Below are 56,955 nucleotides of genomic sequence, written 5' to 3' on the forward strand. Positions count from 1 at the left end.
CTGGATTCGGCCTCATCAATTCAACGATGGGTTGGCACCAGCGCAGGCCGAGGAAAAACTTAACGTCGTGTCCGGGATTAGTTGACCACTACAGTGTTTTCTATCCTAGTGAGAAGATGAGCCTGCTGGAGAGCGGTAGGGGCCACCTTCTTTTTTGTATCGATTGTTCTCTGCCCTTATTCTCTCTTGAACACGCTCACCATTGCGTTGTGCTTCTCTTTCTGCCTTTGCTGCCTCTTTATTCCGTTTATCAAGCAATGCTTTGGCATCGTTTGCTGCTTTTTGAGCAGCGTCGTTCGCCTCCTTCGCCCGCTTGGCATCTTCTTTAGCCTGGGCTGCTTTTTTTTCTGACTCGACAGCGTTTGCAATCGCTAACTCTCGATCAGCTGCTAGCTGCTTTGCTTGCTGTGCGCCCATCAAACGTTGGGCAAGGTTTGTGTTCTGTGAGGCGACAGTGAACGTGGGGCCTACGTTTAGTCCAGGTTCAAGGTCTGGCGAGTTGGTTTTCTCACGGACAGCGTAAAAATCATTTCCTTTCGTGACTATCTCCAAATTCCTTGTTTCGCCCTCAGGTATTTTTCTAATGGCTTCTTTAAGGGCTGTCGTGAGACGTTCATTTTGTTCGAATACATGTGCGGCAGTACCTGTGAATTGTAGCTGAGTCACGACATCTTCAACTGCCCCCAGCCCCCTCGTAGTAAACCCATCGTCACCCTGTGCGTTGCTGAAAATGCAGACGAGCAATGTGAATACCACTGCATATTGCGAAATCCCATTCATCCTTTTCCCCTGAGTGTTTGCTAGTTTTGCCACGAGGTTGTTGGCACACGATTATGTTTCGTCGATCAACTCTTAGAGGTTAGCGCTCAGGCTTTAGCGGTCAAACGTATCAAACGCCTTCCATGCACAACTTGGCAGAATCTTGCGACGAATCCCCAAAGCAATGCGGCAAAATCCAGCTTTTCACTGGAATTGGTCTAAAGCGCTAACTCAAAAGCCCGTCTTATGACGGCTTGGTCAACGCTCAAGTACGGCTTGCTGTGGTCAAGGCACGCATGCCCAAGGATCATTTGCACCGTTTCAACATCGCCGGTCGCGGCTAGCACTTTGGCCGCCAACGAGCGCCGTCCGCTGTGCGATGAACCCTGCTTTCCTGCCTGCCGGTAGAGTCTGCTGATGGCCTGTTGCAGCGAATCACACGCCCTATAGACCTCCGGCCCCGCGTCCAACATCCGGTGCTTGAACGCCAGTTCAAAGGCCTCACCCTTGTGGGTCATAACCAGCTTTGAACTTGGGCGCATGCCTCGGTACTCATTTGCGCCGGTATAGCCCCAACGGCGACGTAGACGCACCTCAAGCCAGCATTCTAGGGCCTCAAGACATTTCGGATGCGTGAGATAAACGTTCCGGGCACGGCAGCCCTTCGTGATGGACGATGACAGATACACCTCCGGGCGAACAGCGCCGCTCGGATACAGCACATCGGCAATTTCAACCCGAGCAAGCTCGGTTACACGAATCCCAGTGGTGTGGGTGATCCATAATAGGAGAACGTCACGCTCAGGCATGCGGCCAGTGACAGATGCAACGCGAATCAAGTGTTTGATTTGACCAGGGCGAAGGGATGTAGCGCGACGAATGACAGTCAAGCGGGCTCTCTGTCAGGATTAGACGGGAATCGGGATCGATCCTGAGAGAGTCGGTGATAGGCCTCCTGCGAAGCCTAACCCCAATGTTTTCGGCGTGTTCTAGGAAAATGGGGGGGGGGTGACGATATCGTCATCAACGAAGCTCATCGAGAGTGGAATTTCCCTAGAGCCTCAACCACTCTCTCCACCCAAGATCGAAGGACCACATTAGCTGTAACGTAAACATCCCCAGTCCTTTCCCAGAAAAAGCGATTCATTAGACCTCAGGTTTCTTACGGAATAATTCGACCTTTGACTTGATTCTGCTCCCAGCTCCATATGGGACAGCATCATGCCGACTACCGTCTTTCGCTGCTTACTACTCTCGCTGGCTATCGTTCACGGCAGCAGCTATGCCGCCTCGGCTCATGAGCAGGATCAACTCAGCCTTATCCAGCGGCAACTCGACACCATCGAACGCCTTGCGACACGAGCTGAGGCAGCCAGCACTGCTGAACCAGTCGAGCGCTATCGCTTCGACTATCTCCGTCTGTCTAAGGACATCCAACGTATTCGCCAGGGGGTGCAGGGCTATATGTCCCCCTCTCGAGCTCAACCCCGCGATGCTACTGAATTGGTCGGCGATTACCGTCTGGACGCACTGCCCGCGGAGCCGTCGCCATGAGCATGACTGACGCTCAGAGCTCCGCTTTTCAAAACGCCTCCGGCTTTTCGGCGCAAAGCAGTTCGACACTGTGGCTGTCCCTGGTTCTCGTCCTGGCTTTGCTTTGGTGTGCCTGGGTGATGTGGACGGCTTACCGGGGATGGGCGACAGGCAGTGTGCGCTTCGGCGCCTTCGGTGGCAGCACTGCACGCGTGTTGCTCGCGTTGTTGGTTCTGATGTTCTTCACCCTTTCCTAAACCAGGAGATCGCCGTCATGCTCAAGTGCCTTGTCCCCCTGAAAAACAACCTGCGTGATCGTGCGACCCAGCGCTTGATCGGTCTGCTGCTGGTACTCGGTCCAAGCCTGGCTTTTGCCGAACTACCGACTATGGAAGCTCCTTCACGCGGTGAAGGCTCCGGGTTGATCGAGACGATCAAAAACTACGCCTACGACGGCGGCATTCTGCTTGGTCTGCTGATCGCCCTGCTCGCTTTTCTCGGTGTGGCCTGGCACTCACTGACTGTCTATGCCGACGTGCAGAACCAACGCAAGACCTGGAAAGACTTAGGTGCGGTGGTCGGTATCGGTGCTCTGTTGGTGGTGATCATCATCTGGTTCCTGACCAAGGCTGCCGCGATTCTGTGAGGTCGGCATGAACGACACAATCGAACATCTTGCAGACGGCACCTTGGTCTTTCTGCCGGAGCGGCTCAATCGCGATCCTGCCGTATTACGCGGTTTGACCAATGATGAGATGTGGGTAGCGCTTGGCACCGGCGCAATCATTGGCCTGCTCCTGGGCGCTCCTCTGGCGATCGCCACCGCCTCCATTGCCGTAGCGCCGACCAGCATGGTCGCAAGCATGGCGCTGGTGTTATTTGCCGGTGGCACACTACTGCGTCGGGCCAAACGGGCTCGTCCCGAGACCTGGTTGTACCGCAAGCTCGAATGGATACTCGCCAGCCGCTGGCGCCTGGGTCGCGGCAGTCTGATTCTCCACTCCGGCGCCTGGACGGTTCGCCGTTCGCGTCGACTGCGCCCTGCCCTGTCTCGGTGGCAGTCATGAGCCGATTTCGAAACAAGGTCGATGCCCAACAGGCCCACATCTTCAGCCTGCGCCTGGCGGTAATGATCCTTGCCCTGGTCTGTGCCGGGCTCTGGTACGGCTGGCGTTCGGCACCGACTGATCTGACCGTGCATGTACCCCCAGATCTGCGCTCGGGCAGCACGCGCAAGTGGTGGGATATCCCCTCAGAGAATGTCTATGCCTTTGCCCTGTACATCTTTGGCCAGCTCAACCGCTGGCCCTCGGATGGCGAGCAGGATTATCGTCGCGCCATCTATGGCTTGCAGTCCTACCTGACACCCGCCTGCAAGGCCTTCCTCGACGGTGATTATGAGTACCGCAAGGCCGCCGGCGAACTGCGCCAGCGGGTGCGTGGCGTCTACGAAATCCTGGGGCGAGGTTACAGCGAGGATCCGGAACTCAGGGTCAAGCAACTCGACCGCGACAGCTGGTTGGTCAAACTCGACCTCAATGCCGATGAATATTACGCCGCCGAACCGGTGAAACGGGTGGTGGTGCGTTATCCATTACGCGTAGTGCGTTTCGACCAGGATCCCGAGCGCAATAAGTGGGGGCTGGCACTGGATTGTTATCAGGGCACGCCGCAAAAAATCTCCCTGCCTGGAGGTGAGCCATGAAGCGAATTTCTACCCTGGGACTCACCGTCGCACTGATGCTATGGGGAGCTGCAGCGCAGGCCGTCGAGCTGATGCACTGGGAACGCCTACCCCTCGCGGTCCCGCTGGTGATCAATCAGGAACGGGTGGTCTTTGTCGATGAGGCTGTTCGCGTCGGCGTGCCCTCAACTCTGACGGGCAAACTGCGCGTGCAATCAACCGGCGGCACGCTGTACCTGCGCGCATCGGAAGCCATTGCCCCGACCCGACTGCAACTGCAATCGGTCACGACGGGCGAGATTATCCTCCTGGATATCGCGGCCACTCCCGGCGATCAACCGCTGGAGCCCGTACGTATTCTCAAGAATGCTCAGGGGCAAGCTACCGAGGCTGAATCTAGCGCCGTCCCTGTTCCAGAACGCACGCCGATCCCGGTCGCTCTAACGCGCTATGCCGCACAAAGCCTGTACGCACCGCTACGCACCGTAGAGACGCTGCCCGGTGTACGCCGCGTCCCGCTCAAGCTGCGCACCGAACTGCCGACCCTGCTGCCGACCGAAAACGTGTCCAGCACACCCATCGCCGCCTGGCGACTCGGTGATTACTGGGTGACGGCGGTGAAATTGCGCAATCGTGGTTCAGCGACGGTGCAACTCGATCCGCGCCGACTGCAGGCCAAGCTGTTCGCCGCGGCCTTCCAGCATGCGTTCCTAGGGCCTGTCGGCAGTGCTGAAGACACCACGATCGCCTACCTCGTCACTCGCGGTGCCGGCCTCGAACAAGCCGTGCGGCTCCCGCCCGTTACGCGAGGTGCTGACGATGAAAGCTAACGCCTTGCTCAAATGGCTGGTACCGGCTGCGCTACTGGCCGTGGTGTGGATCATCCTGAAAACCTGGGTCACGGGTGGCAGCACGCCCTCTCCAGAGAACCCAGTTGATCAGGGCAACCTTCAGTTATCCGCCGAGCAAGCCAAGTCGCTCGGCATTGCGGGCGACACTCCACGCGACACGGTCGCCACCCTGATCGGCCAGGTGAAGGCCATGCGCAGCGACATGCTCGGTTTGAAGAAACACAACGATTCGCTGCAGACAGAGAACAACCGTCTGCGCGAGCGGGAAAACAGTGTCGACTCACGTATCCAAACCGCCCTTGGTAGCGTGACCCAGCAGGTCGACGAAGGTCACCGACAAGCCAACGAGGCCCGGCTCAAAGCAGAACAAGACAGTCGCCAGGCCCGCGGTCTGCTGACGCAATTGCAGGAACAGCTGTCGGGGCTGACTGGCAAAGGTAAGGACATGCCAATTGGATTGGGGCTTGAGCCGGGCGATGGGGCTCAGTTCGACGGGCAGCATTCTGCCAATGATGCGCTGCAGTGGATTGAACCCTCGGATGCTCTGTCCACCGACGCCCGAGGCAAAACCAAGACCTCCTCCGCACTGAGTTTGCCTACCGCCTTCAACTCACTGGATGGTTTGAAAGATAACGCGATTGATCGCAGCCAGAAACAGCTACGTGCAGTCACCAAGGGTGAGCGGGAGCTGACGCGATCCGTTGATCGTACCGAAGGCGCGAAGCCGGTCTACACCATTCCCGAAAACGCCACGCTGATGGGCTCGGTCGCCATGACCGCGCTGATCGGCCGAGTCCCAGTGGACGGCACAGTGAATGATCCCTACCCCTTCAAAGTGCTGGTCGGACCCGAGAATCTGACGGCCAACGGCATCGACCTGCCGGACGTCGCGGGTGCTGTGATGAGCGGCACGGCGTCCGGTGACTGGACCCTGTCTTGCGTCCGCGGGCAGGTCGAGTCAATCACCTTTGTGTTTACCGATGGCACCATCCGCACGGTGCCGCAACCGAAAGCGGTAGCCAGCCGCACTGCCTCCACTACCCAGAGCTCGAACACTGACAAGATCCGTGGCGGCCTCGGTTACCTGTCCGATCCGTATGGCATTCCGTGCATCGCTGGCGAGCGCCGCTCGAACGCCCAGCAGTACCTCGGCAGCCAGAGCCTGATCACTGCGGCTGGTGCGGGTGTCGCCGCCTTACTCGGGGATGAGCAGAACAACAGCAGTGTGATCAGTTCGGGCGGCAGTACCCTCGGTGTCACCAGCAGCAGTGGCAATAGCGCACTGAATTCAATTCTCAGTAGTGGGGTCAGCGACATCCGCGAGTGGGTCAACAAACTGTATGGCGAAGCCTTTGCTGCCGTGTACGTGCCACCGGCAGCACAAGTCGCCCTGCACCTCGACCATGAGATCACTATCGACTACGAGCCCAAGGGCCGGAGCGTTCGCCATGAAAAAGACCATGCCTCTCTGCCTGACCTGGATTAGCGTGTTCTGCTGGGGCCTGGCGGGGTGTTCCACCGACAAGGAGACGCTTCTGCCCCATGGCGAGCAAACCATGCTGGACATCTGGAACGGCGCCGGTTCGCAAGGCACTCAGCAGCAACTGCTGGATGCTCGGCAGCAGTTACGCCGTCCGCTGGCCCAGCCAGATTTCTCCGTTGCTCTCCAGGAACCGTACACGCGCACAGCGGTGAACGAGATCCACAACTTGTTCCCTCGCCTACCCAATCCCGATCTGGTGCTGTACGTGTATCCGCATTTGAGTGGTACCGAGCAGGCACCGGTCCCGGGCTACTCGACCGTCTTTCCGTTCTACCAACGTGTGCAGTACGCATTACCTGGTGAACGTCAGGAAGACCTGTAGTGCGTACTGGCGATTCGGGCAATCGTACTCCCGCGTGGAAAGCCTGGCGCAACCCATTGCGCCCTCGCGCCACCTTGGCCGATGACGCCGCACTCTATGCGCACAACCCTAGCTTCACCGATCACCTGCCTTGGGTCGAATACCTCGACACCGAGCAGTGTTTTCTGCTGGATGACAATCGCTCGATGGGTGCGGTGTTCGAGTTGCTGCCCATCGGCACCGAAGGGCGCGAACCTGATTGGCTGATGGCAGCTCGTGATGCCCTCGAAGATGCCCTGCAGGACAGTTTCGATGAGCTGGATCAAGCGCCTTGGGTGGCGCAGTTTTTCTGCCAGGACGACAACGACTTCACCCCCTACCTGACTCGGCTCACCGATTATATTCAGGACATCGCGCGAGGCACGGTCTTCACCGAAGCGTACCTGGAACTGACTCGCCGACATCTAAAGGCCATCGCCAAGCCCGGCGGTCTGTTTGAGGATAAGGTGGTGACGCGCCTGCCCTGGCGTGGCAATAACCGACGGGTGCGCCTGGTGATCTATCGCTGGCTTGAGTCTGGCGCTGAGGAGACAGGACTCACCCCGGTGCAATCCCTGCAACAGACTTGCGAACGTATCGCGGCTTCGTTGCAGGCGTGCGGGGTGCAATCGACGCGAGTCGATGGCCGCGGTTTGTATGCCTGGTTGTTGCCCTGGTTCAATCCAGCGCCGAAGCTCACCGATGAAGCGCCCGAGGATTTCTACCGCCGCGTGGCCTATCCGGAGTTGGGCGACGGTGAGTCGCTGGAAATGCCCTTCGATCATGACTTCGCCGAGCGGCTGTTCTTCAATGAGCCGCGTTCGGATGTCCAACGCGGACTCTGGTACTTCGACGGCCAACCCCATCAGGTCATGGTGGTGGACAAGCTGCGCCGGGCACCGTCGATTGGTCAACTCACCGGAGAAACCCGTAAGGGCGATGCAGTCAATGCCCTGTTCGACCAGTTACCTGAAGGCACGGTGATGAGTCTGACCCTGGTGATCAAGCCGCAGGATGTGCTAGAGGATCAGTTGAACCGCCTGGCCCGCAAAGCCATCGGTGAAAACCTGGCCTCGACCCAGACTCGTCAGGATGTCGAAGAGGCTCGCGCGATCATCGGCCGCCAGCACAAGCTGTACCGAGGAACCCTGGCGTTCTACGTACGCGGTCACGATGAACAGCAATTGCACCAGCGCTCGGTCAGCCTGGCCAACGCGCTGTTGGGCGCGGGGCTGCAACCGGTACGTGAAGGCGATGAGGTCGCCGCCTGCAGCAGCTACCTGCGTTGGTTGCCGATGGCTTACAACCCGGCCCGCGACACGCGTAAATGGTACACCCGCCTGATGTTCGCCCAGCACCTGGCGAACCTGGTTCCAGTCTGGGGCCGCAGCACCGGCACCGGCCACCCGGGCATCACCCTGTTCAACCGCGGCGGCTCGCCATTGAGCTTCGACCCATTGTCACGCCTGGATCGGGCCATGAACGGTCATCTGCTGTTGTTCGGCCCCACCGGTGCCGGCAAATCGGCGACCCTGGTCACCCTATTGATGCAGGTCATGGCCGTGTACCGCCCTCGCCTGTTTATCGTCGAGGCCGGAAACTCATTCGGCTTGCAGGGAGACTACTTCGCGACACAGGGCCTGTCGGTCAACAAGGTCCAATTGAAACCTGGCGCCTCGGTCAGTCTCGCCCCGTTCGCCGATGCTTGGCGCCTGGTCGAACAGCCGGATCAGGTGGCGAGTCTGTCGATCGATGAGCTGGACGATGAGGTGGTAACCAGTCGCGAAGACCAGCGCGATGTTCTCGGCGAACTGGAAATCACCGCCCGGCTGATGATCACTGGCGGCGAGGCCAAGGAAGAAGTCCGCCTGAGCCGAGCCGATCGCAGCCTGATCCGCGAGTGCATTCTGGATGCGGCGCAGACGTGTGTCGCGGCTGGCCGCCAGGTACTCACCCGCGACGTGCGCGACGCTTTACTGCACGTCGCCGCCGACATGCACTTACCGGAGAAACGTCGCGAGCGTGCCCAGGAAATGGGCGAGTCCATCGACCTGTTTTGCCAGGGTTTCGAGGGTGAACTGTTCGATCGCGAGGGCACGCCTTGGCCCGAGAGCGATGTGACCATTGTCGATCTGGCCACTTACGCTCGCGAAGGCTACGAGGCACAGATGTCCATCAGCTACATCAGCCTAATGAACACCGTGAATAACCTTGCCGAACGCGACCAGTACCTGGGGAGGCCGATCATCATGGTCACCGACGAGGGCCATATCATCACCAAAAACCCGCTGCTGGCGCCATTCGTGGTCAAGGGGACGAAGATGTGGCGCAAGCTCGGCGCTTGGTTCTGGCTGGCGACGCAAAACCTTGCCGACTTTCCCACGGCTGCGCAGACCATGCTCAACATGATCGAATGGTGGATTTGTTTGAACATGCCGCCCGCGGAGATTGAGGAAATCGCGCGCTTCAAGAAGCTCACACCGGCGCAAAAAGCCCTGTTGCTGTCCGCCAGCAAAGAACCCGGTAAATACACCGAAGGGGTGGTGCTGTCGAAGAAGCTCGAGACGCTGTTTCGAGCCGTGCCACCCAGTCTTTATCTCGCCTTAGCCATGACGGAGCACGAGGAAAAAGCCGAGCGCTGGACACTGATGCAGGAGCACGGCTGCTCGGAGTTGGAAGCGACTTACCGGGTAGCTGAGCGGATCGATAGAGCGCGAGGAATAGAACCAACATAAAAATAGCTATTCAGGTATCGCGCGCCCAGAGAGTGAGCTGCGAAATTGCATCGCCCGCGCGGAGCTACTTTAAATCAAGTTTATTTCTGTCAGTTTCAACACCACTTTCTATTGTTAATGATGCGACCCTGGCTGCGACCTTGCTTTAGCAGCCTTTTTCACTTCCGACTCCAAACTGTTTATCAGATAACTCAAATCATGCTTCGATATACGTTTCGGTCTGACCATACGCTCTGGATCATTAATGCGTGCTTTTGTTTTATCCGAAAGCGCACTATCTAGACAATTGGCAAAGTCCATTTCATCGTCGAATATAGCTTCTACTTTTCGAGCCTCATCATGAATCACAAGTGCCCTCAGAGGACAGCTCTTAATGGCTTTTAACAATCCATCATCAAGCGTAGTTACAACAGGAATCATGAACTGATTGCCCTTTTTTTCTGTCATAAGCGTTTCGCAATGTCGAAACATATAGAGGTCCCACGCAAGCGCGGAAATCCTGTCATTCGAATCTCCGTTTGGGTTCCGCAACGCGGGCTCGTCAAAGATGGGCATTCTACTTTGCTTATCAGCGAATCCGCTCAGAGCCTTCCATCCAAAATAAAGCTCTTTTAGGGGCATGAGGTCAAAATTATCAAGACAGAAATCCACCAAGCAGCGAATACCGTCATCCACGCCTTGGCCATTCCAGCACTCCAGCATCGCGCGTAACATTATTGACTGCATCATGTCTCGCCGCTGGATACAGGCCCATGCCTCCCCATTGGTCAAGAATGCATCCCACATTTCCTCGGCTGCTGGTATGTAGTCCTTAATCTGTTCGGCATGCCCTTTCAGCGCCCTATCCCTAACCTCGGGGAGGTGCATCATGGCATCAAACATCTTTGCTGCTGCAACCTTCTGGTACGGCCATGGATTATTAGGCTTTACAACTTCACGTAGGTTTTCCAGTGTCGCAAACGTCCAATCAAAACCACGTCCGCTTTGATCTTCAATGAACTGCAAGGTCGCCCTCACCTTTTCGCGGTGTTTCGACTTTTCATGACGAAAAAAACCAGGTAACTCAGTAAGAAAATTTGTATCGAGTAGTGAGAAAAATGGAAACTCCAAGGGGGCACTACCGTTCCTCATCTGCCTCTCGATAGCATCGGAAAATGCAAAAATGCCCTTTCCCGCAAACAGAGGAGCCACAGGCACATTTGGATTATCTGACCTGCCCAGAGCCTGCAATGGAACCCCTCCCTCATCGCTCGCGAACAACACACGAATGCCCGAGAACGCTTCACGATCAGAAGCGACGATGTCTGCGAGAGAATCACCTGGTGAGCGAAGTAGAATGGCAGTCTTCACACGTAGCATCTTTTTCATTTCTTGACGCAGATCGAGTTTGTTCACCATCGTGATGTGCCCTCTTAAAGATATGCTGATGCGGTTGCCGACGCAGAAAATGAGAGCGATCGGTGGGTTGCTGCCACATATCTGGGTTCCGTTGCGCAACCTGATGCCCGCTCGCTTTCGTCGAGAGCCGCGCGAGTTGCAGAGCAAACATCGGGAAAAGCGCTGCACCTAAAAACCACAAGTGACTCAGGACTGTAACCTGCTGGTCTGTGCCAATGCGATAGGCCAGGCTAAATGCAAACGTGTGATCAAGTTGATACAGGTATCCGTGTGTCGCGCTGAAGACGCTGCTGAATCCTCAACAGGAATCCGGCTTCAAAAGCATCTTGGCAGTCACCGGCAGGAAGGGTCTTGCGTATTTGCGCCAGCTCCCACCACAGTGGTATCTCGCCGCGCGTATCGAGCCAAGCCTGAGCGCATTGCACGCCACGTTCGATCATTGGGGCAAATTCGCTGCCCCAAGGTGTCAGAAGACTTGGGCAACCATCCGCCGCAGGAATTGAGATGTAGTTTTCGTCCATACACACCCTAGATTTCTGATTTATTGTTAAACGCAGAGTCCAGCCTCGAAAATCTTAACGACACCAAATGAACGCTCGATAACAGGCATGAGCATCAAATGGCCTAAATCAATGCCAATGTAGACTATATCCCGTGGATTGAGAGTCCCTCAAGGCGCAATTTGCGCGCATGACTCAAGACTACGAACAGCTTCGTCTGCAACTGGCGGAAAACATCCGCCTGATGCGACGCGTGAAAAACCTTACCCAAGAGCAATTGGCGCTCATGGCCGAGGTGGATCGCACGTACGTCAGTCAAATCGAACGATGCACGGGCAATCCGTCGCTGTTGGTCCTGTGCAAGCTTGCCAATATTTTCGAAATCACCGCAGATCAGCTACTTGTAGAGCCCGATATCCTGCGCAGCGCCCTTCACGTCAAATAATAGTCTCACGTCCCGCAAATCCGATAGACCCGCCTTCATAATTTCCACTGACAGTCTTCAGTCCCTCGCCGAAGCTGCCCAGGCCATCCACCAAGAGCCTGGATCATGCCTGTTGCCTGCTCGTCAATCCCGCCCACAAAGCTACGGCCCTTGGCGCTAAGCGTCCTGCTGGCGTGCGGCCCAAGCGTGGCGCTGGACACCGGCAGCATCACGTCCTCCGTGCTTTCGCCAAACTGTCTCGAATACAGGGTCGTCGGCATTTGTTTCTGGCTCCTCTGCACGCCCTTCGGCTGCACAGTCAAAACCTCGACCAAGGTTCGTCATTTCATTCCTGAGCTGGTGGTCTCGAGCTACGCCACCACCGGCAATAACCCCTGGACCGAGATGGCCACACTCTCCGCTCCCATCAGCGGTGCGGAAGGTGGCGGCAACCTGATCACGCCGAACACCCTCCGTGACAACCTGACGCGCGTCAAAAACGTTGATGGTCTCGGTCACCCCGGTGGCTGGGCCGCAACACAACTGGCCTCTCAATCCGGTTACGCCTGCGCCAGCGACGCGACTGCGTTCATGCCCTACTTCCTGAGCACCCTGGACTCGCTGGCTTGGCGCCATGGCATACCGGAAAGTTTTTACCCTGAGTCGCTCATGCCGGGGATCCGTGAAGTCGGTCGTCAGGCCTCGGGAAACATGTGGGGCAACGTCTATCCCCGTCAGGGTTTTCTGGTACAGCCTGACGACTTCAAGGCCGCCGCAGTCATGGCGCAACGGGCCGGCGATGTCATCACACGTAACGGGCAACCGCATGTGTATGTACCGCTCACGCCGGCCAAACGCGACGGTTACTGGCCGCCGGGCCCAATCATTGAAAACGACGCCTCGACCCACAAATGGCAATTGCTCTACCCTCAGGTTCAACCCACGTGCGCCATCTTCCCCAGCGATCCCGTACAGAGCGCGGATAGCGGCTACGCCTGGTCGCTATGGCGTCCCTATAGCTGCTGCAAACGTGAGGGGCAGAGCTTTCTGTTCAGCATCGACTTTGAAGGAGGTGCTTCATGAATCGGCTTCGCGCGCGATCATGGTTGGGCGTGGTGAGTCTGTTGCTCTGCGGACTGCTCGCCATGGCCACGCATGCCCGCGCCGCCGAGGGCGACTACCGCCTGGGCACTCAAGGCGAAGTGCTCGATGACCGAGTGATGTACACCATCGGTGGCGGCTCTGCAGTGGGCTCACCGAGCTCGCTCTACCGACCCAGCGGTCTCGGCGTCGGCGGGTCCTGGCGAGCAAACATGATGTGCGGAAACATGAGCCTCACCAATACCCTTCAAAACCAGCTGAATGGTGCCACCGAAGGTTTCCAGCAGATCATGGGCAGCGTCGTGCAGAACGCGACCCAGGCGGTGATGTCGCTGCCAGCATTGATCATCCAACGCGCCAACCCCGGCCTCTACGAGTTACTCAGTAACGGGGTGATGCAGGGCCGGATCGACTTCGATCGTTCCAAGCTGACCTGCCAGGCCATGGCTGAGAAGATGGCGGACAAGGTCGGTCAAGCCGGCTGGGGCGCGTTGGCCAAGAACCAGGAGATGCAAGGCAATCTGGAGCAAACCGGCGGTGATGCGGTGGCCGTGGTAAAAAATACCGAGACCCATAACGGTAACAATGGGGTGTCCTGGGTCGGCGGTTCGAAGGCTGGAGGTAGCGGGCAGACACCCATCCGGGTGACCTCCGACGTAGTGCGCGCAGGCTACAACCTGCTGCATAACCGCTCGGTGGATGACAGTGCCTCGATCAGTAGCAGTGATTGCCTGGGTGGGACTATTTGCCAGGCCTGGGCTTCGCCCCAGGAAGAATCCGAATGGGCCGTTCGCGTGTTGGGCGAGAGCGAAGTCGCGACCTGCGACAGCTGCGAAACCTTGCGTGCGACCGCCGGCAGCGGGCTGACGCCGCTGATCCAGGAGGCCTACAGCGAACGCCTCAAGGCCTTGCAAGGGTTGCTGTCCGGCTCTCTGCCGCTTACTTCTGACAACCTGGCTAAAGCCTCCAGTTCAATGCTGCCGGTGACCCGTGGCGTGATCGAAGCCCTGCGCGACGATCCTGATCAGGAACTCCTGGCGCGGCGCCTGGCCAGTGAGACGGCCCTGTCCAGCGTGCTCGACAAGGCCCTCCTGCTACTGCGCACGCTGCTGGCGGGCAGTCATGAACCGAACATCGCTTCCGCCGAGCCGGCACAGATCGCCTTGACGAAAAACATCGATGCTCTCGAACGCGAAATACGCCTGCTACAAACCGAGCTGCAGGTCCGGCAGATGCTGGCCACCAATACCGCCAGTCTGGTGCTCGATCGGCATGCCGGTGGTGCCGATGCTTCGCGTACCGTCGAGCAAGGCGACCCCGAGCCCAGTCGACTCAATGATGCTGACGCCAGGCGCAAGTGAGCCATGAAACGCTCACTGCTACTCACTTTGCTTTCGAGTCTGGGAATTGCCGCGGTGATGGTCCTGACCGCCGCACTGGTCGCTTGGATCGGCCGCACTGCGCTGGGCAGCTTCGAGGCCTGGCAGCAGGCATTCGAATCCGTACGGCCCTATCTGCGGTGGTGGCGTGCCCTGCTCTACGGCGCCCTCTTTACGCTCTGGTGGGATCTGTTTCGGCGCTACCGACATCTACCACAGGATCGACTGCGCGTGAAGCGCATCGGGACATTAGGGCTCGTGCTATTGACCGTCGTCGAGGTCACCCGACTGTGAGGCCACTACCATGCTCATGAGTACCAACAGCTACCTGGAGTTTTACCTCTCCCTGCTGGCCTGGATCATCAATAACGGTCTCTGGAGTGTATTGTCCGATACTGGGCTGTTCGCCGCGCCCTTCGGCGCGATCATCCTCCAAGAATGGCTGTCGGCCCGTCAGCAAGGCGCGGATGAAGGTAACAAGGGACTGCTCTCGGTGCCGCGGATCGAAAACCGGCTGTGGCTGGCCTACATCGTCGTGTTGTTTGGCTGCGCGCCGGTCTTTCCGCTGAGCCTCGCCTCAATGGCGTTCGATGATGCGGCGAGCCAGCGCTGCGGTGTCAGTGTGGCCAAGCCAGCGGAAACGGCTTGGGGTGCCACCTTCAATACCATCGGCGAACGCTCCGCCACCGTGCCGATCTGGTGGTTTCTTGTGCATGCCTTGAGCAAAGGCGTGACCTCCGCGGCCACAGCGTCCATCCCCTGCGCACCGGATATCCGGCAGATGCGCATGGAGATCGACAGTTCGCGCATCGACAGTCAGGTCCTGCTGCAGGAAGTCGCCGACTTCACCCGCGACTGCTATGGCTATTCCCGTTCTCGGTTGTTCACCAACCGTCCGCAGCTGGACAAGGCACAAAGTCACGACACGTCCTGGATCGGCTCAAGCTATTTGCTCGACACACCTGGCTACTACGACACGGATCGTTCACGCACACCGCGAGTCAGCTGGCCGTATGACGAAAGCCGCGATGTGTCCTTACCTAGGCTGGAGAATGGCGCGGGCTACCCCACCTGCAAGCAGTGGTGGAGTGATAGCGGTGTTGGGTTGCGCGAGCGCTTGATCCAGCAGGTCGATCCTTCGCTGCTGACTCAGCTGAAAGGTTGGTTGACTGGTCGTTCGAGCAACGAGATCGAGGATGCCACCCTGCGTGAGCTGGTCAGCCCGCGCCAGCAATCGATGTCCATGTCGCCCGGACAGGTGTACCAGGACTATGGCTCCAGCGCCCGCGGCGGCTCGATCAATCAGGGGCTCAATAACCTGGCTACCAACACCGGGCTGGTCCTCGGCTCCTTCAGCAACTTCCCGGCAATGAATGCACTACGCGCCGCCCTGCCGATGGTGCAGGCTTTCCTGATCATGGGCGTCATCATCAGCTTGCCACTGATTCTGCTGGTCAGTACCTACCAGTTGAAGACCGTCATGACGGTGACGTTCGCGCTGTTCACGCTGCACATGCTGAGTTTCTGGTGGGAGCTGGCCCGCTGGGTCGACTCCAGCATGCTCGACACCTTGTACAACCAAGTTTCGGCTTCCAATCAGGTGCTGTTGTCGCTGCCCACATCCGGGTTTATGGATGGGACTGTCACCGCGCAGGTGATCGAGTACGTGATGGGGGCGATGTTCATCGTGCTGCCGATGGTTTTTCTAGCCACCATGAGTTGGGCCGGATATAGCGTAGGTTCAGGCGTAGAAGGAATGCTCAGCAGGGGAACCCACGCAGCACAGACAGCGAGCTCTAACGGAACCTCTCAGTTGATGAGCGGTGCAAGAATTGTTTCGGGTAAATCGAGCTCAAAATAACCAAGAGGCTACTTCAGAGAACCCCATTTATCGTACCGCTCAGGCCAAGATGTTCTATGCATTGGATCATCGAGATCGTCAATACCTGGAGTGTCTGAATCTTGAATTGGGATAGCTGCTAATACGACGATTGTGCACATCAGCACAAACAACCAGAAGCTAACAAAAAGAAATGCTCCGAGCAGAGCCAACTTGGCAGTCAGAAAACTCCCGCGAACAAGTAATTTACCTACGGGCATACCTGCCGTCACCGCACGCTCAGCCACGTGGGACTCAAACGCTTTCAACCTACGGTAACCGCGCTTTACCGACATGCCACAGGTGTACGCCCAGCGGTGGGCACGTGAATTCCGAACAGGTTGCTGAGTCGGCATGGTCTCGCCCTCTTCTGAGCGTTTTCATGATTGAAACAGGAGTAACAGCCTACTACTGAAAACCATCCGTGCCTGACCGTTTATCAGTTTGCCCAGCCTAAAAATCTTCACTGGAAGACAGAAGACAACCCTCTTGAAACAGCTTCTCTACAGTGATTGACCCACAAAAATCGGTCGGCTAGATACAAGGTACGGATCGCTGTTATCGACAGCACCCTGCCCAGGTAGCCAGAGCCTTCAAGGCTACGTCACTTCGGTGATGGTTCTCCCCAAGTGCGATTAGCGTTCGGTAGCTCGCACGGTGACCGTTTCTACGGTGATGAACGCCTATTGCCCTCCTGAGTGCCTTTCGAGCTCTGCTCGTGAGGTAAGCCCTCTTGATTTTCTTCAACCCACTGCGGGGAAATCCCTCCCCGCACGGGACAGGTTTCTTCGCGTTTTCAACGGAGACATACCATGCCCGACTCACTGACACCGGAAACACTGAACACCCTCCGGTGGCCCATTGTGTTCACCCCTGGCGCGTGGCAACGCGCAGTCCTGCTCGAGCGTTCCGATCACGCTGAGAAGCTGCAGGTCGATCGGCTGAGCCAGGTATTGCGCGCAGCCTTCGAGGCTCATCGGGCCTCTCCACACGAGCCCTATGTGCTGTTCGAGGTAGTCCACATTCAACCAACCGATCACTTAGACCACGACCCGTTGCTGCAACTGAGCCTCAGCCTGCTCCAAGAACCGGGGCAGCCTGGCGCCTTGCTGATAGCGCTTGCAGAAGAGGCCAACGCTAAACGCACATAACCGTACTCGGCGCTCAAATCCACATTCGGCCAGCATGCAAGCCCTGCATCAATCCAACCCATCACCCAAACGGGGAACCCTCCCCCGACGGGCAAGGCGTTCCTCCGTTTTTCTCTCGAGGAAATTGCCATGCGCGATATCTACCAAGACGTAACTGACAAAATCGTTGCCGCTTTGGCCCAGGGCGCGGCTCCCTGGATCAAACCCTGGTCCTCAAGCGGCTCCGCATGCATCGGTCATCACCCCTACCCCATCAACGCCATCACGCGACGTCCGTATTCGGGTATCAATTTACCGCTGCTCTGGGCCGAGGCCAGGTTGCAGGGGTTCACTCAAGATCGTTGGCTGACCTTCAATCAAGCCAGAAAGGCGGGTGGGCACATCCGTAAGGGGGAGCACAGCACTTTGGCTGTGCTCTACAAGCCGATGGAGCGCGAGGAACAGACCGAATCAGGCCAACCCGTACTCGATGAAAACGGTCAGCCCAAGGTCGCTCACTTCGGCATTCTCAGGACGCATTTTCTGTTCAACATCGAGCAAACGGAGGGGCTCGAGATGTTCAATCAAACCCTGCTCGAAACGGAACCGACCGATCCCTTCCAGGCCAATAGCGTTGCGGAAAATCTGCTGTTAAGTTCAGGTGCACACATCGTTCATCGGCCTGCCGACGAAGCCTTTTACCACCCGATCAGGGATCTCATCCAACTGCCGACAAAAGCACAATTTCACGATGAAGGCGGGTACTACGCCACCGCACTGCACGAGCTGACGCACTGGACCGGGCATCACGCTCGGTTGCAGCGTGACGGGGTCGCGTCAGCCTATCCGTACGGCTCGCCAGGCTATGCCTTTGAGGAGTTGATCGCCGAGATGGGTGCTGCGTTTTTATGTGCTTACGCCGGCATTCAGGGAGAGCTGAGGCACGAGGGCTATATCGATTCCTGGCTCGGCCTGCTCAAGGCTGACAAACGCGCGATTTTTCGCGCCAGTGGTCACGCCCGAAGCGCCTCGGAGTATGTACTCAACCTGGAGCAGTAACTGAAGCAGATGGTAATGAATGACTCACGATGCATGAACGATGGAGTTTGATCGTTACCTCACCGCTGCAATCGCATCACAGGGCCCAACGCGAGCTGGGCCCTTTTTTCTGCGCCCAGAAAAATCCCCATGCCGCGGGGCTCTGATGCAAAGAATCAGAGATGGGCACACACCCGCAGACTGTCATTCCGCATCCAGGTTCTGCGCCAGAAAATCCACCAGTTCAAGCGGACTCCGGCTGTCGATCACCTTGTAGATCAGATCGCGTTTACTGCGCGGCAACTTCTTGACCACGCTCTTCGCCGAGGCCCTGATGGCTTCGTCGGTCCCATGGATACGTGCCGCGAGCAGTAGCACGAGCGTGGCGTCAGTGAGGTTCATGGCAAGACCCAAAAAATATGCACCGCAGTGTACCGACTCTTGTCTTTTCCGTACTACCCCTCAACAAAACGATGCCTAGCAGTATCCATATTCCGATTGCCGCACAAAGGGACACGAGCCAAAAGGACGGGTAAGGGTTGGAAGGGAATGGGGACTCAAGGGTAAGAGCCCTATCCGAAAAGGCTAAAAGGCCACTGACCCAGCCACTTCCCGGAGGTCACGATGCTCAGCCTGTTTCGCCGCAAAAGGCACAAGCCCCCTCCACCACCGACCGTGAGCGTCGCCGAAGGTTACCTGCCCATCGAGTCGGCCCACAGCTTGTTAGCCGCGGAGCATCGCCGCCAGCTGCTCGATCGCATCTGGCAGTACACCGCCCTCTCCCACGCGCAGTTCATCCAACTCTATTTAAATCCGATCCATCGCTACGCCGAACAGGTCCAGCAACTCCCGGCCAGCGAGACGCACCACCATGCTTATCTCGGCGGCATGCTCGACCATGGACTGGAACTGGTCGCCTGCAGTTTGAAACTGCGTCAGTCGTATCTGCTTCCCACCGGCGCTGCGCCCGAAGACCAGGCCGCCCAGACTGACGCCTGGTCCGCTGGCATCGCTTATGGTGCCCTGCTGCATGACATCGGCAAAATCGCCGTGGACCTGCTGGTCGAACGCCAGGATGGCCGTCTTTGGCATCCTTGGCACGGTCCCCTGGATCAGCCCTACCGTTTTCGCTATGTCAAAGGTCGCGACTATCACCTGCACGGCGCCGCCGCAGGTTTGCTCTACACCCAGATTCTCGATCGCCCAATCCTCGATTGGCTCAGTGGATTTCCGTCGCTGTGGGCCAGTCTGCTGTATGTCCTGGCCGGTCAGTACGAACGTGCCGGCGTGCTGGGCGAATTGGTTATTCAGGCCGACCGCGTCTCCACCGCGCAGAACATCGGCGGCAATCCGAGCAAGGCGCTGCAAGCGCCGATTCATTCGCTGCAACATCACTTGATCGGCGGACTGCGGCATTTAGTTCAACACGAGCTGAAACTCAACCAGCCAGGTGCCGCGGGATGGCTGACCCAGGACGCCCTGTGGCTGGTCAGCAAGACGGTCACGGACAAGCTGCGAGCCTTTCTGCTGTCGCAATCGATTGAGGGCATTCCCTCCTCCAACATCGCCGTGTTCGACGAACTGCAATCGCATGGGTTAGTCGAGTCTACCCCGGAAGGTAAAGCCATCTGGACCGCCCTCGTGACACAGGGAAATTGGGAGCAGAGCTTTACTTTTCTGCGCCTTCAGCCGGCGTTGATCTGGGGGAACGAAGACCGCCCCGAGGCTTTCAGCGGAACGTTGAGCGTGACAACCGATGGCCACTCGACTGACGCTCCGGCATCACCGCCAGTGCTTAAGACTGTTAGTACAGGATCGCGTCAAAGCTCCTTGTTGCCAGATCCCATAGCGATGGAAGATGCCGACTATCTCGGAACGCTACTGGATATGTTCGACTCGGCAGAACCTGAGGTTCGTGAAGAACCGTCAAAAAGCGCTCTCGGAATTTCAAATCCCACTTCGGACAACCCTGGCCAGGCATTCCTGAATTGGGTCAAGGAAGGCCTCCTAAGCCACAAGCTGATCATCAACGACAGCAAGGCCAAGGTGCACACCGTGAGCGGTTTGGTGTTTCTGGTAACACCTGGCCTCTTCCAACGCTACGCCCAGGAGTTTCCTGGTCTCTCTCAGGGGACCGATCAAGAAGTTGAAGAATGGCGTTGGGTGCAGAAGCAATTTGAAAAACTGAAGGTCCACAGGAAGCGAGACAACGGCCTAAATATCTGGGCTTGCCATGTACAGGGCCCTAGGAAGAAAACCATCCTCAAGGGGTATCTCATTGAAGAGCCGAAGCTTTTTTTTGAATTGACACCACCCGATAATCCTTTTCTCACAATCGAAAAAGATTGAAACTCGTCGCATTGCTGGAGACGCGGAAGGGTGAAGTACGAGTGACAAAGCCGCCGTTGCGCGAAGAACTCACACCTAGATCGCAAGGAGTGCAATCACAAAGGCTTGACGTTACTGTACGAACAGAATTACACCGCCATGTTAGGGAGTGTCCTCTAGGCAGCTAGGGTCAATGAAAACGAGGAGTTAGCACCCAAGCCAACACGGCTTTTCGCGTAAAAACCTATCTATTGGTACAGGTTTTTACATCGCCTAGTCGGAAGGCTGGCAGTTCGAACCGGCCCAAAGAAAGCCCTTATAGACAACACCCTTCTGAGAAATGGTATGAATGCAGAGTTGATGGAAGATGAGATGCGCCGGGCGCTATTCGGTGATTCTGAGCCCTCTGCGCCGGCAATTCACTCAGACGTGCAGGACACAGTCCCGGATGTTGTGATCGTGCAACCGGTGAAGGCAGCGAAGAAAAAGACAGTCTCAAAAGGCTTCACACCTAGGTTGAGAGTCACGCTCCGTGTGGGAAATGAATTTGAAGGCGAGATGCACGAGATGGTACATGAGGTCGATACGCTGAGCTCCCTAGTTGCAGAACAAGAAGCTACTAAGACGGCCAGAAAAAAATTCAGGTTTGTGGAAGTGGTATCGGTCAAGTCGATGTAAGTGGGTACTCTCACTTGGCTCCCCCGCCTGGCATTAAACCGCATTCGGTTACCGCGGGTCACCCAACAGGTTCGTGTCGATTGAAGCCTCAAACATTAGGGGGCGGTAGCCGTATCCCGGACTGGATTTAACACCATCACTCCATCCAACTCTCAATGTTTAACTGGTCGCTAGCCCAAGCCACATCTGAGGGTGACGACAGGCAGAAATCGGCCAGAAGCTGACGCTCACTCCATATCGGGACAAGGCCCGCGCCACCGGGCGCCCAACCTCGCCGCCTCCTTCAATATTGGCCTGTTCAATCTGGGCAACGCCATCGGTGCGTGGCTGGACGGTTGGGTGATCGCCCAAGGCTTTGGCTACGCCTCGCCCAACTGGGCCGGCGGCCTGCTTTCCACGGCAGCGTTGGTACTGGCCCTGGCATCTGGCTGGCTCACGGTTTCTCGCGTAGCCAACCGCTAGGCCGCCATGGAACGTTCTGCAAGTTGAGCTCGATCAATCCGAGCGTTCCCGACGCTGGTACTCCCGTGGGCGCGGGCCGAAACGGGAGCGAAGTTCGCGGGAGAAATGCGCGCCGTCGGAGAGGCCGCAGTCCTTCCCCAGCGGAGGTTTGTGCAGGGACATACGACATGCATGCAACTTTACATGCGGAGCGTATGCCAAATAACATAAACACATACGACGCGTATGAACTTCCTGCCGCACGGACAGACATCGTCAACCGAAGACAACCCCACCCAACGCGTAAGCAATCAGGAGTATTTATGATCGACAGCCTCGCTGAATACCAGTCGCCGTCCATGATTACCGACACGGCAACCCGGGAATCTCTCAATGCGTTTATCACGAAGGTTCTGCAGGGGTTTTCCATCCCTGGCTCGGACGTCGCCAAGTACTTCGCCGATCCGGACGTCGCGATCGCCGGCTCCGGCCTGGACGAGTACTTCATGGGGGCCGAGGCAGTGCAGTATGGAGTGACCTGGGTGACCACCTTAAACATCCGCTGGGAACCACGGCTCGTGGTGTCCTGGATGCGCGGAGACATTGCTTGGGCACAGATCCGCGTCGACGGACACACGATTGAAAACGAAGAGCCAACGATCGTCCAATATGTTGCGACCGGGGTCTTTCAGCGCAATCGCAATGTTGACGGCTGGACTTGGCTGTATTGGGGCGGTGGCGAACCGCAGAAAGTAGCCCGGCTGTAGTCAGCCAGATCTCCCGGTCCAAAAGGTCCCCAAGCCCTTTGATGCTGCCAGTCCATTGTTGATCGCTGTCTTCAGTCGTCAATCAATCGAATGGATTGCAGCCAACGGGTCAAACAATTACCGATCTTGATTTCCCGCCCCTGTTTATCAACCCGCCATCGGAATTGCACCGGAGGCCACAGATGCCTTTTTTCAGAACATATGCCTTTCATCTCGACAATGCTTCTCTCGAGAAGCATTGTCGACCCGCCGATTTTTTTGCCTGCGATACCTTGATGCAAGTGGATGCCGGCGCGCCTGACGCTACGGAGTCCAATGAACTCCGCGAATTACCGACATCACCTGCTCGACCACAACAAGGTCTGCCAGTGGCGTCACCTGATTGCTAGTGAACGATAGCGGGATGTTCCGGACACTCGGTGGAACCCTGTGGACCGAGCCGGCATGTCGCCGGCCCTCCTCCGTTGCCATACCGGGGTGGGCTGACCCTGCCTATGTGCAACATACGATCCACGCAGGTGTTTCCAAGGGGCGCTCTTGTCAGAGTGCCTTGGCCGAGTCGCGCAGCAAATACTTCTGAATCTTGCCCGTCGAGGTTTTCGGTAACTCGCCGAACACCACGGTTTTGGGTAGCTTGAAACCCGCCAGATGCTCACGGCAGAACTGAATGACGTCGGCCTCTCGCGTGTCCTCATGCCCGACTTTAAGCGTGATAAACGCGCAGGGTGTTTCGCCCCATTTGTCATCCGGGCGCGCAACCACTGCCGCTTCCAGTACCGCCGGGTGGCGATAGAGGACGTCTTCGACTTCGATGGTGGAAATGTTCTCGCCGCCCGAGATGATGATGTCCTTGAGGCGATCCTTGATTTCGACATAGCCGTCGGGGTGCCGAACCGCCAAGTCGCCGGTATGGAACCAGCCGCCCTTGAAGGCTTCGGCTGTAGCTTCGGCGTTTTTCAGATAGCCCTTCATTACCGTATTACCGCGCATGAAAATCTCACCCATGCTGGTGCCGTCGCAAGGCACGGGTTCCAGGGTTTGCGGGTCGGCGACCATCAGCCCTTCGAGGGTCGGGTAGCGTACGCCCTGGCGTGACTTGATCTTCGCGCGCTCGTTCAGCGGCTGTTCATCCCAGTGCGCACGCCAGGCGCAAACCGTCACCGGGCCGTAAACCTCGGTCAGGCCATAGACGTGTGTGATCTTGATGCCCATTTGCTCGACCGCACCAATGACCTTGGCTGGTGGCGCCGCGCCCGCCACCATGGCATTGACCGGATGGTCGATGGCGGTCTTGGCCGAGTCCGGCAGGTTGACCAGCGCATTGAGGACAATCGGCGCACCACACAAATGGCTGACCTGGTGTTCGTGAATCAGTGTGAGAATTTTTTGCGGGTCGACCCGACGCAGGAACACATGAGTCCCGGCCAACGCGGTGACGGTCCACGGATAGCACCAACCATTGCAATGGAACATCGGCAACGTCCAGAGGTACACCGGGTGGTTGCCCATGGCCCAGGTCATCTGATTGCCCAGAGAATTGAGGTAGGCGCCACGGTGGTGATAAATCACGCCCTTGGGGTTACCGGTGGTGCCGGAGGTGTAGTTGAGGGAAATAGCTTGCCACTCGTCCTCGGGCCATTGCCAGGCGAACTGCGGGTCGCCCTCAGCGAGGAACGCTTCGTAGTCCAGCGCGCTGACGGCACTGCCTTCGCCGTACTCCGGATCGTTCACATCCACCACCAGCGGCGGATTGGAAAGTCCACTCAAGGCCTCACGGATCACCGCGTGGAACTCACGGTCCGTGATCAACACCTTGGCCTCGCCGTGCTCCAGCATGAAGGCAATGACCTGCGCATCCAGGCGTATATTCAGAGTATTGAGAACCGCGCCGATCATCGGCACACCGAAGTGCGCTTCGAGCATCGCCGGGATGTTGGGCAGCATGACCGCCACCGTATCGCCCTTGCCGATGCCTCGCCCACTGAGCGCGCTGGCCAGGCGTCGGCAGCGTTCATAGGTTTGTTGCCAGTTGCGCCGTACAGCGCCGTGGATCACCGCCGGATACTGACCGTAGACAGAGGCCGTACGCTCGATGAAGCTCAGAGGCGAGAGGGCAATATGGTTGACTGCCGAGGGCGCCAGGCCCGTTTCGAAAATCGACATGACGTTTTCCTGTGGGGAAGTCGCCAGCCGTGCAGCGATGCTGGCAACTTCCGATGGCTGATTGTTAGCTCTGATTAGGTTTCGATAACGTCCCCGCCTCATCGACGGGGACGCTGCAACGGCTCAGGCAGTCTTCTTGCTGTTTTTGCGCAGGTACGAGCGCCAGGTCATCGCCCAGCGTAGCGGGTCTTCCAGCGGTGCGGCCTTCAACCGGTGGATCGCCTGGTTATGCGGCGACGTCTTGACGATCTCCGGGTTCGAGTAGGCCTCGTCGGAAATGTGCGCAAGCACGGCAATCCAGGTATCCAGCGCCTCCTTGCCATACATCTCGCCCGCCTCGGGCGTGAAAGGCTCCGGCACCAACCACGGGTGATGGCTGCTCCACATCGGATCAATGCCGAAATCGCTCATGCGATTCTGCACGTCGTGGACGTCGACCCCGGTGTCTTCCTTGAGTTGCTCAAGGCTGTAGCGCGTCATCTCCATCCGCGGACTTGTGGCCTCGGGGTGTGAACGGGTTACGCCGCGTATCGCCAGCAAACCTTTTTCCATGTAGTTGTTGGCCAGAACCGAGATATCGGACGCTTCGGCCATGCCTTCCGCGCCCATGGCGCGCGACCAAGCGTAGGCTTTAAGGATGACGGGAACGTTGCCCCAAAATTCACGTATTTTGCCGGCGCTCTGCGGCCGATCGTAATCAAGGCTGTAGCGCTCACCGTCGAACGCCACCACCGGTGCCGGCAGGAACGGCGCGAGTTCCGCCGAACAACCGTAGGCACCCACGGCCGGGCCGCCTACTCCACTTTTCGGTGCGCCGAATGTTTTGTGCAGCATGAACATGCACGCATCGAAACCGAGTTCGCGGGCACGGATCTTGGTCATCGCGCCATTGAAGTTGGCGTGATCGTAGAAGCACAGGCCGCCCGCCTCGTGCACCACCCGCACCCACTCGCGAATTTCCGGGTTGTAGACGCCCATGTCATCGGGATTGTTCACCATCAGCGCTGCGGTGCGATTAGACACGGCGGCTTTGAGGGATTCGAGCGAGGGGTAACCATTCTCCTCGATCATCAACGTGATCACCTTGAACCCGGCCGCAGCGGCGGTCGCCGCACTGCTCGGGTGCGTCTGGATCGTGGTGATGATCTCGTCACGCTGCGCTAGTTCGTCGCGGGACGCGTGGTAGGCACGGGTCACGGCGCAGTTGGTGTAAGCCGCGTCGGCACCGCCACCCGCCTGGAAGATGAACTGATCCATCCCGGACAATTCACGCAGGATCGTGTCCATGCCATGCACCACTTCCAGCGCACCTTGCAGGGTGTCTTCGTCCTGATAAGGATGTACGTGAGTGATTTCCGGGCGCCAGGCCATCGCCTCGTTGATCTGCGCGTTGTACTTCATGGTGCAGGTTCCGAACAGACTGATGTTCATCATGCCCAGAGTCTGTTGCGACAAACGCAGGTAGTGGTACAGCACCTCGGGCTCGGACATTTCCGGCAACGCCGGTTTGCGCGTGCGGCGCATGTTCGCGGGGATCAAGCCGTCGGCACTGCCGACAGCGGCTTGAACCTCGGCTTCCACGTCAGAAAAAATCACTCCGCGACGGCCAGGATAGCCCATCTCCAGAATGACCGGTTCGCTCCACACGGGAGCGTGGTATTCCTTGAGTGTTGTGCTCATTGTGCGATTACCTTTTTGAGTGCAGCGGTCAGACGCTCAAGGTCTGCCTGGGTGTGAATCTCGGTGACGCAGTAAAGGGCGCTGGCGCCCAACTCCGGGAAGTCCTGTGTCAGGTCTTTGCCGCCGAAGATCCCGAAGGCGAGAAGCCGCTTGTTGATGTCCTTCACACTGAGTCCGGTCGCGTCGAAATTCACCACGAACTCCTTGAAGAAACCGCTTGGAAACGTCACGCGCACGCCTGGAATGTCAGCCAGCAGCTTCGTGGCATAGTGAGCCCGCTGCAGGATGACATTGCCCACGTCTTCAAAGCCTTGGGGCCCCATCATTGCCATGTACACGGCATTGGCGATGGCCCACATGTACACCGAGTGCCCGGTCCAATCGTTTCCCTTGTCACGCAAGCCGTATGAAGATTGCTCGAACAGGCTGAGGCCAAAACCATATTCACCAGGCTTGGTGGTCTCGCCGATGCTGATGAACAGCGTCGGGTACTGGTGGGCGTAGAGTTCTTCATCGCGGGTGGCAATGAAGCCGCTGACGCCGCCACCGCAATTCATATGCACCCCGAGCGGCTGCGTGGTGCCAACCACGATGTCCGCTCCGAAATCGATCGGCGCGGCCAGCACGCCCAGCGAAATAGGGTCGACACCGACGATCACTTCGGCACCCGCCGCATGGGCAATGGCGGCAATTTCGGCGCCTTGCTGTTCGATCACCCCGAAGTAGGACGGGGTTTCGAAATAGACGGCAGCCGTTTGCTCGCCGATCGAGGCGCGAAGGTGATCAAGGTCGAGCAAGCCGGTTGCCGGGTCATAGTCGACGAGGCGTACGACGATGTGGCTCGGCATGTCGACCGGCTCGCAGTAGTTGCGAATGATCGAAAGCCGCTCCGGGTCAATGGCGCGGACCACCGCCACCTCGTTGCGCCCGGTGATGCGCGTGGCCATGCGAATGGCGTGGCCCGCGGCGCAGCCCCAGCTGCGCACCGGCAGGCCCACCAGGTCCATGTTCAGCAGCTCGCCCAGCTGGCTGCAGAACTCAAACCAAGCTTGGTTGCGGCCATGGTCGGAGCTTGGCTCGCCGAACACCGACGTCAGCCACTCGTTGCGGCGCACAACCTCGTCGCACGCTGCTGGAACGTGGTGCTGCCAGCAGCCGGCGCCCAGAAAGTTGAGGTTCTGCTCACACGTTTTGTTCTTCGACAGGGTACTGACCAGGTGCCGACGCAGCTCGCTCTCGTTCAGTGCCGGCGGCAGGTTGATGGGACGTTGCAGGCGATGGCCTTCGGGAATTTGTTGGAACAGCTCCTCGATACTGTCGACACCGATCGAGTCGAGCATCTCCTGCTTGAGTGCGGGAACAGAGTTCGCCATGTAAGGGTGGGCGACATGATTACTCATGGGGTTATCCTCGTTTTTTCGGATGGAACAAATGATCAGGATCGAACCCTGAAAAAGACGGACCGGTCAGGTCCTGTGTGCACACGTATATGGCCACTGAGCATGGCGTCGACTTCAGCGTCACCGGTGTCGACGCGCAGGCAGCCGGCGTCGAGGGAAATGAGCTTGTCCATCGAGGTGATCACGATGATGTTTTCGCGCCCGGTGCGGCGGATCACCTCGGCGCTAAGCTGCTGATTGCCGCGTCCGAACAAGCTGCCATGGCCGCCAAGCACGCCGACGATGATCCGTGTCTCATGGCCGTCCATCAGGCGGATCAACGCTTGCTCGTTGAGGTCGGCGTCTACCAGCGCGCCGTCCATGACCGCGTCGACGCCAAGCAGCGTCGACGGCAGGCCGAGTTCGGTCATCACCCGCCGTGTCGTGGTGCCGGGCCCCAGCAGGTAAAGGCAGCCGACCTTCATCTGGCGGACGACCTGCCGGGCCACGGCGTCGAGCGCCAGGTTTTCATTGGGGACGGAACCGGCCTTGGCGTTTTGCACCAGGTGACGCTCGTGCGGACTGAGCGCGTAGCCATACAGGCGCGCCGACACTTGATCAGTGCGCATGGCGGCCTCATCAATGTCCATGACCTCGGCCTCGCGAAAGCGCACCTTGGACTCGCCGGCCATAACACGTGCCGCGAGGCTCCCAGCGTTCTCGGGATTGGTGGCGAAGACGGCGGAATACATTTTCACGCCCGTCGGGATACCGAGGATGGGCACTCGATCGCTGACCATTTCCAGCACATCACGCGCAGTCCCATCGCCCCCGGCGAACAGCAGCAGATCGACGGCGGCGTCTGCCATGACGAGCGCAGCCTTCCGAGTGTCTTCGGGCCGGCTCGATCCTGGTGATGGTCGGTATACGACGACAGGGTCGAGACCGGCGGCGCGGGCGATGTCTTCGCCCAGCGCCCCAGCGCCGGTCATCAATCGAAATGGCGTGGCCGAGGCCGCCAGACGCTTGAGCGCGAGAGCAGCCCGTTCGCTTGAGACCGGCCGCGCGCCACGGCGTATCGCTTCCTGCAGAACTTCAGGACCATCGGTGCCCTTCAAGCCCACACGCCCGCCCATGCCGGCGACAGGGTTGACAATCAGCCCGATGGTTTTGCCCTGGCTGGCGCTAAGGCGTGAAATATCGGAATCGCGCTGCTCACGCATTGCTCGGTATCCTGTGCTGAATGACGGCGTTTCAAAGCTTGAGCAGCACACTGCCCAGACACATTGCATACGCAACGTATGTCAGTCACAATACGACATGCACAGCGTATGTCAACTCACATACGCCACGAATGTTATTTTTTTGATAAGGAAGAGGACCGATGGCGCAGAAGCGTGCGGACATGATTACCGAGACCCGCGGCAAGCTGATCAAGGCGGCGCGGGACGCATTCGCTGCGAAGGGCTACGCGGACAGTTCGATGGATGATTTGACCGCTAAAGCCGGGCTGACCCGTGGCGCGCTTTACCATCACTTTGGTGACAAGAAAGGCTTGCTACAGGCCGTCATTGCCCAAATTGATGAAGAGATGACGGCGCGACTGTCGGTCATCATCGCGGACGCGAGCACCACCTGGGACGGCTTTATCGATGAATCCATCGCTTACATCAAGATGTCCCTGGAACCCGAAATCCAGCGCATTGTGTTCCTCGACGGCCCGTCGGTGCTGGGCGATCCATCGCAATGGCCAAGCCAGAATGCCTGTATCCGCAGCACTCAGCGCAGCATCCAGAAGCTGATCGATGAGGGCACGATTCGCGCGGTCAACACCGAAGCGACAGCACGCCTGATCATGGGCGCCCTGCTCGGCGCTTCCTTGTGGATTGCCAATGCCGAGGATCCACAATCGGCTTCCGAGCATGTAGCCGAAAGCTTCCTGGCATTGGCCTGCGGATTGCTGCTGGAGAATAAAAAGGCTTAATTCTTGCTGCTTGCAGAGGGTCAAGCTTCAGGGGCGACGCATCATGCACAGTCAAACTCAATACTTCGACGAAATCATCGAGCACGCCGCCTCATTGCGACATTGGTCTCAGCACTACGACAAGCTGTCGCCCGGTGTTTTCCATGGCTATCTGCAGGACGTACAACTGAACGGCGTGCGATTGTTCCGGGAAACCATGAACAGTGGCGTGGCCCAGCACACTCACACGCCTGCCCATTGCGTAAACCTGCTGCTGCCGGTGAACCTGCCCGGTCAGTCCGACACCGCACCGAATCGAAGCATTCTCGCCGACGGCCTGAACTTCCTGCCCTATGACGACGATTTTTTCTTTATCACGCCACCGGATACCGACTACATCGTGGTCTCGCTGGAATGCCAGACACTTGAGCAACTGCTGGTGGCCGAAGACGTCGAGCTGTTCTACCAGCGGCCCAGGGGTTACGGCATGAAAGTGCCCGCCAAACGTCTTGAAATGGCTCAGACCGCGATGTCAGGGCTGCTCAAGCAGCTCGAAACTGCTGACGAATTCAGTGAACAGGCCCTTCAGGACTTTACGCTGGCAACCCTGCTCGACGTGCTTGAGCCGCAATGGCCCGGGCGAATAATCGGCCTGGGAGGCAGCCACCAGTACATCGTCAAATACTGTCATGAGCGCGTGCTCGAAAGCCCCACCGGGGAAACTCTATCGATTCTGGACTTGTGCCGGGAGTTGAAGATCCCCCGCCGTACGTTGCATTACAGCTTCGAAAAAATCGTCGGCAGTTCGCCCCTCGCGTATTTACGCGCCATCCGCCTGAATGCCGCCCAGCGTAGCCTTGCCGAACAGCAAGCCCCCAGCGTCGCCGACGCGGCGTACCGCTGGGGATTCACCCATCACAGCTATTTCAGCCAGGAGTACAAACGTCTGTTTGGGCACTCACCCTCGGCTCAAATCCGTTGATCAGCGGTTGAGGCTTGCGCTCCATGACGCGGTCGGCCCACAGCAACAGTAACGCCGACAGGCACATCAGCACGCCGCCCAGAAGCTGGTCCAGTTGCGCGCTCAAGTCCTCGGCACCGTGCATGCTCGTCATCGAGTGTCCGGGCATGGGATACAGAGGCGGGCTGAACACTAGCAACACACCGACCAGCATCTGCGGCAGCGCCACCGCCAGACTGAACGTCCACTGTTTGTGCAACGGAACGTCAGCGCTTCGGCAATAACGGCCCATGACCCGGCACAACCACAGCCCGCTGATGGCCATGGCCCATTTCATCAACGCATACAGCGTGGCATCGTCCATCAGCCTTTGATGCATCTGCGGCAACATCCATACGCCGCTCATGGCACTGAAGACTATGATCACGCCAATGCGTGCACCCCAACCCTGCTTCCGGAAACGCGCCGGAGCGGCGGGTTCACGGGCGACGGCAAATAATAAAAGAATCGGCGCAAGGTGATGGATCAAGGCGCTTTGCAGGCAGTGTAACCACACACTTTGACGTGCCACGGCGTCCAGCGCTGGCTGCATCCCCAGCAAAAATACCAGCGCGGCGCCGCCCAGCAACAGCGGTTGACGCTTGCAGCCTTTGGGGCCCCCGCTCGACCAACAAACAAACCCGGCTATCGCCACCCACTCTAGCCAAGCCCAACCTGATAATTCAGACATGACAACACCTTCGACCCAAGCGCCGGAGCACTTGGGCATTCATTGATGGAGGCCTGATCAGGCGTTGTGTTTGCAGCAACTGGCCGCTTGGCCATCCTGGACACTTGCGTGGTCCCTGCTCGCGGGCAAATCCATGGCCGGGTTGCCGTTGAAGAAGTTATTGGGCTTGAGCTTGAAGCCGACGTACTCCACAGGCATCACCGGAAAATCTTCCGGCTTGCAGATATGGGTGTGGCCAAAGGTGTGCCAGACCACCAGGTCCTGGTTGTGGATCTCGCGATTGTTCTGCGTGTACACCGGTAGGCCGTCACCCCGATGCTGGTTGGGGTAATCGCCCGAGCCGTAACGCTCGCTGGGAGCATAAGGCGTCACCCACAAATGCTTGCTGGCAAATCCGGCGCGTCGGCCAAACGAGCTGTCTGGATGGGCGAGCATGACGGGGTTGTGCTCGGTCACCAGCTTGTAGCCGGGGTGATTGCCGACGGCATTCTTGACGTTCGGATTGATGATTTTCCAGAAGCGCCCAGTCTGGCCGCTGGCTTCGCGAGCCGCGTCCAGTTCGTGGGTAAACGTGGTGGTGACGCTGTCGAAGACGTTACCCCAGGTGTTGCCCTCGCCTTGTGGGCGCGACTGGAAGTTGGTCTCGGTGACGGCGTTATGCTCGCCGTCGACCATCATGTGCAGGCGCGCACTGAAGAAATGCTGGTGGGTGGGGCCGTAGAACTCCGGGGTGACCATGCCACCGCCGCTGGCGGGGCGTTGACCGGGGGCCAGCGCCGCGGTCTGGATGATCCCGGTCAGCTTGGCCTCGAGTTGAATGGTGCCGTCCTGATAGAGGTACCAGAAAAAACCGTAGTCGTAGTTAGCCACGGTGCAGAAGAAGCTGATCACCAGACGCCGGGAACGGCGCATCTCGAACACACCGGTACGAAACTCATAGTGTTTCCACAATGTGCCGTAATCCTCCTCGTGCATGCAGATGGCGTTCCTCATGACAAAGGGGTCACCCTTGTCATTAACCGAAGGCACATCGAAATAGCGAATGGCGCCAAGGCAGTCACAGCCCAACTCCAGTTGGTTGGCCAGCCGACCGAGCCCGTATTCGCCGCCGTCGAAAGCGCATTTCCAGTAATGGTTCAGCTCGTTATCCGAATAGGGAACGCCCATGTCGGTGACGCTGGCGCGGTACATGATCGGACGAACGACCTCGCCGTCCTTGTAGCCCAGTTGATGCAGCACCAAACCTTCACGGGGTGTGAAGCCGACGCGGAATTCCCAGTTCTGCCAACTCACTTTCCAGTCATCGACGGTAAAGCTCACGCCTTCAGGCTGAGTGATGTGCAAAGGCTTGAGCCCTTCGCGCGGCTGGCCCAGTGAAGCCTTATCGTAGTTGATCGTTGCCTTCGGAATCGGCGTCAGGCGGCCGTCATCCAACAGCTCAATCACCTCCCCTTTATTCAGGTCGATGATTGCAACCAGCCCTTCGATCGGGTGGGCATAGCCATTGTCGGTCAACTGTTCGCGGTAAAAAGCGACGCCGCGCATCAGTCGCTTGCCACGATAACGTTCGTCATCTCCGAAATGCCCGAATGACCAGGGATCAATCTGCACGTTTGCGATATCGGCATCGCTGAGGCCGCGACGCTTGACCGCAGCACGCCAGGCGGGATCGTTCTGCACCGCCTCCACACACAGGTCGAACTCCTCGATCATGATTGGTGCATGGCCCTGTGCTTCGATGTCGAGCGACTGCCAATGAACAAGGGTCTCGTTATTTAAATCAACCAGCGCTTCATATGTATTGCCGGTCAACTTATCCAGCACTAACGCAAATACGCGTCGAGAAAATGCCTGGCCGGGAACATGGGCCAACACTTCGACTTTATCGGGCTCCGCGAGGTGCAGATAAGGAAAGCGACATTTATCGTGAAGGTTTTTTTCCCGCTTGAGGATGCTGCTCGCCAAGGCAAGTTCCTGTAGCGAAAGTGGATCAAGCGGATGGGACGCAGTCGTTACTTTAATATTCACGTTCATGCTTCGTAGTCTTCCATTCAAATAAACTTTGGGGGCAAAGGCATTCGGACGATGAAGAAACTGCAGCACTGCGGTAGGTCGGCATGTGAAGGTTACGACCAACTTATGCAGGCGCATTAACACAGATTGGCAGATTCGCAACGGGACCCCACTAGCACTTCGCCAACTAAAAGAACTGGCATGTTTCTGGCTTCTGAGTCACTCAAGGCAGGACGAATACAGGATCCAGCAACGCTGCGAGCAGGTCGGCAACCCTCCTCCGCGTACAGCAATCAAGATGTCCTTCATAACCCGATGAGAAAATGCACTTTCAAAGCGCAGACTGCACCAGTGCGGTGCTACAGCGTCTTGCATCAAATAGTGTTTGAACGACCTTTGATCACGCCGTAGAAAAACAGCGCAACCAGCAGTAATGGGGTTCCGTTCACCCATGCCGATTCACTTCCAGTCAGGAGTCCGTAATTCTCATAAATCAGGTAAACCGCCAGACTAAGCCCCGCTAGCGCGACGAGTGGGCTGATCAGGATTTTGAGATAGCGGCGATCACTGATTTTTTTGAAGTGGGCAATGACGGCCAGCGAAATAAAGGCCTGAAGTCCGATCAGCCCTAGAGTCGAAAACGCCAGCGTGACCGGAAACAGGAATACAAAAGCGTCGTAACCCACCGAAGTCGGTGCGGCAATACAGGCGGCGACCAACACCGTGACTAAAAGACTCGCATTGGCCGGGGAATTCCGTTGCGGATGAATGTTCGATAGCACACTCGGCAGGTGCTTATCTTTGGCAAGGACCTGTACGTATCGAGTAGCTGCATTGTGAAGTGACAACAGACAGGCAAAATTGCTGGTGCACAACATGATCGAAACAAGGGTGGCGGTCGTTGTTCCGAGGCGTGTCGAGAATAGATTGATGATTAGCTCACCTTGAGCCGTTGCCGCTTCGCTTTTTATCGCATCGGCTCCGATCCCGCCAACGATCAACCAGATAATCACAAAGTAGGCCACTGCGACCAACACCACGGCGAGACGAGTTGCACCCGGAATGGATTTTTCTGGCCGTTTGGCTTCCATTGCATACAGCGCGGCGGACTCGACGCCGAGGAACGCTGCTAGCGCGACCATCAGTCCCACACCTAGGCCCGGCGATGTTATTGCCTCTATCGATACCGCCTGGACTGGAAAAGCGGCGAAGCCTTTATCCAGGAAAATGGACAGGCCCAGCAAGAACAGCATGAAGAACTCTGAAAGTACCAAGGGCACCAGCACTTTGGCGGCAAAATCAATATTCGCCCGGCCTAAATAAGACGTCAGCGCCATAAACACTATTGTCCATGACATCCAGCCAATATTTATTCCAAAGGTCTGCATGGTCAAATTGGTGTAATAGCCAGACACAATCGCCACGGCAATCGTAATCGCCAGGTAAGAGGCCAATGCGACCCATGCCGCGCCCGCGCCAACTCTTGAGCCAAAGACCACCGACAGATACTTGTAAAACGCGCCTGCGCCGGGAATCGCCCGAATCAGTTCGCCATAACCTACCGAGAAACAAACCATCAAAAATCCCGCAATCAGGAATGTTCCGGCAAGCCCGGCGCCGTTGCCCAGTTGAAAACCAATGGGGGCTGCCGTGAGCACGGCGCCTAAAGGTGCTGCAGCTGCAATGACCAATAGTGCTATCTGAAAAGTACCCAGATTGCCTTTCAGTTTTTCGCCGGCCAGAGGCACGTCTTCATGCAAGGATTCGGTTAGCTCTGTCATCACACACGCTCCACGCTATTGTTTTTATGAATCACGGAATTCATCGATGCAGCAGCGTCCTTGCTGTCAATGAACGCCTGTTACATCCCGATGCTGACTGTTTCGGGAAGTGTGCTGGCACCATCGATCACGATTTGCGCACCGTTGATATAACTGGACTCATCGGAAGCGAGGAATGCCGACAACTCACCGACTTCATCGGGTCTGCCCAGGCGTTTCATTGGAATCGCCGTGGCCAGTTCATCCAGAACCGCCTTCGGATCATCCGGATTGACTTGCCTGGCGACCTGTTCGGCCATTGGCGTCCATATGAAGCCTGGGCAGATCGCATTCACCCGAATGTTATGGGGGGCCATCTCCACCGCCAGCGCCTTGGTGAAGCCAATCAGGGCGGACTTGGAGAGCGCATAGGCCACTTCACCCGGATCAGCGGTCATGTCACCAGTCACGGACGACATGACAACCACTGCACCGCCGCCGGATGCGATCATGTGCGGCAGCACCCCACGCGCGGTATGCCATGCCCCCTTGATGTTGACGTTGATGTGCAGGTCCAGCTCAGCGTCACTGGACTCAAGAAACTTGCCGAGACGGCAGACTCCGGCATTGCAGACCAGTGCATTCAATTTGCCGAACCGCTTCATGCCTTTTTCGGCAATCAGCCGCATGGCCTGCGGATCGGTGACGTCGCCTACTTGCGCAAGCACTTCCACGCCATATTTATTCTGAATTTCTGCTGCAACTTGGTTAACTGACTCATCGAGATCAACCAGAATCAAATTAGCCCCGTATTTGGCATAGATAGTGGCATGAGACTTACCCATGCCTTTCGAGGCGCCTGTAATCAAGGCCACTTTTCCGTTTAACTTATTCATGATTTTCTCCGTTTTTTTGACAAAGCAATCCCGTCATGCCCGGGTACATCTCCCCAGACATGGCGTTCAAAACTTGATAGTTAAATACTTGCCGGCGTACGGAAGTTTTTCAGTGTTTCAGAAGGCCGTTCGCCAAACAGGTTTTTGTAGTAGACGCTGAACATGCCCATGTGCCAGAAGCCCCACCGGGCTGCAACTTCACTGATCAAGGCCGACTTATCGCTCAAAATAAGTTCCGCCCTGACGCCGTTCAAACGGATGTAGCGCAGATAAGTCACGGGGCTGATACCCAAGACTTTGTTGAAGGCGTAATGCAGCGAACGATGGCTGGTTCGCAGTCCTTCACATAAATCGGTCACTGTTAACGCTTCACTTTTTCTTGAAAGAATGTAACTGCGTGCACTGTCTACAACATGACGATGAACGAACTGGTCGGCGTGGGATTTCTTCGACACTGGCAAGTCCGCGGTCATGCCAAGAAGCAGATGCATGATGTCGAAAGCCAGCTGCTTTCTAGCGGGCGCTGATTCAAGAATCAGAGGGTTGGCCTCGACTGCCCGGAAGAAACTGTCAAATCCTCGCCGGAACGCGGCGCACTTGTCCGGCGGAAGCCGACTGACCTCTTTCGTCAGAGCGATAACACTTTTGTCATCAAATTCGTCATCCAGAGAGTATCTTCTGAAGGCCTCAACATCGACCGATGCGCCGTAGATATCGGAGTAGCCGGGGGTCTTGAACTTCAGCTCGGAATCCGGACGCAGAAAGAACACCGAATCTATGCAATCAAGCTCTTTACCACACCAATAACCGTGGCCGCGCAGCGAGATGGGAATGCCCAAGGCGAATTTGCCCGGCAATGTGTGCCCGTGCTGATCGACCGCCTGGTTCATCACCTCGCGGAAGATCTGCACCACACCCACGGAAATTTCAGTGACCGAACCTGCAAACTGCCCCGGACTGATCTGCAAGTACTCTTGCTGCCACTCCGGTAGAGAGTTTGCCAACACATTCGCGTCGCTGACAGAAACGCAGCGCAAACCTTCATTGGCAGCCGAAAGCGGAACACCACCAGGATAGGAGCCTGCTTGATGAGATGTTTGCTGGACCGGTTGCGATCGCATGGCATATCTCCTGGGCGCATCAGCGTTCTTTTTATTATTCGAAATGGCGTTTTTCAACGCCTATCGAGCCTGTGCCTCGCGTCCTATGCTCAATGGCTACAATTTCAATCTACACGATGCTTGCACCGCCTGGGGCGTGCGGCCTGATATTGCGCATTTTTTTGATAGCCCAGCCTGCAAGCGCCAAAGGGAAAGCCATTAGCCACCCAGAGCAAAGTGGAGAAATCAAGGAGGATTGAAACCGACTCTCCCAGTTCATGATGGGCCACATCAATTCGGAGACTTGCGCCTTACAGCGGTTCTGATACCCCTGTTTCCGCCAAGTTGCGCTGTATCGATGAGTGGTTTCGATCAAATAGTTGGGCGATCTGCTGGAGAGAGTCCCCTTTCTGCCAGTGATCCCACATCAGCTTTTTCGGCTGACGGTGTAATAGATCTAAAGTCTCTGCTTCATCTGCAACACGCCCTCTGCTTACACAGAATCTGGTTGTGTTGCGTAGACCGGTTGAATCCACAGTCGATTCCTACCTGTTGCGACAGCCAGAAAACGGCCAGAAGCTGCCAGTGTACGGAGCGATAGCTAATGGGTAGCTATGCTTGGTTTACTGCCGGAACTGATTGAGCAGATTGGGCAGGCCCTAAGAGGAATCCGCCATGACCGTAGTCGATCGCCTCAGGTATTTGCGCATCGTTCTAGTTTTGGCTGGCCTCGCGTGCCTTGCTCTCTACCCACTTATGTTGTTCTGGCCATCCGGCTGGGCCTGGCACGTCGGTCACTCGGACTACCCGATGATGATCGTTGGCATCTACGCCACACTTGGCGTGTTCTTGATCCTGGCCGCACGTGATCCATTAGCCAATCTGAGCCTGATCTGGTTCACCGTGTGGTCTAGCGCCGTACACGGAGGAATCATGGCCGTCCAGGCGGTCACCCAGCCGGGGCAAATGGGGCACTTGGCAGGTGACGTGCCGGCGCTCTTCATCGTGGCGGTTGCCTTGGCCATCTTGACGCCCCGCTCGCAATTGGTCGCTCGGCCCCGGACACACAATGGGGCCTAAGAGCAGGTTTGATCGGGACGAAACTCGCGTTTCTACGCAATTTTTTGGTCGCGGATCAACCAAGCGCCGACAGATTTTACGTATCAACGCAGTCCTTCAAGACTGTGCCCGCGTTTTTTTCACAGCCTGGGGCGTTTTCTGCCTGTCACGACTGACCGGTTTGGGTCGAATAGCGACGATCACTCGCTGCAACTGATCCACCCTAGTCTTCCCGCAACGTGGAGGACGAGCTATGAACACTATTGCTAGGTACAGCCATCAGCCTTGGAACAAGGGAAAGCTTGTCGGGCAGAAAGCCCCGCTCCGAGTAAGGGATATCTGGACCATCCGGGTGAGACTCCAGCTCGCGGAGAAGACACGTGATTTGGCGCTCTTCAACTTGGCCATCGACAGCAAACTACGTGCCTGTGACTTACCCAAGCTGCGAGTCCGAGACATCGCCCATGGGGAGCATGTTTTGTCACGGGCTATCGTGAAACAGCAGAAAACTCAGCACCCAGTGCAATTTGAAATTACTGAGCAAACCCGAACGGCTCTGGAGGCGTGGATGCATCAGGCGCACCTCCGCAGCAAGGACTTCTTGTTTCCGACCCGGTTGCACGCATCAGACCATCTTTCCATCAGGCAATACGCTCGAATAGTCAAAGCGTGGGTGACCGCCATTGGCCTTGACCCAACCATGTAGGGTGCTCACACACTATGGCGAACCAAGGCATTGCTGATCTATCGCAGGACGAAGAACCTGAGAGCTGTTCAACTCCTGCTTGGTCATACGAAGCTTGAAAGCACTGTCAGATACTTGGGTATCGAGGTCGATGATGCCTTGAAAATGGCGGAACAGACGGAAGTTTGACCATCTACAGTGACGGCCGATGCTAGACCGTCGCTGTCCGGCCAAAAGTGGACAATTGAGGAAGGTTACTATCTGCGACCGCTCTTTAGCTCAAACTACCACTGGATGCTGTGCGACCTCATTCACCTGCCGCAGCTGGCAAGTGCCGCCGCCCGCACCTTCCGAAACCACCTCCAATGCTAAAACAATCATACGCCAGCCATCGAACAACTGACTTGAAACTCATCCATTATAATTATCGAATTTTAAAGACTCGCCATCTCGTCGCTTTAAACGTATGAAATTCAACTCACTACACACTACCTCCCAACTGACTAAGCAAATAATTCCTGAATGCGACCCAGTCAACAAACACTAGACAACAAACAACGGTTAAATCTAGACAATTTGCATCGACTCATTAATATCCGAAATAAAATGAACACTTGCTAAAAGCTAAACATCTAATGAAAGTGGCAAGCGTACCTTTCACATAAGCGGTTGATCTATCAATAATAATCAGCCGATACTGAGACAAGTTTGCCCGACCTATAAATATAAACTCCATAATATTCAACACGATGCCTGTTGGATAAACCGGGGCAGTTCATTCGAATCTGCTTCATTGTCTGAGGAGACACTGATGAAAAGTATTCTTGTTCCATTGCTGGCCCTGGGCGCTGCGCTGACTTTGCAGTCAGCTCAAGCCGTTGATGGCGAGGCGCTCTTCAAGAGCAAACCCTGCGTTGGCTGCCATATGGTCGACGCCAGAATGGTCGGGCCCGGCTACAAGGAAGTTGCCGCCAAATACGCCGGCCAGGCCGACGCATCGGCAACTCTGGTCAAGAGCATCAAAGAAGGCAGTACAGGCAAATGGGGGCCCATCGCAATGCCGGCCAACCAAGTGACCGATGAAGAAGCGAAGACCTTGGCCGACTGGATCCTGACGCTGAAGTAAGATTGCCCAAGAAAAAATACCCAAACCGCAGAAGCGAGCCTGCTCTCTTCTGCGAAACGGGCCGCTCGGCTACATCGTCGGGGCTTGTTGCAAAAGACTCAGATCGATTTCCTCAAAGCGCAACACCCTGCCGCCCTGCTCGCTGGCCAGTTTGCGTGCGGTGGCCTCCTCGGAAAATGACGCCAGAACAACACCCATGGAACCTTTAAGTCCAGTACCCACAACGTAGTAGGCTTTGGTTGCATCAATCAGATATTGGTCGTCGGGTTTCTCCCAGGCACTTTTCCCCATGTCGTGCACATACAATTTCGCCTCAGTGTGGTGATTCTCTGGCTGAAGCCACCATCCGAGCATTTCGGCGGTGGAGCAGAACTTCTTGACCGTGCCTTTTTCCACGACCTCGCCCTTGGGGCCGGGAAAGTCGGCGATGACCATCCCGCAGACATGGCACTCGTCACTCTGATGAAAGGCCACGGGCCCAGGGGGTTGCTTTTCCTCTGCGCGATCGTTGCACGCCGCCAATCCCAAACAGGTAATGATGACGACCAGGGCACGGAGCCAGGCCAGGTACAGAGTGTTCATCTCATTGTTCCCGTGTGAAAAAATCAAGACGGCCGACGGCGAAACATCCAGTAAGCCAACAGCAGCGAAACCCCTACCCAGATCAGCAGACAGAGCCATAGCAACGAAGCCGGTACCGGTAAATCGCTGCTCAATGCCATAAGGCCGACGGCATTACCGCTGCCTTCGAAACCCGAGAGATTGATCAGGCGATAAATGTCGGTCGGGTTGAGCAGCAGTAACCACGGCAACAGGTCCGGGTTGAAGCTGCCTTTGCTGAGCACCAGCAACGCCAGCAGCGCCAGATCGAACACCAATACAAAAAGGAACCACACGCCCAACGCCATTCCGGCTGCACTGGATTTTTCACTGGCCTTGCTGCTCAACACGTAAGCCAGCGCCAGGAACACCCAGCCCAATAGCGTGGAAGACACCATGAAACGGCCGAACGCCCAGAGCAACAGCCCCAACTCGACATCATCGACCAGCAAGGCGATAGCCACGGCGGCACAACCGAATCCGATCAGCGTGGCCAAGGCCAGGATCAGGCCGTGACCGACAAACTTGCCAAGCAGTATTTGCCCACGGCCCAGCGGATAGGTCAGCAGCAGCATCAGCGTGCCGCCCTCGTCCTCCCCAACGATGGCATCGTAGGCCAGCAACAGCGCGATCAGCGGCATCAGGAAAGTGGCCAGGCTGGCCAGGCTGGCGATGGTTGCCGGAATCGACGTGAAGCCCACTTGCCCGGATGCCGCTGCACCGAGCCAGGCGATACCCACCGCCAGAATGGCGAACAGCAGACTGATTGCCAGAAGCCAGCGATTGCGCAGCCCGTCGCTGAACTCTTTGCCGGCGATACTCCAAATCTGCTTCATGGATGAGGGCCTTCTGTGTCGGTGGTCGCACGACTCATGTAATAACCGTAGAGGTCCTCGAGAGACGGTTGCAGTATCTCGATGTCCTGGGGTTGATCCTCGTGGAACAACTGGCGTAACAGATCGACTTTATGGCCGTTGACAGCCATGACCTCGACGCCGTTGCTGCCCATGGCCGTGGCGGTATGCCCGGCGGCATTCCAGCGCTGCAACCACTGCTCGCGCCGGGAAAGACCACTGGCACGAATCCGCGCCGGCAAGTCGGCGTCTTCACGCAGACTGGACAGACTCCCGATCGCCTGTAAGCAACCATTGGCCAGGATTGCCGCACGGTTGATATGCGCCTCGACGCCTGCCAGCACATGGGAACAAAGGATGATGCTCGCGCCCTGTTGGCGCAGACGGTCGATCAACAGATAAAGATCCTGGGTGGCAATCGGGTCCAGCCCCACCGTGGGTTCGTCCAACAGCAGCAGACGTGGCTCGCCGAGCACCGCCTGCGCCAGGCCCAGACGCTGGCGCATGCCCTTGGAGTAGGTTTTCACCCGACGGTCCGCGGCCCCCGTCAGCCCGACCTGCTCGAGCAAGTCGTCCACTTGCGTCAGGGCTGCTCCTTTGAGGCGGGCGAAATACCGCAGGGTTTCGCGGCCACTGAGTTGCGGGTAGAACGTCACGTTTTCCGGCAGGTAACCCAGTTGGCGACGCACGTCAGCTTGTGCGGGTCGGCAACCGAGGACGTGCACCTGACCGGCGCTGGCCTTGAGCAGGCCAAGGATCAGTTTCATCACCGTGGTCTTGCCCGCACCATTGTGGCCAAACAAGCCCAGCACCTCGCCCTCCCCCAGACTCAAGGTCAGATCGTGCAACACGGTCATGCTGCCGTAACGCTGGCTTACACCTTCGATCTCGATGGCGTTCATAAGGTCGGCCGCTGTGTTTGAGGCATCGTCGGAAGGTTCATCAACGGGAAACTGTCTTTGACCCCCGGCGATTTCGTCACGGGGAAACTGCGCTGAACCCAACGCAGTAATTGAATGCTCGGGCTATTCATCAACAGACGGACCTGCGGGTACAGCCACAGCAGACGGTCGACGTTGTCGTTGGGCTCGTAGATCACATCGCCCACCGCATCGTTATTGCGATCCCAGCCCAGGTAATCGCTCCAGTAGTTGCCCCGGCCATCAGCCGACCATTCCTGCAAACGGGTGGCGACGTACTTGACCTGCTGCTGATTGTCGACAAAGGCGTTGTCGGCGATCCGGTTGTCTTCGGAGCCCGCGGTGAGGTGAATCCCCACCGCGCTACGTTCGAAATGGTTGTGTTCGATGACATTGAACAGCGAGTTGTAGATGAATAGCGCCTTGCCCTCGGCACCACTGACCATGCCGCCATCGGCGGAACCGCTGCGCACGTCGCTGACGAAGTTGTCGCGCAATTCGGAATAGGTGATGTAGTTCATCAGGATGCCATAGCTCTCGTCCTGCTCGGAACGGTTGCCAATCACCGTCAGTTTGCGGCTCTGCATCAAGGCATAGCCGGTGCGTGTGCGGCGAGTGATGTTGCCGAGTAACTGGTTATCGTTGGCGTACATGTAGTGCACGCCGTAGCGCAGGTCTTCCAGGGTATTGCCCTGCAGCAAGTTGCCATTCGAGGTGTCGATGTAGATGCCGTCGCGGGTCAGCCGCACGTGATTACCGATCACCTTGGCACCGTGCACGGCATACAGATGAATCCCGTTGCCGCGATCCTGAGAGCGAATGCTCGGGTCGCCTTCGATATCGTTATCGATCAAGCTGACATCGTGAGTGCTGTCCACCCAGATGCCGAAGCCTGGCCCTTTCATGTGGTTGTTGCGGATCACCGCGCCCAAGGCTTTGGGACCGATGAAAACCGCTGCATTCATGGCTGTCATGTCGCGCCCCCAGTCGAGCAACGTGCACCCCTCGATCCGCACGTCGGGGGCGCTGATGAACAGAGCATTGCCCTGCCCTTGGGCATTGATGACCGCACCTTTTTCGCAATCGATCTGCATCGGCTGATCGACACTGAACTGCCCTGGGTACTCTCCGGCAGGCAACCTCCAATGGCGATCGCCATCGGGTTGCAGGGGCAGCTCGGTAATGGGCCGTGGCGACGCCTGGGCGAATACCGATAGAAACACCAACACCAAAAGTGCAATGCCGTGTAGTGAGTCATTTGCCAGGGGTCTGAACACTGCGCTTACCTTTTCCGCGGCCCTGATGCGTCCGGCCGCTCAAGCCTTCTCGACGAGCATTCGGCCGACCATTTCCATGTGCAGCGCATGGCAGAACCAGCTGCAGTAGTACCAGTGCAACCCCGGCTTGTCGGCGACGAAGGTGATCGAGGACGTCTGCTGCGGGCTGATCTCCATGCTCACACCGTGGTTGGTCATGACGAAGCCGTGTGTCACGTCTTCCACCTTATCGATGTTGGTGATAGTCACTGTGACCTCGTCACCCTGCTTGACGGTGAACTCGGTGACACCGTAGACCGGGGCCATCGAGGTCATGTAGACGCGCACCTTCTTGCCGTCATGGATGACCTTGTTGTCGGTCTCCAGTTTGATGCCGTCCTTGGCGGCGATCGCCACGGTTTCGGCAAAGAAAGGGTCGTCGCGGTCCCAGATCTTTTTGGTCCGGATCTGGTCGCGACGGGCCATGACGCAATCGTGGGGTTCGGCGAAAGCCGGGCCGTCGTGCACCAGTTTCATCTCGTCGCCGGAGATGTCGATCAACTGGTCGTTCTCCGGGTGCAGCGGGCCGGTCGACAGAAAACGGTCCTTGGAAAACTTGCTGAGCACCACCAGCCACTGACCGTCGGCCTCACTGGTCTCGGTCAGCGAGGCATGGTTGTGGCCCGGCTGATATTGCACGTCGAGTTTCTGTTTGATGCAGTTGACCTTCTCGCCGCCGTAGGCGCGAACGGCTTCATCGACGTTCCACTTCACCACCTGGCTGTCGATGAACAGCGTGGTGTAGGCATTACCGCGGCCGTCGTAGGTGGTGTGCAGCGGCCCGAGCCCCAGTTCGGGTTCGCCGACCACCACCTCGCGCGGGTCTTTGAATTTATCGTCGAACAGATCATCCAGCTTGGCGGTGGCGATGATCGTGCAGGTGGGCGAGAGTTTGCCGGCGGCAATGAAGTACTTGCCATCGGGCGTCATATTGATCCCGTGGGGGTTCTTCGGCACCGGGATATAGCGCGTGAACTCGCTGTCCTTGCCCTCGCTTTTTCGACCATCGACCACCGGTGACTTGGCGTCACCCAGGGTGATGAACTTGCCGGCCTTGATCGCCGCTTCGATGCGCTGGATGTTGAACACCACCACCCAGTCGCGCTCGTTGCGCATCATGCCGCCCAGGTCGTAGGCCTTCTCCGAGTTGTAACAGGTCGACGCCGCGTACTTGCCGGTGTAATCGGCGTCGGTATTGTCCAGGTTGCCGTCGACGATGACCTGGAAGGCCATCTCCATTTTTTCGGCATCAATGACGTTAAACATGGTGTAGCTGTTCTTGTCCTGCAGGTCGAAGGTGCTGCCGTCATTGGGGTGCGGAATCACGAACTCGGAATTGGCAAACACATATTTTGTGTGGGGCATTTTCTGTAGACGCAACCCGTGAATGGTCTGCACGTTAGGCACGGTGAGCATCTTGTCGCACTTCATGATGTCCAGACGGATACGCGCCACGCGGCTATTGGCCTTGTCGTTGATGAACAGGTATTTGCCGTCGTACTTGCCGTCGGTCATCGACAAATGCGGGTGGTGGCAGTCGCCATTCTTGAAATGCGCGCTGTCGCCCATGATCCGTTTGCTTTCGTTGGTCAGGCCCCAACCGGTGGCGGAATCGACGTTGAACACCGGGATGCGTAACAACTCACGCATCGACGGAACGCCCATGATCCGCACTTCGCCCTGATGGCCGCCGCTCCAGAAACCGTAGTACTGGTCCAGCTCGCCCGGCCCCACATGAATCTTCGACTGTGCGTCCTTGGCCGCTGCCGCCCATGACTCGCGGCTGAACACCGCGCTACCCAACGCCGTACCACCCGCCAGCGCAACGCCGGTCAGGGCTGATACGCCGAGGAAACCGCGTCGGTTAAGGCCTGCGCCATCCACTGCTTCATGATCTTTTTTCGACTTTTTATCGCTCATGGGTTTTGCTCCATCGGGGGCAGATATGAATAAGCTCGGTCAATCGATGCTTGTTCCAGGTCAGGGCTCAAACACTTGCACAACCGGAATCAACTCGGCGTGCTCTGGCAGGGGTGCTGGCTTGTCCCGCGTCTTTCGCTTGTTCTTGAGCACCAGTGGCGGGCACTTGTTTTCGTTGTGGTAGGTCATCTGGCAATCGAGGCAGTAGTGGCACTCGTTGGCGTTGATGTGGCCATCCGGGTGAATCGCCTGGATCTCGCATTCCTTGGCGCACAGTTGGCAAGGCGTGCCACATTCCTTGCGGCGTTTGAGCCAGTCGAACAGACGCAGCTTGCTGGGAATCGCCAGCGCGGCGCCCAAGGGACAGACGTAGCGGCAATAGACTTTGCGCGTAAAGATGTTGATGACCAGCAGCGCCACCGCGTAGGCCACGAACCACCACTGACGATCGAACTTGAGGGTAATGGCGGTCTTGAACGGCTCCACCTCGGCAAATTGCTCGGCGGTGGTCATCGACTCCAGGGAGATGCCGAATAACACCAGCAAAATGATGTACTTCACGGCCCACAAGCGTTCATGCAACGCAAAGGGCAATTCAAATTGCGGAACCTTGAGTTTGCGCGAGGCTTCGTTGATCAGTTCCTGCAAGGCGCCAAAGGGGCACAACCAGCCACAGAACACCCCACGCCCCCAGAGCAGAATGCTGGCGGCGGTAAAGGTCCACAGGATGAAAACAATAGGGTCGGTGAGAAACAGTTCCCAGCGGAAGTTCTCAAACAGGGCGTGGGCGAATGTCAGGACATTGACCACCGAAATCTGCCCCAGGGCATACCAGCCGATGAACACCACGGTGAAGACCAAATAGACGCGACGCAGCCAATGGAGGAAGCGCGGGTATTTGGTGAAGGTGTCCTGCAGGAACAAAATCACCATCAACACAGCAAGGGCCGTGCAAAGGATCCCGATCTGAAACGCTTTCTGGTACCAGATATTGACCCACGTCGGTCTGTTGGCAACCTCGATGGCGGCCAGTTCTTCGGCGCTGGGCGGTGGACGAAAAAGGTAGGGCTCGGGCAGTTGGTAAGACAGCTCGAAGCTGCTGAACACACCGTTCACCGCGCCGGTCTGGCGACGCACCAGCAACTCCAGGGACCAGGGCGATCCCGGATCAAACTTCGCCGGTTCGCGCACAATGAAAATCGACATTTCAGTGAATTCCGGCATGCCCTTGGCAAACACGTCGGAGAGCCGCTGATGGTCCATGTCGCGAAAGCTGATGATGTTACCGAACTGGCGCAATTGCACCCGATCGAAAATCCCGCCGCGCACATACCCCGAGCCTTTATAGGAAAACAGCCCACGACCCAGCACCGCGATGGCCTGCTCGCCGGGTTTGAGGTCTTGCATGAGAAAGCGATATTGATTGTCGCCCAACAGCGCGCGGCCGATAGTCGGCGGGTTCAGGTCGGCGGTGTAGAGCTCGATAAAGGTCTCATCAACCTGCTCGGCGCTGGCGTTGTCGACGCCTTCGGCTTCGGTACCCTTGAAGGCTGCGTCGACTTGCCCACGGGTCAGGTTCAAGCGGCGGATGGCGCCGTTGCCGGTCAGTTGTTCCCAGGTGGCGGGCTCGAAAAAGTCCTGGCGCACGGTGGCAGGCTTCTGAGTCGCACCGCCCTTGTCCTCAATCAGTTTGAGCGAGACGGCCACCTTGTGCGCAGCGCGCATGATGATCTCATTGACCACCATGACGGTTACCGTCGCTCCGGAAATACCATCGACGGTCACCGCCTCTGGATCACTGGAGTGGCCGACAACCACCCTTCGGTCAGCCTTGATCCCTTTGTATTTGGCATCGAAGGCATGAAGCTTTTCCACGGGAATGCCGATCAGCAGAATCGGCTCATGGTGCTCCAGCACGTAGGCATCCTGGATGACGCCGTGGGTATCGAGGATGACCTGCATGTTAATCGGCTTGCCCGAGTAGGCTGGAATATCCACCACGTCCTGACTCTGGAACACATAACCGAGCACCGCTTTGCCGGTGCTGATGGTGCGAACCTTGAACTCGCCGTCAGGCTCGGAAAGGCTATCGCTGCCAGGAAAGGTTTTTTCTATCCGCTGCTGCTCCAGCCCGCCGTATTCCTTCGCGTGTAATCCAAAGCAGCTACAAAACAACATGACCAGCATCAATATTTGCCCATAGTGGAATGGGCGCGGGTAACCGGATTTTGTGCGCGCAGGAATAATCATGGGTTCACTGAGCTTTCGATCCCTACTGAATGACCAGAAGGAAACGTTTAAGCTCGGACGCCTCTTTATTGGATTTATGCTCTCAACAGTCCTCCTTACACACGAACATAGCAAACAGATTCAACCCACAGAACTCGAAAAGTTTCATTCTTGTAAAACGGTAATAGTTCAGTATTAATTTAATTACGTTTTCACACCAATTAAGCATCAACGCAACGCGCCCCCCTAACAAGCCGAGTCAAGCATCAAGGGCATAAGAGAGTCGACCTCTGCATACAAAATGAGCGAGCCAACATTTTCAGTCTATGAATTATCGCTTTTTAGTCTAACGGCGTTGCTCCCGTTCGCCCCAGATTAAATAGTTACAGCTATATTAATTTTGATCGCGACGACTAGAAAATCTACCAGCCACATCAATGATCTATCACCACAACACATGAAATTTAAATACATCCGCAAAAACCACAGTAACTTAAGAAATCATCAAAATAGCAAATTTGAATCAATTAACATCTTCGTAACACTGCTAATTATTTCCGGCACGATAGTGTTGAACTTGGACAGCCATCGGCCTTGGAATAAGGGAAAGCTCGTCGGGCACAAGGCTCCGCTCCGAGTCAGAGACATCTGAGCCATTCGAGTGAGTCTCCAACTGGCGGAGAAGACATGCGATCTGGCTCTCTTCAACCTGGCCATAGACAGCAAGCTGTGTGCCTGTGACTTTATCAAGCTGTGTGTACGAGACGTAGCTCATGGGGTGTAGACGCCGACGCTGAATTGACCCAGTTGCCGAGATGTCACTGACCTAGTCTGTTCTCCGCGAACCATTGCCGTGCTGAATTTGTGCAGATTTAGAGGTGGATCAGTCTTACGTCAGCCCATGGGTCAGTTTTCAATCAGCGCCGACAGCTGCACCTCCTCGCTGGAATGAAGGACAACCAATGCGCACGAGTAATTGGCTACTTGCTCTGACTCCATGATGCGGGCTTCATCCGCCCCACATGTCGGTCCCGCCACCTACGCCGTCCAGCATAAAAGGCCTGTCCCGGGATCATCGGATCTCGGGGGGCAGGCAGGCTCCCAAAGCTTGGGAAGAAGGTTTCTGAATCCGCAGGAATAGAGAAGAAAACCCGCTGGCAGGGAAAAACGCGTTCACTGGTTCCTTATCCGGCACCAGTGTAATCCGGCTGGTTCGCCCAAGCAGTTCTTCCATCACGATCCGTAGCTCCAGTCTGGAAAGCGGTGCACCGGGGCAGACATGAATGCCGGCACCATAGAGCAGGTTCAGCGCGGGATCGCGATCGAGGCGCAATTCATCGGGATCCCCAAAGACCGCTTCGTCCCGATTGGCGGACGCCCAGTTGAGGGCGATACGCGAGCCCTTCGCCAACGTGCGCCCGCCCAGCGTGACCTGTTTCGTAGTCACCCGACGGTTCATTATCAGTGGTGAATGAATACGCAATATTTCATCGATGGCGGCAGGTAACAGCGCGGGTTGTTCGCGCAATTGCTGCTGCCACCCGGAGTTGATAGCCAGATAATGCGCGAGAATGCCGACTGAGGCGGAAAGGGTTCCGAGTTCGCCGACCGTCCAGTTACGTAAAATGCTGACGATCTCGTCGTCTGTCAGAAGCCTTCCCAAGGACTGATCGCGTAGCAAGATGGTCGTGATATCGTTCGGCGCAGCAGCGCCGGCTGTACGGCGCACGTCCAGCAGATCCTTGATGTAACCGTCAAACTCGAGGGCCACGGCACTCAGGGCAGCGTCGTCTCTGGCCAGAGTGGCCGAGTGATTCTTCAGCGTCCACAGGCGCAGCGGTTCGTGAAGATCGGCCGGCCAGCCCAGCCAGGCACACTGGATCTGCAACGCAAAGAGTTGGGCAAATTCCCCTATCAGTTCTGAAGGGCCTTCATCCGGTAACGCCTGCACCAGACGCACAGCTATATCACGGCACGCCGGGGCAAAGGCCTCCATATGCTCGGGGCTGAAATAAGGTTCGATGAGGCTCCGGTACACCGTATGCTCGGGCGGATCCATGCCATTGGGAACCGAGGGGAAACGCGAGACGGCATTACTGAAGGTTTCATGATCCTCAAGTACGCGCAGCACATCCTCGTGCTTGAATAAGGACGTATAGCCATATTGACTGTATGCGACCGGGCAACGGTGGCGCATGTCGTCGTAGGCTGTCGTCTGATCCTTTAACACAGCTTCAGACCTCGGATCCCAATCAGGTAGTGATTTCTTGTCCATCGTTTACTCCATAAACCCGTCCCGCTGAATCTGGAAACAAGGTCACAAGGTTTTGTCGACCTACCCGTACTCGGTCGGGACATGTCGGAAAAGCCCGCTAGACTGAAACCGTGCACGACGTCCACTACGTCGGCATCACCCGGGTGAAGTCTGTACGGGCTTGCAGGGAAATCGGGCCACTAGCTGGCCAGGGAGACGTGATGAGTAAGCTTCAGCAGTGGTTAAATTCGCAGGGCAGCACTGCGCTGTGGGTGGTGTTCTGGCTCTACGGCGTAGTGCTCAGCAATGTACTATTTGGTCTGATCCTGGTCGCCTTCAACAAAGTTGCCCCCTCCCTGTTTGGTCTGATGCTGCTGGGCTTTGTCGCCTACTCCGCTTGCATGCTCAATGCTGTATGGCGTAATGCGGATAATGTCCGTGACCCCATCTACGGTCAGATCGCTCGTTTCCTCACGGTAGCCTGGTCGATCAATGCGGTATTGGTTTCGGGGTTTCTTTTCCTGAGCCATCTGAATCCAATGGCCTTCCCCCTGCCGCTCCCTTTTTAACTCCAAATAACCGGGGCCCTCAATGTGGGCCTTGAAGGTTAAAGCCTTGATTATTTCCCTTCTCGATCTGGTCAGGCCTCAGCAGCCCCCTCAGCCTGACTGGACGATCTGGTTGAGCTCTACCTGTTTGATTTACAACGCGAGTTGACGCAGCAATGCAAAGGCCTGCTTCATTTGGTCTTCACTGACGACGAACGCCCGCAGTTGCCCTGCCATGTCTAGCCCTCTGGCCACCAGCCCCTGTGACTCAAGGCTGATCTGCCATTGCAAGTCCTTCCGGTTGGTTTCTCCGGCCAGGTGCAGAGGCATTTCCGGGGTCTTGATCTTCACCAGCATCGCCGGGAACTTCACTTGCTCATCGCCACCCAGCACATTACGCGCCAGGGTCATGGCGCTTAACTGAATGGGTTGTAGAAACGGCAGCAGCTTGCCCTGGATTTGCGCGCAATCGCCAACGGCAAATATGTGTGGGTCAGAGGTGCACATGCGTTCATCAACTTCAATGCCACGATCAACCCGTAGGCCAGCCTGCGCCGCTAACGTCGTATCAGGGTTCAATCCGATTGAGGCAATGATCACATCGGTGGAGATTTGCCGGCCATTGGACAAAGTCGCCAACAGGCTATCGTCTCTCCTTTCAATGGAGTCCAAAGCCTGGTTGAACACCATTTCGACACCCATCTGGCATAACCGGTGCTGCAGGCGGCTGCTCACCTCAACAGGCAGCAACGATGCCAGCAGGCTGCAGGACTTATCCATCAGTACCACCTGCTTTCCGGCACGATTGACGTCCATGGCCAGTTCACTACCAATCAAGCCGGCCCCCAGGATCAGTACGCGCTTTGCCGCTCTAAGAGCATGTTGTGCATGACGGTATTCTTGCTGACTGTTCAAAGTCACCATCCACTCCCGTCCGGGAATCGGCGGAACGATGGCTTGCGCACCCGTGGCGAGAATCAGTTTGTCGTAACTGAATGACTCATTACCGGCGCTGACAAGCTTGTTCTCGCGATCAATTGCAATCAGCTGGCAACCAGCATTCAGGGTCAACCGATACATCTCGGCAAACTCCGCAGCAGACTGACGAGTCATGTCGTCCGCTGTCTGATTGAGGCTGATGACGTGACTCAGGTCGGGCTTGTTGTACTCATCGCAACTGTCTGCTGCGATCAACCGAATGGGCACCGCTGCATCGAGCCGGCGCAAGTTCTTGACCACCTGACGAGCCGCGAAGCCGGAGCCCACAATGACGATTTCCTTGTTCATTTCGCCTCCGAAGCAAGCTCATCGAATACCGACTTACCCAGTGAACAATCAGGACACAGGAAGTAATCAGGCACATCACACCAGGCCGTACCGGCTTGCACGTCCTGCATCGGCTCGCCGATCGCCGGGTCGTAAATCCATTGGCAGACACTGCACTGCATGCGCGGGCCGTTGTCCGCGATGGGTTCTGCCTGGGCAGTTACAGTGGTTGCAGGTCGTGCGACTGGTGCGTCCGTCGATGGATGCAGTGCCCATTGACGAGCGATTTCGCGGCCATGAGCCCGGCAAACCTCAAGCGAGTCACCATCCGGCCGCCACTTGGCTTTGAGCGCCAACGCGGTTTCAAAACCAGCGTCCATCAAGCGCGTCTGGATACGGTCTACCGCCCCACCATTCCAGCCATAACTGCCAAACGCCGAAGCCTTTTTGTTACGAAAACGCAGACCGGTTATTTCCTCCAGCAGCGCGGCGACTTTCGGCATCATGACGTTGTTCATGGTGGACGAGCCCACCAGAACACCTTTTGAGCGGAACACGTTGGTCAGGATCTCATTCTTGTCGTGGCGCGCGACGTTGAAAATCTTCACCGCCACACCCGGATCGCCTTCGTGAATGCCTTGTGCGATGGCATCGGCCATCATGCGGGTGTTGTTCGACATGGTGTCGTAGAACAGTGTGATGCGGTCCTCTTGATAATCCGCCGCCCATTCCAGATAGCGGTGCACAATCTGCGTCGGATTATCACGCCACACCACGCCATGAGCAGTGGCAATCATATCGACCGGCAGATTGAAACCGAGGATCTCGGTAATCTTCGAAATGACCAGGCGACTGAATGGCGTGAGGATGTTGGCGTAATAACGTTGGCACTGATCGAACAGTTCGTTTTGATCCACTTCATCATTAAACAGGTGTTCGTCACAGTAGTGTTGGCCAAAGGCGTCGTTACTGAACAGGACGGCATCACCGGTCATGTACGTCATCATGCTGTCCGGCCAATGCAGCATCGGAGTTTCCACGAAAACCAGCTGTTTGCCATTGCCGACATCCAAGGTGTCGCCGGTATGTACGACGTGGAAATTCCACTCTGGATGATGGTGATGACCATTGATCGAGTCCACGCCATTGGCGGTGCAATAGATCGGCGTATTCGGGATCAGCGACATCAACTCTGTCAGCGCCCCTGCATGGTCCTCTTCCGCATGATTGATGACGATATAGTCCAGCGTGTTCAGGTCGATTTCCATCGCCAGGTTCTGTATGAACTCCCGGCTGAACCTGTGATCAACCGTATCAATCAGTACGGTCTTTTCTTCACGGATCAGGTAGCTGTTGTAACTGCTACCCTTGTGGCATTTGTATTCTGTGCCATGAAAGTCCCGCACTTCCCAATCGCGCTGACCGACCCAATGAATGTTGTTCTTGACGTGAATTGACATGACCTACCTCGGTATAGAAATGATCTTCTACACCGAAGACGGCAATCTTCGTGCCAGACAGCAAGCTGTTGAATTTGAAGAACAAATAAAACAACGATTGTCAATATGACATTGCCCGATTACTGTCTTTATGACTAATTCATTGTCAAAGTGACAAAACATGAGTCTCTCCGTTGAATCCCTGGCACGCATCGCTATTCAGTTGCAAAGCGGCATTTCCCATCAGGACCGCTTTCAACGTCTGATCAATACCTTGCGCCAATTGCTGGGTTGCGACGCCTCTGCCTTGTTGCGTTATGAACAGCGACAGTTCCGTCCGCTGGCGATTGACGGCCTGGCACCGGATGTTCTGGGGCGCCGCTTCAGGCTTGATGCACATCCGCGACTGGAAGCCATCGCTCGCGCCGGTGATGTGGTGCGCTTTCCGGCAGAGAGTCATTTGCCTGATCCCTATGACGGACTGATACCGAACCGGCAGGACCTCAAAGTGCATGCCTGCATCGGGTTACCGTTGTTCGCGGACCAGACACTGATTGGTGCGCTGACGATCGATGGCATGGACCCGGCACAGTTTGATCACTTCAGCGACGAAGAGCTGCGACTGGTGGGAGCCCTCGCTTCTGCTGCCTTGACCAATGCATTGCTGGTGGAGCAACTGGAAAGTCAGACCATTACTCCTCTCTCCATCAGTAATATCCCGGCGGGCAAACCCGGCACCGAAATGGTCGGACTCAGTGAAGTCATGCAACAGTTGAAAAGAGAGATCGAAATGGTGGCAGGTTCCGACCTGAACGTCTTGATCACTGGAGAAACCGGAGTCGGCAAGGAACTGGTCGCCAAGGCCATACATGAAGGTTCATCACGCGCCGGTCAGTCTGTGGTCTATCTGAACTGCGCTGCGCTGCCGGAATCAGTGGCTGAGAGTGAGTTGTTCGGCCATGTCAAAGGGGCGTTTACAGGCGCTATCCATCATCGCACCGGCAAGTTCGAAATGGCTGATAACGGCACACTGTTTCTCGACGAAATCGGTGAACTGTCACTGAATCTGCAGGCGAAACTGTTGCGGGTACTGCAATACGGCGACCTGCAACGGGTCGGTGACGATAACGTCTTGCGGGTCAACGTACGGGTGCTTGCCGCGACCAATCGTGATCTGAAGCAGGAGGTGATGAACAATCGGTTCCGTGCAGACCTGTTCCACCGTTTAAGCGTGTTTCCTGTGCATGTACCACCACTGCGTGAACGTAAGCAGGACATCACGTTGCTAGCAGGTTTTTTCTGCGAGCAGAGCCGGGAACGCATGGGATTGAAACGGGTGGCTCTGGCTGCCAACTGTCTGTCCTTGCTCAAGCAGTACACGTGGCCAGGCAACGTTCGCGAACTGGAGCATGCTGTTTATCGAGCGACAATCATTGCTCGCGCGACCCAGCAAAGTGACGAGCTGCTGCTTGAAGCACAGCATTTCAATCAAGTACCCGAGCAGATGGATACGCCACCTGTTGCTCTGGATGTTCCTTCCCTCGGCGTTGACCAGGGTCTGCGGGATGCGACGGATGACTTCCAGCGTCAGCTGATTGAAAACACACTGAATAATTGCGCAAGGAAATGGTCTGCCTGTGCTCGAATGCTGGATATGGACGTGGCCAACCTGCACCGACTGGCAAAGCGGCTTGGTTTGAAATAACACTCACGGCCGATCGGGCTCAATTCAGCCAGAACCAAGCATTGATCGACTGGCCGATTGCAGGTCAGTCAAGGCCGCTACCGACACCGGCGTTGCGAAGCTGCATTACCCGACGCACTACCCGCTCTAAGCTGACGTCAATCATGCTGACCCACGTGTAGGTATCGCCGCCAAGCCGTCCAGCATGAAATGCCTGTCCCGGGATCATCGGATCTCGGGGGTCAGACAGGCTCCCAAAGCTTGGGAAGAAGGTTTCTGAATCCGCAGGAGAGAAGAAAACCCTCTGGCAGGGAAAAACGCGTTCACTGGTACCTTATCCGGCGCCAGTGTAATCCGGCTGGTGCGCCAAGCAGTTCTTCCATCACGATCCGTAGTTCCAGTCTGGCAAGCGGTGCACCGGTGCAGACAGGAATGCCGGCACCATAGAGCAGGTTCAGCGCGGGATCGCGATCGAGGCGAAATTCATCGGGATCTCCAAAGACCGCTTCGTCCCGATTGGCGGACGCCCAGTTGAGGGCGATACGCGAACCCTTCGCCAGCGTGCGCCCGCCCAACGTGCGAAATCGCATCGCACGGGTGACGCTATCGATTATCTGCGAAGCCGCGCTTAGTGGCAGAAAGGACTCAATCCCTAAAACCCACACAGCCTGCCCGACTGGCATCGGAACTGTGGCCTTTACCGGCATCGCAGCTTACAAATGTTAGTTGAGCACTTGAGGCGTCGGAATATCCCTAGCATTGGTACTGCGCCCCCATGTCAAAGTCACTCATCAAGTACCAATCGTCCAGCCATGCGCGCACAAGCTATCAGTCGAGATAGTCATATTGACTATTTATTTGTCATTATGACCTTTGTCGCATTAGGTCATATGGACTATGCGCTTACTTAAGTATTTGATATTAATCAATAAAATTAATGGCCCGTTTTGTGTATTGAATAACGAACTTAACGCCAACCCCAAAGGGACAATTTCATGACTCGTTCAATCGCGCTCAGTTTTACCCTGTGTACACTGCTGTCTCCGCTATGCCAGGCAGACCAGATAATCCGTGAAGTCCCCGACACAACCGCTGGCAAAGGTTTCGGCGCCTTGACCGGAATGATGGTTGGCGCGGCAGGCGGCCCGATTGGTGCAATAGTCGGCGCAACTGGCGGTTTTTTCGCCGGCAGTGCGGTGCAAGCAGGCATTGGCAAGTCTGAAACCGCTTATGAAGTGAAAAACGCGCAAGGCGAGATTAGTACGGTGCGCTCACCCAATGCGAGTTTTGAAGTCGGGCAGCAGGTCACGCGTAAAGGTGCGCGACTGGTGGCATCTGAAGAGTAAGAAGCTGAAACAGTTTCATGTGACTAATAGAACTGCTTTTTAGGCCCGCTTGCGGGTCTTTTTTTCCGGACTTCAAAAACATCGCCGACTTTCGCAAGGACAACGGCAAAGCCATTCGCAGCGTCTGCCGACGGCTGGACTGAATCCGATTGAGGTAGCCGTAGATATAGATCTTCAGCAACACCGCTGGGTGGTAGGCCGGACGACCAGTTGCGGCAGGATCGACGCCCTCAAAACCAAGCGCCCCCAGGTCGAGTTCATCGACAAAAACGTCAACCACGCGCACTGGATTTTCTTCGGCTACGTAATCGTCCAGATACTCCGGCAGCAACGTCACTTGCGTCCGTGCCTCACCTTCGATGAATCGCTTCATGATCGCCCCCGATACGATCTCGACGATCAGAAGATTAGACAATTGCAGGTGTTTTCACACAGCCTGGGTCGGAAGCCGACCTCAGCCAGAGCTGGCAGAATCCACTGGTGCTGGTGGCGCTGCTGGATAACCAGCCACCGCAGTTGAACCTGCTGACGGATCTGTTCCAGCTCACCCCGGCTG

Annotated in this window: 52 protein-coding genes and 4 pseudogenes; 30 read left to right on the forward strand and 26 right to left on the reverse strand. The window is 56.8% G+C overall.

What is annotated here, in order from left to right; genetic code table 11:
• Window positions 1–105: 105 nt before the first annotated feature.
• Window positions 106–780 (reverse strand): hypothetical protein, encoded by a 675-nt coding sequence (locus QF010_RS31910; RefSeq protein WP_429534653.1) that lies wholly within the window; start codon window positions 778–780, stop codon window positions 106–108.
• A gap of 197 nt (window positions 781–977) precedes the next feature.
• Window positions 978–1,649: a tyrosine-type recombinase/integrase gene (locus tag QF010_RS31915; protein WP_429534654.1), complete on the reverse strand. Its 672-nt coding sequence runs from the start codon at window positions 1,647–1,649 to the stop codon at window positions 978–980.
• A gap of 331 nt (window positions 1,650–1,980) precedes the next feature.
• Here QF010_RS31915 and QF010_RS31920 point away from each other — a divergent pair, with 331 nt between their 5' ends.
• Genes QF010_RS31920 through QF010_RS31960 form a run of 9 tightly spaced genes read left to right on the forward strand, consistent with a single transcriptional unit; the run spans window position 1,981 to window position 9,445 of the window.
• Window positions 1,981–2,313, forward strand: a complete 333-nt coding sequence (locus tag QF010_RS31920) for an integrative conjugative element protein, RAQPRD family (protein ID WP_069551358.1) — start codon at window positions 1,981–1,983, stop codon at window positions 2,311–2,313.
• Window positions 2,310–2,549 (forward strand): TIGR03758 family integrating conjugative element protein, encoded by a 240-nt coding sequence (locus tag QF010_RS31925; RefSeq protein WP_122513574.1) that lies wholly within the window; start codon window positions 2,310–2,312, stop codon window positions 2,547–2,549. The genes QF010_RS31920 and QF010_RS31925 overlap by 4 nt, the downstream gene beginning before the upstream one ends.
• A 17-nt stretch (window positions 2,550–2,566) precedes the next feature.
• Entirely contained in the window at window positions 2,567–2,938 is a 372-nt protein-coding gene (locus QF010_RS31930) for a TIGR03745 family integrating conjugative element membrane protein (protein WP_122419352.1), read from the forward strand.
• A gap of 7 nt (window positions 2,939–2,945) precedes the next feature.
• Window positions 2,946–3,359, forward strand: coding sequence for a TIGR03750 family conjugal transfer protein (locus tag QF010_RS31935; protein ID WP_429534655.1), 414 nt, complete (start codon window positions 2,946–2,948; stop codon window positions 3,357–3,359).
• Entirely contained in the window at window positions 3,356–3,997 is a 642-nt protein-coding gene (locus tag QF010_RS31940; protein WP_429534656.1) for a PFL_4703 family integrating conjugative element protein, read from the forward strand. The genes QF010_RS31935 and QF010_RS31940 overlap by 4 nt, the downstream gene beginning before the upstream one ends.
• Window positions 3,994–4,806, forward strand: coding sequence for a TIGR03749 family integrating conjugative element protein (locus QF010_RS31945; protein WP_429534657.1), 813 nt, complete (start codon window positions 3,994–3,996; stop codon window positions 4,804–4,806). Before QF010_RS31940 ends, QF010_RS31945 begins: the two co-directional genes overlap by 4 nt.
• The gene (locus QF010_RS31950) at window positions 4,796–6,313 is read left to right on the forward strand and encodes a TIGR03752 family integrating conjugative element protein (RefSeq protein ID WP_429534658.1); all 1,518 of its coding nucleotides are present in this window, start codon (window positions 4,796–4,798) and stop codon (window positions 6,311–6,313) included. Before QF010_RS31945 ends, QF010_RS31950 begins: the two co-directional genes overlap by 11 nt.
• Window positions 6,276–6,692: a TIGR03751 family conjugal transfer lipoprotein gene (locus QF010_RS31955; RefSeq protein ID WP_429534659.1), complete on the forward strand. Its 417-nt coding sequence runs from the start codon at window positions 6,276–6,278 to the stop codon at window positions 6,690–6,692. The genes QF010_RS31950 and QF010_RS31955 overlap by 38 nt, the downstream gene beginning before the upstream one ends.
• The gene (locus QF010_RS31960) at window positions 6,692–9,445 is read left to right on the forward strand and encodes a conjugative transfer ATPase (protein ID WP_429534660.1); all 2,754 of its coding nucleotides are present in this window, start codon (window positions 6,692–6,694) and stop codon (window positions 9,443–9,445) included. Before QF010_RS31955 ends, QF010_RS31960 begins: the two co-directional genes overlap by 1 nt.
• A 114-nt stretch (window positions 9,446–9,559) precedes the next feature.
• Here the strand turns inward: QF010_RS31960 and QF010_RS31965 are convergent, their stop codons facing one another.
• Window positions 9,560–10,843 (reverse strand): hypothetical protein, encoded by a 1,284-nt coding sequence (locus tag QF010_RS31965; RefSeq protein WP_429534661.1) that lies wholly within the window; start codon window positions 10,841–10,843, stop codon window positions 9,560–9,562.
• Between the two features lie 248 nt (window positions 10,844–11,091).
• On the reverse strand, window positions 11,092–11,364 hold the full coding sequence (locus QF010_RS31970) for a LasR-specific antiactivator QslA (protein ID WP_429534662.1): 273 nt from the start codon (window positions 11,362–11,364) through the stop codon (window positions 11,092–11,094).
• A 169-nt stretch (window positions 11,365–11,533) separates the two neighbouring features.
• On the opposite strand from QF010_RS31970, the gene QF010_RS31975 reads away from it, so the two are divergent.
• The 5 genes from QF010_RS31975 to QF010_RS31995 all read left to right on the forward strand — a co-directional run bounded on the left by QF010_RS31975 (window position 11,534) and on the right by QF010_RS31995 (window position 16,108).
• Window positions 11,534–11,788, forward strand: a complete 255-nt coding sequence (locus QF010_RS31975) for a helix-turn-helix domain-containing protein (protein WP_003174132.1) — start codon at window positions 11,534–11,536, stop codon at window positions 11,786–11,788.
• A 105-nt stretch (window positions 11,789–11,893) separates the two neighbouring features.
• A complete protein-coding gene (locus QF010_RS31980; protein ID WP_429534663.1) occupies window positions 11,894–12,850 on the forward strand; it encodes a TIGR03756 family integrating conjugative element protein in 957 nt (318 codons plus the stop codon).
• Complete coding sequence (locus QF010_RS31985) at window positions 12,847–14,229, forward strand: integrating conjugative element protein (protein ID WP_429534664.1); 1,383 nt, start codon at window positions 12,847–12,849, stop codon at window positions 14,227–14,229. The genes QF010_RS31980 and QF010_RS31985 overlap by 4 nt, the downstream gene beginning before the upstream one ends.
• A gap of 3 nt (window positions 14,230–14,232) precedes the next feature.
• The gene (locus tag QF010_RS31990) at window positions 14,233–14,541 is read left to right on the forward strand and encodes a hypothetical protein (protein WP_429534665.1); all 309 of its coding nucleotides are present in this window, start codon (window positions 14,233–14,235) and stop codon (window positions 14,539–14,541) included.
• A 10-nt stretch (window positions 14,542–14,551) separates the two neighbouring features.
• Window positions 14,552–16,108 (forward strand): conjugal transfer protein TraG N-terminal domain-containing protein, encoded by a 1,557-nt coding sequence (locus tag QF010_RS31995; RefSeq protein WP_429534666.1) that lies wholly within the window; start codon window positions 14,552–14,554, stop codon window positions 16,106–16,108.
• Window positions 16,109–16,116: 8 nt separating this feature from the next.
• Here QF010_RS31995 and QF010_RS32000 read toward each other — a convergent pair whose 3' ends face one another.
• The gene (locus tag QF010_RS32000) at window positions 16,117–16,482 is read right to left on the reverse strand and encodes a DUF3742 family protein (RefSeq protein WP_429534667.1); all 366 of its coding nucleotides are present in this window, start codon (window positions 16,480–16,482) and stop codon (window positions 16,117–16,119) included.
• A gap of 456 nt (window positions 16,483–16,938) precedes the next feature.
• On the opposite strand from QF010_RS32000, the gene QF010_RS32005 reads away from it, so the two are divergent.
• Window positions 16,939–17,277 (forward strand): hypothetical protein, encoded by a 339-nt coding sequence (locus tag QF010_RS32005; protein WP_429534668.1) that lies wholly within the window; start codon window positions 16,939–16,941, stop codon window positions 17,275–17,277.
• Between the two features lie 129 nt (window positions 17,278–17,406).
• Window positions 17,407–18,315, forward strand: a complete 909-nt coding sequence (locus QF010_RS32010) for an ArdC family protein (protein WP_429534669.1) — start codon at window positions 17,407–17,409, stop codon at window positions 18,313–18,315.
• 183 nt (window positions 18,316–18,498) lie between these two features.
• Here QF010_RS32010 and QF010_RS32015 read toward each other — a convergent pair whose 3' ends face one another.
• Window positions 18,499–18,696, reverse strand: a complete 198-nt coding sequence (locus tag QF010_RS32015) for a DUF7740 domain-containing protein (protein ID WP_429534670.1) — start codon at window positions 18,694–18,696, stop codon at window positions 18,499–18,501.
• 222 nt (window positions 18,697–18,918) lie between these two features.
• Between QF010_RS32015 and mobH the strand changes: the two genes are divergently transcribed.
• The 4 genes from mobH (at window position 18,919) to QF010_RS32035 (ending at window position 22,508) form a co-directional block, all read left to right on the forward strand.
• Window positions 18,919–20,643 (forward strand): MobH family relaxase, encoded by a 1,725-nt coding sequence (gene mobH, locus QF010_RS32020; RefSeq protein ID WP_429534671.1) that lies wholly within the window; start codon window positions 18,919–18,921, stop codon window positions 20,641–20,643.
• A 324-nt stretch (window positions 20,644–20,967) separates the two neighbouring features.
• Complete coding sequence (locus tag QF010_RS32025) at window positions 20,968–21,300, forward strand: hypothetical protein (RefSeq protein WP_429534672.1); 333 nt, start codon at window positions 20,968–20,970, stop codon at window positions 21,298–21,300.
• A 192-nt stretch (window positions 21,301–21,492) separates the two neighbouring features.
• Window positions 21,493–21,762, forward strand: a complete 270-nt coding sequence (locus tag QF010_RS32030; protein WP_429534673.1) for a hypothetical protein — start codon at window positions 21,493–21,495, stop codon at window positions 21,760–21,762.
• 302 nt (window positions 21,763–22,064) lie between these two features.
• Entirely contained in the window at window positions 22,065–22,508 is a 444-nt protein-coding gene (locus QF010_RS32035) for a nuclear transport factor 2 family protein (protein ID WP_429534674.1), read from the forward strand.
• A gap of 540 nt (window positions 22,509–23,048) precedes the next feature.
• Here the strand turns inward: QF010_RS32035 and QF010_RS32040 are convergent.
• The 4 genes from QF010_RS32040 to QF010_RS32055 all read right to left on the reverse strand — a co-directional run bounded on the left by QF010_RS32040 (window position 23,049) and on the right by QF010_RS32055 (window position 28,953).
• On the reverse strand, window positions 23,049–24,671 hold the full coding sequence (locus QF010_RS32040; protein ID WP_429509517.1) for an acyl-CoA synthetase: 1,623 nt from the start codon (window positions 24,669–24,671) through the stop codon (window positions 23,049–23,051).
• Window positions 24,672–24,794: 123 nt separating this feature from the next.
• Entirely contained in the window at window positions 24,795–26,351 is a 1,557-nt protein-coding gene (gene gcvPB, locus QF010_RS32045) for an aminomethyl-transferring glycine dehydrogenase subunit GcvPB (RefSeq protein ID WP_429509516.1), read from the reverse strand.
• Window positions 26,348–27,751 (reverse strand): aminomethyl-transferring glycine dehydrogenase subunit GcvPA, encoded by a 1,404-nt coding sequence (gene gcvPA / locus QF010_RS32050; protein WP_429509515.1) that lies wholly within the window; start codon window positions 27,749–27,751, stop codon window positions 26,348–26,350. Before gcvPA ends, gcvPB begins: the two co-directional genes overlap by 4 nt.
• Before the next feature lie 35 nt (window positions 27,752–27,786).
• On the reverse strand, window positions 27,787–28,953 hold the full coding sequence (locus QF010_RS32055; protein WP_429509514.1) for an ATP-NAD kinase family protein: 1,167 nt from the start codon (window positions 28,951–28,953) through the stop codon (window positions 27,787–27,789).
• 161 nt (window positions 28,954–29,114) lie between these two features.
• On the opposite strand from QF010_RS32055, the gene QF010_RS32060 reads away from it, so the two are divergent.
• A complete protein-coding gene (locus QF010_RS32060; protein ID WP_429509513.1) occupies window positions 29,115–29,714 on the forward strand; it encodes a TetR/AcrR family transcriptional regulator in 600 nt (199 codons plus the stop codon).
• A gap of 43 nt (window positions 29,715–29,757) precedes the next feature.
• Entirely contained in the window at window positions 29,758–30,675 is a 918-nt protein-coding gene (locus QF010_RS32065) for a helix-turn-helix domain-containing protein (RefSeq protein ID WP_429509512.1), read from the forward strand.
• On the opposite strand, the gene QF010_RS32070 is transcribed toward QF010_RS32065, so the two are convergent.
• From QF010_RS32070 to QF010_RS32090, 5 genes are all read right to left on the reverse strand, one after another.
• The gene (locus QF010_RS32070; protein ID WP_429534675.1) at window positions 30,620–31,384 is read right to left on the reverse strand and encodes a cytochrome c oxidase assembly protein; all 765 of its coding nucleotides are present in this window, start codon (window positions 31,382–31,384) and stop codon (window positions 30,620–30,622) included. The two genes, QF010_RS32065 and QF010_RS32070, sit on opposite strands and share 56 nt — an antisense overlap.
• Window positions 31,385–31,441: 57 nt before the next feature.
• Complete coding sequence (locus QF010_RS32075) at window positions 31,442–33,418, reverse strand: primary-amine oxidase (protein ID WP_429509510.1); 1,977 nt, start codon at window positions 33,416–33,418, stop codon at window positions 31,442–31,444.
• Window positions 33,419–33,771: 353 nt separating this feature from the next.
• Entirely contained in the window at window positions 33,772–35,178 is a 1,407-nt protein-coding gene (locus QF010_RS32080) for an APC family permease (RefSeq protein ID WP_429534676.1), read from the reverse strand.
• Between the two features lie 80 nt (window positions 35,179–35,258).
• Window positions 35,259–36,053: an SDR family oxidoreductase UcpA gene (gene ucpA / locus QF010_RS32085; RefSeq protein WP_429534677.1), complete on the reverse strand. Its 795-nt coding sequence runs from the start codon at window positions 36,051–36,053 to the stop codon at window positions 35,259–35,261.
• Window positions 36,054–36,133: 80 nt separating this feature from the next.
• Window positions 36,134–37,174 (reverse strand): helix-turn-helix domain-containing protein, encoded by a 1,041-nt coding sequence (locus tag QF010_RS32090; protein ID WP_429534678.1) that lies wholly within the window; start codon window positions 37,172–37,174, stop codon window positions 36,134–36,136.
• A gap of 654 nt (window positions 37,175–37,828) precedes the next feature.
• On the opposite strand from QF010_RS32090, the gene QF010_RS32095 reads away from it, so the two are divergent.
• The 3 genes and pseudogenes from QF010_RS32095 to QF010_RS32105 all read left to right on the forward strand — a co-directional run bounded on the left by QF010_RS32095 (window position 37,829) and on the right by QF010_RS32105 (window position 40,023).
• Window positions 37,829–38,233 carry a DUF6632 domain-containing protein gene (locus QF010_RS32095; RefSeq protein ID WP_429534679.1) on the forward strand — a complete coding sequence of 135 codons (405 nt, stop codon included), beginning with the start codon at window positions 37,829–37,831 and terminating at the stop codon, window positions 38,231–38,233.
• Window positions 38,234–38,465: 232 nt separating this feature from the next.
• Window positions 38,466–39,086, forward strand: a pseudogene (locus tag QF010_RS32100) (tyrosine-type recombinase/integrase).
• Window positions 39,087–39,708: 622 nt separating this feature from the next.
• Window positions 39,709–40,023, forward strand: a complete 315-nt coding sequence (locus QF010_RS32105; protein ID WP_033056622.1) for a c-type cytochrome — start codon at window positions 39,709–39,711, stop codon at window positions 40,021–40,023.
• A 69-nt stretch (window positions 40,024–40,092) separates the two neighbouring features.
• Here QF010_RS32105 and QF010_RS32110 read toward each other — a convergent pair whose 3' ends face one another.
• The 6 genes from QF010_RS32110 to nosR are packed head-to-tail and all read right to left on the reverse strand — an operon-like array spanning window position 40,093 to window position 47,820.
• Window positions 40,093–40,605 carry a nitrous oxide reductase accessory protein NosL gene (locus QF010_RS32110; RefSeq protein WP_033056623.1) on the reverse strand — a complete coding sequence of 171 codons (513 nt, stop codon included), beginning with the start codon at window positions 40,603–40,605 and terminating at the stop codon, window positions 40,093–40,095.
• Between the two features lie 23 nt (window positions 40,606–40,628).
• The gene (locus tag QF010_RS32115; protein ID WP_429534680.1) at window positions 40,629–41,459 is read right to left on the reverse strand and encodes an ABC transporter permease; all 831 of its coding nucleotides are present in this window, start codon (window positions 41,457–41,459) and stop codon (window positions 40,629–40,631) included.
• Window positions 41,456–42,379, reverse strand: coding sequence for an ABC transporter ATP-binding protein (locus QF010_RS32120; RefSeq protein ID WP_429534681.1), 924 nt, complete (start codon window positions 42,377–42,379; stop codon window positions 41,456–41,458). Before QF010_RS32120 ends, QF010_RS32115 begins: the two co-directional genes overlap by 4 nt.
• A complete protein-coding gene (locus QF010_RS32125) occupies window positions 42,376–43,674 on the reverse strand; it encodes a nitrous oxide reductase family maturation protein NosD (RefSeq protein ID WP_429534682.1) in 1,299 nt (432 codons plus the stop codon). The genes QF010_RS32120 and QF010_RS32125 overlap by 4 nt, the downstream gene beginning before the upstream one ends.
• Window positions 43,675–43,713: 39 nt before the next feature.
• A complete protein-coding gene (gene nosZ, locus QF010_RS32130) occupies window positions 43,714–45,633 on the reverse strand; it encodes a TAT-dependent nitrous-oxide reductase (protein ID WP_033056626.1) in 1,920 nt (639 codons plus the stop codon).
• 60 nt (window positions 45,634–45,693) lie between these two features.
• Window positions 45,694–47,820 carry a transcriptional regulator NosR gene (gene nosR, locus QF010_RS32135; protein ID WP_429534691.1) on the reverse strand — a complete coding sequence of 709 codons (2,127 nt, stop codon included), beginning with the start codon at window positions 47,818–47,820 and terminating at the stop codon, window positions 45,694–45,696.
• Window positions 47,821–48,427: 607 nt separating this feature from the next.
• On the opposite strand from nosR, the pseudogene QF010_RS32140 reads away from it, so the two are divergent.
• Window positions 48,428–48,640: pseudogene (locus QF010_RS32140) on the forward strand (integrase); the annotation flags it as partial.
• Between the two features lie 294 nt (window positions 48,641–48,934).
• Here the strand turns inward: QF010_RS32140 and QF010_RS32145 are convergent.
• Window positions 48,935–50,137, reverse strand: coding sequence for a cytochrome P450 (locus QF010_RS32145; protein WP_429534683.1), 1,203 nt, complete (start codon window positions 50,135–50,137; stop codon window positions 48,935–48,937).
• A gap of 200 nt (window positions 50,138–50,337) precedes the next feature.
• Here QF010_RS32145 and QF010_RS32150 point away from each other — a divergent pair, with 200 nt between their 5' ends.
• A complete protein-coding gene (locus QF010_RS32150) occupies window positions 50,338–50,685 on the forward strand; it encodes a hypothetical protein (RefSeq protein ID WP_429534684.1) in 348 nt (115 codons plus the stop codon).
• Between the two features lie 132 nt (window positions 50,686–50,817).
• Here QF010_RS32150 and norW read toward each other — a convergent pair whose 3' ends face one another.
• Window positions 50,818–51,951 (reverse strand): NADH:flavorubredoxin reductase NorW, encoded by a 1,134-nt coding sequence (gene norW, locus QF010_RS32155; RefSeq protein ID WP_429534685.1) that lies wholly within the window; start codon window positions 51,949–51,951, stop codon window positions 50,818–50,820.
• Window positions 51,948–53,390, reverse strand: a complete 1,443-nt coding sequence (gene norV, locus QF010_RS32160; protein ID WP_429534686.1) for an anaerobic nitric oxide reductase flavorubredoxin — start codon at window positions 53,388–53,390, stop codon at window positions 51,948–51,950. The genes norW and norV overlap by 4 nt, the downstream gene beginning before the upstream one ends.
• Window positions 53,391–53,550: 160 nt before the next feature.
• On the opposite strand from norV, the gene norR reads away from it, so the two are divergent.
• Window positions 53,551–55,074, forward strand: coding sequence for a nitric oxide reductase transcriptional regulator NorR (gene norR / locus QF010_RS32165; protein WP_429534687.1), 1,524 nt, complete (start codon window positions 53,551–53,553; stop codon window positions 55,072–55,074).
• Window positions 55,075–55,376: 302 nt separating this feature from the next.
• Here norR and QF010_RS32170 read toward each other — a convergent pair whose 3' ends face one another.
• The gene (locus QF010_RS32170; protein WP_429534688.1) at window positions 55,377–55,736 is read right to left on the reverse strand and encodes a cytochrome P450; all 360 of its coding nucleotides are present in this window, start codon (window positions 55,734–55,736) and stop codon (window positions 55,377–55,379) included.
• A gap of 312 nt (window positions 55,737–56,048) precedes the next feature.
• On the opposite strand from QF010_RS32170, the gene QF010_RS32175 reads away from it, so the two are divergent.
• Together QF010_RS32175 and QF010_RS32180 are read left to right on the forward strand one after the other, a co-directional pair.
• A complete protein-coding gene (locus tag QF010_RS32175; protein WP_429534689.1) occupies window positions 56,049–56,399 on the forward strand; it encodes a hypothetical protein in 351 nt (116 codons plus the stop codon).
• Window positions 56,400–56,452: 53 nt separating this feature from the next.
• Window positions 56,453–56,533 (forward strand): annotated as a pseudogene (locus tag QF010_RS32180) (hypothetical protein); the annotation flags it as partial.
• Here QF010_RS32180 and QF010_RS32185 read toward each other — a convergent pair.
• Window positions 56,527–56,772 (reverse strand): annotated as a pseudogene (locus QF010_RS32185) (transposase); the annotation flags it as partial. The pseudogenes QF010_RS32180 and QF010_RS32185 sit on opposite strands and share 7 nt — an antisense overlap.
• Window positions 56,773–56,955: the final 183 nt, after the last annotated feature.

Source organism: Pseudomonas silensiensis (assembly GCF_050434865.1).
Classification (GTDB): Bacteria; Pseudomonadota; Gammaproteobacteria; order Pseudomonadales; family Pseudomonadaceae; genus Aquipseudomonas; species Aquipseudomonas fluorescens_W.

What these genes read in the sequence shown, in the direction of transcription:
- QF010_RS31910 (WP_429534653.1), bottom strand. Translation starts at nt 780, where the DNA reads ATGAATGGGATTTCGCAATATGCAGTGGTATTCACATTGCTCGTCTGC.
- QF010_RS31920 (WP_069551358.1), top strand. Translation starts at nt 1,981, where the DNA reads ATGCCGACTACCGTCTTTCGCTGCTTACTACTCTCGCTGGCTATCGTT.
- QF010_RS31925 (WP_122513574.1), top strand. Translation starts at nt 2,310, where the DNA reads ATGAGCATGACTGACGCTCAGAGCTCCGCTTTTCAAAACGCCTCCGGC.
- QF010_RS31930 (WP_122419352.1), top strand. Translation starts at nt 2,567, where the DNA reads ATGCTCAAGTGCCTTGTCCCCCTGAAAAACAACCTGCGTGATCGTGCG.
- QF010_RS31935 (WP_429534655.1), top strand. Translation starts at nt 2,946, where the DNA reads ATGAACGACACAATCGAACATCTTGCAGACGGCACCTTGGTCTTTCTG.
- QF010_RS31940 (WP_429534656.1), top strand. Translation starts at nt 3,356, where the DNA reads ATGAGCCGATTTCGAAACAAGGTCGATGCCCAACAGGCCCACATCTTC.
- QF010_RS31945 (WP_429534657.1), top strand. Translation starts at nt 3,994, where the DNA reads ATGAAGCGAATTTCTACCCTGGGACTCACCGTCGCACTGATGCTATGG.
- QF010_RS31950 (WP_429534658.1), top strand. Translation starts at nt 4,796, where the DNA reads ATGAAAGCTAACGCCTTGCTCAAATGGCTGGTACCGGCTGCGCTACTG.
- QF010_RS31955 (WP_429534659.1), top strand. Translation starts at nt 6,276, where the DNA reads ATGAAAAAGACCATGCCTCTCTGCCTGACCTGGATTAGCGTGTTCTGC.
- QF010_RS31965 (WP_429534661.1), bottom strand. Translation starts at nt 10,843, where the DNA reads ATGGTGAACAAACTCGATCTGCGTCAAGAAATGAAAAAGATGCTACGT.
- QF010_RS31970 (WP_429534662.1), bottom strand. Translation starts at nt 11,364, where the DNA reads ATGGACGAAAACTACATCTCAATTCCTGCGGCGGATGGTTGCCCAAGT.
- QF010_RS31975 (WP_003174132.1), top strand. Translation starts at nt 11,534, where the DNA reads ATGACTCAAGACTACGAACAGCTTCGTCTGCAACTGGCGGAAAACATC.
- QF010_RS31980 (WP_429534663.1), top strand. Translation starts at nt 11,894, where the DNA reads ATGCCTGTTGCCTGCTCGTCAATCCCGCCCACAAAGCTACGGCCCTTG.
- QF010_RS31985 (WP_429534664.1), top strand. Translation starts at nt 12,847, where the DNA reads ATGAATCGGCTTCGCGCGCGATCATGGTTGGGCGTGGTGAGTCTGTTG.
- QF010_RS31990 (WP_429534665.1), top strand. Translation starts at nt 14,233, where the DNA reads ATGAAACGCTCACTGCTACTCACTTTGCTTTCGAGTCTGGGAATTGCC.
- QF010_RS31995 (WP_429534666.1), top strand. Translation starts at nt 14,552, where the DNA reads ATGCTCATGAGTACCAACAGCTACCTGGAGTTTTACCTCTCCCTGCTG.
- QF010_RS32000 (WP_429534667.1), bottom strand. Translation starts at nt 16,482, where the DNA reads ATGCCGACTCAGCAACCTGTTCGGAATTCACGTGCCCACCGCTGGGCG.
- QF010_RS32005 (WP_429534668.1), top strand. Translation starts at nt 16,939, where the DNA reads ATGCCCGACTCACTGACACCGGAAACACTGAACACCCTCCGGTGGCCC.
- QF010_RS32010 (WP_429534669.1), top strand. Translation starts at nt 17,407, where the DNA reads ATGCGCGATATCTACCAAGACGTAACTGACAAAATCGTTGCCGCTTTG.
- QF010_RS32015 (WP_429534670.1), bottom strand. Translation starts at nt 18,696, where the DNA reads ATGAACCTCACTGACGCCACGCTCGTGCTACTGCTCGCGGCACGTATC.
- mobH (WP_429534671.1), top strand. Translation starts at nt 18,919, where the DNA reads ATGCTCAGCCTGTTTCGCCGCAAAAGGCACAAGCCCCCTCCACCACCG.
- QF010_RS32025 (WP_429534672.1), top strand. Translation starts at nt 20,968, where the DNA reads ATGAATGCAGAGTTGATGGAAGATGAGATGCGCCGGGCGCTATTCGGT.
- QF010_RS32035 (WP_429534674.1), top strand. Translation starts at nt 22,065, where the DNA reads ATGATCGACAGCCTCGCTGAATACCAGTCGCCGTCCATGATTACCGAC.
- QF010_RS32040 (WP_429509517.1), bottom strand. Translation starts at nt 24,671, where the DNA reads ATGTCGATTTTCGAAACGGGCCTGGCGCCCTCGGCAGTCAACCATATT.
- gcvPB (WP_429509516.1), bottom strand. Translation starts at nt 26,351, where the DNA reads ATGAGCACAACACTCAAGGAATACCACGCTCCCGTGTGGAGCGAACCG.
- gcvPA (WP_429509515.1), bottom strand. Translation starts at nt 27,751, where the DNA reads ATGAGTAATCATGTCGCCCACCCTTACATGGCGAACTCTGTTCCCGCA.
- QF010_RS32055 (WP_429509514.1), bottom strand. Translation starts at nt 28,953, where the DNA reads ATGCGTGAGCAGCGCGATTCCGATATTTCACGCCTTAGCGCCAGCCAG.
- QF010_RS32060 (WP_429509513.1), top strand. Translation starts at nt 29,115, where the DNA reads ATGGCGCAGAAGCGTGCGGACATGATTACCGAGACCCGCGGCAAGCTG.
- QF010_RS32065 (WP_429509512.1), top strand. Translation starts at nt 29,758, where the DNA reads ATGCACAGTCAAACTCAATACTTCGACGAAATCATCGAGCACGCCGCC.
- QF010_RS32070 (WP_429534675.1), bottom strand. Translation starts at nt 31,384, where the DNA reads ATGTCTGAATTATCAGGTTGGGCTTGGCTAGAGTGGGTGGCGATAGCC.
- QF010_RS32075 (WP_429509510.1), bottom strand. Translation starts at nt 33,418, where the DNA reads ATGAACGTGAATATTAAAGTAACGACTGCGTCCCATCCGCTTGATCCA.
- QF010_RS32080 (WP_429534676.1), bottom strand. Translation starts at nt 35,178, where the DNA reads ATGACAGAGCTAACCGAATCCTTGCATGAAGACGTGCCTCTGGCCGGC.
- ucpA (WP_429534677.1), bottom strand. Translation starts at nt 36,053, where the DNA reads ATGAATAAGTTAAACGGAAAAGTGGCCTTGATTACAGGCGCCTCGAAA.
- QF010_RS32090 (WP_429534678.1), bottom strand. Translation starts at nt 37,174, where the DNA reads ATGCGATCGCAACCGGTCCAGCAAACATCTCATCAAGCAGGCTCCTAT.
- QF010_RS32095 (WP_429534679.1), top strand. Translation starts at nt 37,829, where the DNA reads ATGACCGTAGTCGATCGCCTCAGGTATTTGCGCATCGTTCTAGTTTTG.
- QF010_RS32105 (WP_033056622.1), top strand. Translation starts at nt 39,709, where the DNA reads ATGAAAAGTATTCTTGTTCCATTGCTGGCCCTGGGCGCTGCGCTGACT.
- QF010_RS32110 (WP_033056623.1), bottom strand. Translation starts at nt 40,605, where the DNA reads ATGAACACTCTGTACCTGGCCTGGCTCCGTGCCCTGGTCGTCATCATT.
- QF010_RS32115 (WP_429534680.1), bottom strand. Translation starts at nt 41,459, where the DNA reads ATGAAGCAGATTTGGAGTATCGCCGGCAAAGAGTTCAGCGACGGGCTG.
- QF010_RS32120 (WP_429534681.1), bottom strand. Translation starts at nt 42,379, where the DNA reads ATGAACGCCATCGAGATCGAAGGTGTAAGCCAGCGTTACGGCAGCATG.
- nosZ (WP_033056626.1), bottom strand. Translation starts at nt 45,633, where the DNA reads ATGAGCGATAAAAAGTCGAAAAAAGATCATGAAGCAGTGGATGGCGCA.
- nosR (WP_429534691.1), bottom strand. Translation starts at nt 47,820, where the DNA reads ATGCTGGTCATGTTGTTTTGTAGCTGCTTTGGATTACACGCGAAGGAA.
- QF010_RS32145 (WP_429534683.1), bottom strand. Translation starts at nt 50,137, where the DNA reads ATGGACAAGAAATCACTACCTGATTGGGATCCGAGGTCTGAAGCTGTG.
- QF010_RS32150 (WP_429534684.1), top strand. Translation starts at nt 50,338, where the DNA reads ATGAGTAAGCTTCAGCAGTGGTTAAATTCGCAGGGCAGCACTGCGCTG.
- norW (WP_429534685.1), bottom strand. Translation starts at nt 51,951, where the DNA reads ATGAACAAGGAAATCGTCATTGTGGGCTCCGGCTTCGCGGCTCGTCAG.
- norV (WP_429534686.1), bottom strand. Translation starts at nt 53,390, where the DNA reads ATGTCAATTCACGTCAAGAACAACATTCATTGGGTCGGTCAGCGCGAT.
- norR (WP_429534687.1), top strand. Translation starts at nt 53,551, where the DNA reads ATGAGTCTCTCCGTTGAATCCCTGGCACGCATCGCTATTCAGTTGCAA.
- QF010_RS32170 (WP_429534688.1), bottom strand. Translation starts at nt 55,736, where the DNA reads ATGCCAGTCGGGCAGGCTGTGTGGGTTTTAGGGATTGAGTCCTTTCTG.
- QF010_RS32175 (WP_429534689.1), top strand. Translation starts at nt 56,049, where the DNA reads ATGACTCGTTCAATCGCGCTCAGTTTTACCCTGTGTACACTGCTGTCT.